Raw genomic sequence first — 57671 nt, 5'->3', positions numbered from 1 at the left:
CTTTCGGCCTGGACGCGAACAGCCGCACCACGCTCCTCTACTCACCCGCCTTCGACCCCTCCGCCGCGGAGCTCTGGCCAGCGCTGACGGTCGGCGCGACGCTGCACGTCCCCGGACAGGACGTGCGCCTGTCCCCGGAGCGACTCCAGGCGTGGCTCCTGTCCGAGCACATCACCTTCACGGACCTGCCCACCGCGCTCGCGGAGCGGCTGTTGGCCCTTCCCTGGCCACACGCGTGCGAGCTGCGCACGGTGCTCGCGGGCGGAGACCGGCTCCTCTCGCGCCCGGCGCCCGGGCTGCCCTGGCGGTTGTTCAACCAATACGGCCCCACGGAGACGACCGTGACGGCCACCTCCGGCGAGGTTCTTCCCTCCGGCCCGGATGAGGCCCTGCCCGCCATCGGCCAGCCCATCGACGGGGCCACAGCGTATGTGTTGGATGCGGAGCTGCAACCCGTTCCCCTCGGGGCACCAGGAGCGCTGTACGTCGGCGGCGTCGGGGTGGCTCGGGGCTACCTGAACCGCCCGGACCTCACGGCCTGGAGCTTCATCCCCGACTCCTTCTCATCGCGCCCGGGTGCGCGCCTGTACCGCACGGGGGACACCGTCCGCATCCGGCCCGACGGCGCGCTCGAGTTCCTGGGCCGCATGGACGCGCAGCTCAAGCTTCGCGGTTTCCGCGTGGAACCGGCGGAGATCTCCGCGCGACTGCGCACGGGGCCTGGAATCGCCGAGGCCCACATCCGAGCCTGGAGCGCTCCGGGCGGAGAGACGCGGCTGGTCGGCTATCTCGTCCCGAAGGCAGGGCACGCCATGCCTTCCCCGGCGCGGCTGCGCGAGCACCTTGCCCGCGAGCTGCCGGCCTACATGATCCCCTCCGCCTACGTGGAGCTGGGGGCGCTGCCGCTCACCCACGGCGGCAAGGTGGATGAGCGTGCCCTGCCGCCGCCCACCGTGACGCAAGCACCCCAGGCGCCACCCGCGAACGCGCTGGAGCGCCAGCTGGCCGGGTTCTGGTGCGAGACGCTGCGCCTGGAGCGGGTGGGCGTGGAGGACAACTTCTTCGACCTGGGCGGACACTCGCTGCTGCTGGGACAGGTGCAATATCTATTGAAGAGCCGCCTGGGACACGACGTGCCCATGGTGCGGCTGTTCGAATTCCCCACCATCCGGACACTCGCTGGGCACCTCCAGGGCCAGGGGGATGGTGGAGAGGCCGCCGCCGCACAAGAGCAGCGCCAGGAACAACGCCAGAGCGGACGCGCGCGGCTGCTGGGCCGACGGGGACGGCTCGCGTCGGACAGCACGCGGGAGGACGGGGAATGAGTGCGCCCGTGAATCAGGAACTGGAAGAGGAGGACCGCGCCGCGCACATCGCGGTGGTGGGGCTGGCATGCCGGTTCCCCGGTGCCGCCAACGCCGAGGCGTTCTGGTCCAACCTGGCCAGCGGCGTCGAGTCCATCACCTTCTTCGGCCCGGACGGGAGCCCCCGCGAACAGCCGCCCGGGGAGGCCTCCGTGGGCGACGAGGTGCCTGCGTTCGGACTGGTGGCGGACGCGGACAGGTTCGATGCGGCGGCGTTTGGCTGCTCGCCCCTGGAAGCCCTCATGCTGGATCCACAGCAGCGGGTGTTCCTGGAATGCGCGCGCGAGGCCTTGGAGGACGCCGGGTATGATCCAGCGCGCTACCGCGGCGCCATCGGCATCTATGCGGGAGGCAGTGAGACGTCCTATCTGTCCGCGCTCCGCGCCCGGAGGGAGCTGCTCGCGGGTGCCAGTGATTGGCAGCTCCGGCTGGCGACGGGCATGGATTTCCTCACCAGCCGGGTGGCCTACAAGCTCGGACTGCGAGGCCCCGCCGTCACCGTGCAGACGGCCTGCTCCACGTCCCTGGTCGCCATCCATCTGGCCGCGCAGGCGCTGCTCGCGGGGGATTGCGACATCGCCCTGGCCGGAGGCGCGTCGGTGCATGCGCCGCCGCGGTTCGGCCACTACAGCGAGGGCGGGCCGCTGTCTCCGGATGGCCGCTGCCGTGCCTTCGACGTGCGTGCACAAGGCACGGTGGGCAGCAACGGCGCAGGGCTGGTGGTGCTCAAGCGGCTGGCGGATGCGCTGGCGGATGGGGACACGGTTCGCGCCGTCCTCCGGGGCTCCGCCATCAACAACGACGCGGCCGGGAAGATTGGCTTCACCGCGCCGAGCGTGGACGGACAGGCCAGCGTCATCGAGACCGCGCTGCGCGCCGCCGGGGTGGAGTCCGACAGCATCACCTCCATCGAGGCCCACGGCACCGGCACGCGGCTGGGAGATCCCATCGAGGTCGCCGCGCTGACGAAGGCCTTCGACACCCGCCAACGACAGTTCTGCTGGATTGGCTCGGTGAAGACAAACATCGGCCACACGGACGCGGCGGCGGGCGTGGCGGGTTTCATCAAGACGGTGCTCGCGCTGGAACATCGGAAGCTGCCCCCCAGCCTGAACTTCGAACAGCCCAACCCGGAGATCGACTTCGAACACAGCCCCTTCCGGGTGAACACGCAGCTGCGCGACTGGGACACCGGCGGCCTTCCACGGCGGGCCGGCGTCAGCTCGCTGGGCATCGGCGGGACCAATGCCCACGTCGTGCTGGAGGAGGCGCCCGCGTCGCCCGCGCCGGAACGCACCCGCATCCCACAGCTGCTCGTGCTGTCGGCCCACGGGCCCGCCGCGCTGGCCCGGGCCGTGGACCGGCTGGGTGGCCACCTGCGCGCGCACCCGGAAGTCCCACTGGGCGACGTGGCCTGGACGCTCCAGGTGGGGCGCACCGCGCACGCGCACCGTGCCTTCGTCGTGGGCCAGGACACCGCCGACGTCCTCCGTGCGCTGGCGGAGCAGCAGGGCCCTGTGAGCGACGCGCGGCCGGAGCCCGGACAACGCCCGGTGGTGTTCATGTTCCCCGGCCACGGCGGCCAGCACGTGGGCATGGGCCGGGAGCTGTACGCCACGCAGCCCGCGTTTCGCGAGGCCGTGGACGCGTGCCGCGCGCACCTCACCCCGGTCCTGGGATTCGACCTGGGGACGGTGCTCCATCCGGAGCCCGCGGACGCCGCCGCGCTCGAACAGGCCACCGCCCGGATGGGCGAGTTCGTCACCGGCCAGCTCTGTGTCTTCGTCATCGAATACGCGGTGGCGCGGCTGTGGAAGCGCTGGGGCGTGAAGCCCGCGGCGGTGGTGGGTCACAGCCTGGGGGCCTATGCCGCGGCCACGGTGGCCGGGGTGTTCTCCCTGGCGGATGCCCTGCGACTGGTCCTGGAGCGCTCGCGCATCCTCGCGAGCCTGCCCGCGGGCGCCATGCTCGCTGTGCCCCTGCCCGAGTCCGAGCTGCGCCCCCTGCTCCAGGCCGGGCTGTCGCTGGCGGCGGTGAACGGGCCTGCGCAGTGCGCGGTGTCCGGCCCGGTGGCGGACATCGAAACCCTCCAGGCACGGCTGACCGCGAGCGGCGTGGAGTCGCGCCTGCTGCGCATTCCAGGCGCCGGGCACTCGCACCTCGTCGAGCCGTCACTGGCCGCGTTCACCGACTGCGTCCAGCGCGTCGAGCGGCATCCGCCCGAGCTGCCGTGGATCTCCGACCTCACCGGCGCCGTGGTCACCGAGGAGCAGGCGGTGGATCCGGCGTACTGGGCCGCGCACCTGCGTCACACCGTCCGCTTTGGTGACGCGTTGGGCACGCTGCTCGCGGGCCCGGCCAGCATCTTCCTGGAGGTGGGCCCTGGACGGACGCTGGCGACGCTGGCGCGCCAGCACCCCGAAGCAGGCACGCACCTGGCGGTGGCCACCCTGCCCCACCCTTCGGACAACACCTCCGACCTGGTGAGCGCGCTCACCGCGGCCGGGCGCCTGTGGGCCTCGGGAGTGCCGCTCTCCTGGCAGGGATTGCACGCGGGCGCGCGACGCCAGCGGGTGCCCCTGCCCACGTATCCGTTCGAGCGACAGCGCTACCTGGTCGAGGCGCCCGACACGACCGCGCCCATGACGAGACAGGCTGAAGCCGAGGAGAGTCCGCCCGGGCACATCCCATCCACCTCTTCTGTCATTGGGAATGAGCCGTCCGAAGCTGGAGACGATGTAACGGTGCGACGCATCGCCACCGCGTTCGCGGAGGTCTTGGGGTTGCCCCGGGTCGGCCTCCACGACAACTTCTTCGAGCTGGGAGGCGACTCGCTGATGGCGGCGCAGCTCATCGCTCGGCTGCGCCCGCATGTCTCCACGCCCCTGCGGGTGAAGGCCATCTTCCGCACCCCCACCGTGGCCCGGCTGGCCCGCTTCCTGGAACAGGCCGCCGCCGAGTCCGCCGAAGCGGCGTCCGCAATCAGCCCGCCCGCAGGTCCCTCCTCGGAATGACGATGCCCCCGCCTTCTCCCTGGCTTGCCTGCCGGCTGCGACGACCCGAGGCCGCCGTGCGTCTCTTCTGCTTCCCCCACAGCGGAGGATCCGCGGGCGAGTACGTGCGCTGGGCGGACCTGCTCCCGGACATCGAGGTATGGGGCGTGCAGCTTCCCGGCCGTGGCGCGCGGGCGGAAGAAGCGCCGTTCACCCGGATCCACGAGTTGGTGGACGCCCTGGTGGCCACGGTGGATTTCGGGACGTCCTTCGCCTTCTTCGGACACAGCCTGGGAGCGCTCGTCGCCTTCGAGACGGCCCGCCGCCTGCGCGACCTGGGACGGGCACCGCCAGACCGGCTCTTCCTCTCCGCGGCCCCCGCCCCGCAGCTTCCTCCGCGAGGCATCCCCGCGAGCCACCTGGACGAGGCCGGCCTGCTCACCGCGCTGGAGCCCACCTACGGCGAGCTGATCCTGGAGCTGCGGGAAGACGCCGAGCTGCGCGAGCTCCTCCTGCCGGGCCTGCGCGCGGACCTGTCACTCGTGGAGTCCTACCGGCACGAAGCCCGCGCCCCCCTGCACTGCGCGATGACCGTCACGGGCGGCGAGCAGGACGACCTGTCGCGCGAGGAATTGGAGCCGTGGCGCGAGCACACCACCGGGCCGTGCGACCTCCACCTGCTCCCCGGCGGCCACTTCTATCTGCGGGAGCAGAAGGCCACGCTCCTGCGCCTCGTGGGTGAGGCTTTGCGGCAGGGCCGTCCCCCCACTGTCTCCAGCAAGGACCTGAAGCCATGAGCCAGCCTCTGCATCCCGCCACCCGCGCCCGCGAGGGCTTCCTGGGCCAGCTCTTCGCGGGGACGCTCCGCTGGGACCTCATCCGCCAGTTCCCCGAACAGGATCCGGAGGAGCGCCAGCAGGGGGACGCGGTCATCGCGGAGGTCGAGCAGTTCCTGACGGAACACGTGGACCCGGATGAGGTGGAGCGCACGGGGAGGATCGCCCCGGAGCTGCGCGAGGCCCTGCGCGCGCGGGGCTACTACAAGCTGCCAGTGGAGCGGGAGCTGGGTGGCCGGGGGCTCTCCATGCTGAACACCTTCCGCGTCATCGAAGCGGTAATGAGCCGGTGTCTCCCGGTGGGCTACACGCTGGCCATCCACAGCGGACTGGGCGCGGGCGCCATCGTCGAGGCGGTCCAGGCCGGTCCGCTGAAGGACTACGTCCGCGCCCGCATGGCCGAGGGCGCCATCTCCGGCTGGGCCGACACCGAGCCCACCGGAGCCTCCGCGCGGCGTGCCTCCACCACCGCCACGCCCACGGAAGATGGGACGGCCTATGTCCTGAACGGAGAGAAGGTCTTCATCGGGAACGGCTCCATCGCGGACGTGCTGAACGTCACCGCCACGCTCTGCGAAGGCGGCAGGGAGCAGATCAGCCTCTTCGTCGTGGAGACGACCAGCCCCGGCTTCCACGTCCGGGCCGAGCACGGGCTGATGGGCCTGCGAGGGCTGCCCATCTCCGCGCTGGGCTTCGACAACGTGCGGGTGCCGAAGGAGCGGATGCTGGCGATGTCCCAGGAGCACTGGCGCAACACACCGTTGCTGGAGCCCCTCAGCGCCCTGGGCCGCATGTACATCATCGTGGCGGCGTCGCTCGCGCTCTCGAAGAACTGCCTCCAGTGGTCGCGCGAGTTCCTCCACCGGCGCCTCGCCCAGGGACGCGCCCTGGGCGAGTTCGATGAAATCCAGCGACAGGTCTCCACCACCGCGGCGGAGGTCTTCGCCCTGGAGAGCGTGGCCCGCTGGAGCCTCACGGGCGTGACGGCGGAGAACCTGCCCGTCCGCTGGTTCGAGCAGGTGGCGGCCAAGAACATCGCCTCCCTGGCCTGCGCGCGCATCGTGGACCGGACCGTGTCGCTCCTCGCCGCCGAGGGCTATGAGACAGCGGAGAGCAAGGCCGCACGGGGCGCGGTGCCGTCGCCAGTGGAGCGAGCCCTGCGTGACGCCCGGGCCTTCCGCGTCGCGGGCGGCGTGGACTTCCTCGTGGACCACAAGGCCGCGCGCGAAGGGCTCCTGTCCCTCTACTACCCGACCCCCGCGCATGCCGAGGCGCTCGAAGCACCTCCCGCACCGCTCCCGGTGGAGGAGCACCTGTCCGCCCGCAACCGCGAGCACCTCCAGTTCACGGCCCGGGAGGTCCACCGGCTTGCCCGAAGGTGTCTGGAATTGACGCGTCGCCATCCGGACGCGGGGGTGCTCCACGCGCGGCAGCGGACGCTCGTCCTGCTGAACCAGCTCTGCAACGAGCTGTTCACGATGTCCGTCACGCTGGCCCACGCCTCGGCGCTGGCCTCACGGGGACAGCCGCACGCCGACGCGCTGGCGGACATCTTCTGCACCGCCGCGCGCTACCGCCTGGAGGACCTCTGGCGGCAGAGCGACGCCGAAGCTGAACCGGACTTCGCGACGGTGAGCGCCCGCTGGCTGTCCGGAAGCGAGCTCGACTTCCTGCTGTGTGACGTGCTGCTCCGTCCGTGAGCCAGACGTTCAGCGCGGAGCGGGGGTGGAGGGCACCGCGTCGTTGCGGTGGATGACGCCCTCCTTCATCACGAAGAAGACCTTCTCGGTGGCGCGGATGTCCTGGAGGGGGTTGCCGGGAACGGCGACGACATCCGCCAGCTTCCCCGGCTCCAGCGTCCCCAGCCGATCCGACACCCCGAGCAGCTCCGCCGCGTGCACCGTGGCGGTGCGCAGCGCTTCCGCGGGCGTCATGCCGAACGACACCAGCGCCGCGAACTCCTCCGCGTTGCGCCCGTGGGCGAACACGCCCGCGTCCGTGCCGAAGGCGATGCGCACCCCGATGGCAATCGCCTTGCGCAACACCTGTTCGCGCCGCACGGCCACCGTCTGGAGCTTGACGACGGTCGCCGGCGGCAGCTTGCCCTGGGCCGCCAGCTCCTGGATGCCATTGAAGGCGAACGCCGTGGGCACGTACCAGGTGCCCTTGCGCTTCATCAGGTCCAGGGCCTCGTCGTCCATCAGGGTGCCGTGCTCGATGGAGTCCACGCCCGCGCGGATGGCGCGCTTCGCCCCTTCCGCGCCATGGGCATGCGCGGCCACCTTGCGTCGGCGCGAGTGGGCCTCGTCCACCACCGCGTCCAGCTCCGCCTGGGTGAACTGAGGGGCGTCGGCATCCGCGTTGAGGCTCATCACGCCCCCCGTGGCGCACACCTTGATGAGGTCCGCGCCGTACTTGAAGTTCTCGCGCACGCGGGCGCGCAGCGCGTCCGGACCATCCGCCACGCCGGGGCTGGAGTCCGCGGCCAGCAGTCCCTTGCGCCACGAGTTGCCGTAGTCACAGTGCCCGCCGGTGGAGCTCACGCTGGACGTCGCCGCGAGGATGCGCGGCCCCACCACGGTGCCGCGAGCGATGGAGTTGCGCAGGCCCACGTCGATGAAGTGCTCCGCGCCCAGGTTGCGCACCGTGGTGAAACCCGCCATCAGCGTCGTGCGGGCCCAGGGCAACGCGTCCAGCGTGAGCTCGGGGATGGTGCGCTGGAAGCTGTCGATGACGTCCTTGCGCCAGTCGGGCCCGGGCGACACGGTCAGGTGGGTGTGCGCGTCCATGAAGCCCGGCAACAGCGTGGCGTCTCCCAGCTCCACCACCGTCGCGCCTTCTGGCACAGGAGCCTTGGGCCCCACGCCCACCACCTTTCCTTCCGCCACCACCACCACGCCCGGGGTGATGACCTTCCCCGTCTTCGCGTCGAAGAGGCGCGCGGCCTTGAGGACCTGGGCGCGAGGGGGCTCGGCGGCGAGGGCGGACAGCGACAGCAGGAGGGAACCGAGGAGAAGGACGGGTCGCATGTTGATTCATTGCCGACAGGTCTCCCCCTTGAGTCAAGCCCCCATGCGGCCCCTGCGCACTGGGCGGACAGGTTCACCACCCACACCCAGAGTGTTAGGGTCCGGGCCGTGCCCTGCCAGGAGGCTTCATGGGAGACGACGGACATCTCGCGGACGTTGAGCTTGAGGACCTGCACAAGCAGCATCGGCAGAAGAGCACGACCGAAGGCGGCGCGTGCCTGACGGGGCACGAAGCCACGTTCCGGAAGAAGAAGAACAAGGTCACCTGCAACTACCGCTATCAGGCGTACGAGCAGGCAGGGTCGGAGTCGAAGATCAAGGGCAGACTCCATGACTACGCCAGCCGCACGACCCCGGTGGAGACCTCCATCTACAGGACGAATGCTGACGGGTGGGCGCCCGCGTACTACGCCCTTGAACTGCCGACGCCCGCACCGGGCGATTGGGACGTGGGCGGGCCTTTGAAGCCTGTCATGCGGAAGAGCATCCATGGGAAGACGATCACGATTCCTGCTGGGATGAACTTCTCGCAGGATACCTGGCCCTATTGGAACAACGCCCACCACCTCATCCCGAAGGGCCTCTTCAACACGCTCATCTCCGAGCAACCCGACAATGTCCCGAACGTGATGCGCAAGTCGTTGATGATGGTGAAGTACAACATCAACCACAAGATCAACATGTTCATGCTTCCGCAGGACAAGGAGGTCGCGCGAATCCTCGGCCTGGCGCGACATATCCAGCTAAAAGAGGGAGATGGCGCCCCGGAAATCTGCACCGACCATCCCATCTACAACCGCCTTGTCGAGGACACCCTGACCGGCATCGTCAAGGACTACAAGGCGATCTGTGATGGCGCGAAGCCTGAAGGACACAAGATTCCGGACGCGGATCTGGACAAGACGAAACTCGAAGATCTCTCCGAACACCTGATGAACCAGATCATCGAATGGGGCCAGATTGAACCCGGCGCGTCGCTCGACAAGCACGCGAACAGGCTGCAATCCCAGGTCAAGACAGCGTCTGACGCATTCTAGAAAATCCCCAAGGAGTGGATGTGAAACACTATTTGTTCAAGACGCTCGCACAGACCCGGCCGGAGTTCTGCGTCCTCCGCAAGTTCCCCGAGGGAATGGGCGTCAAGAGCTGGAAGCTGGGCGATGGCGTCGAACTCCAGGCGGGCGAGTATCCCCAGGACGCGAAGATCTTCATGTCGGACGAAGAGCCTGGCATCGAGATCCCGGACCTCGTCCCCAACACCGTACGCCTGCTCATCGTCAGCAAGCGTTTGAAGGACGGGATGGAAGAGGTCAACCGGGGGCCCGTGCAATACCTGCCGCTCTCCATCTACAATCACAAGAAGCGACTGGCCTCCGACGACTACTTCATCGTCAACCCCCTTGGGACGGTGGACGTCCTCGACACCTCCGCCTCCGAAATCAAATACCATGAAGGAAAGGTCGTGCGGGTCATCAAGCACGTCCTGGATGCGAAGAAGATCGTCCAGGCACCGGACCTCTTCCGCCTCAAGGAGGAGCCGGACTCCTATGTCGTGAGCGAGCGCGTCCTGGATGCGTGGCGGAAGATCGCCCCGAAGCCCACGAACATCACGTTCTTCGTCCTGGACGTCCCCCCCGCCACCTGACCTCCCGAGGCGGATCCATGACACGCACGTTCGTGCCGCTTGCTGGGAAGAATGCCGCGGTGACCCTCGAGGAACTGCTCCCGCAGGTCCTCTCCGAGCCACCGCGGCAGCAGCACTACTTGAGGGTTTCGACGCTGTACCGGCGAATCGCCATCGCGGGACTGCTGGGCACGGCGGATCCGAGCACCTTCTTCCCGAACCTCTTCAAGAGCGGACGCGCGTTCCTGCACTTCCTCCAGAGCGCACCCGACTCGGAGAAGCTGACCTCCAGGTCCGAGCCCTTCTTCGATGCGATCGCCTGTCGCGATGACGTCGGCGCGGCGGAGCTGGCGAAGCACTCGCGAAGGACGCTCGCGACGGGCAAGGAGTACGAGGAGGACTTCTTCTACGTCCGCTTCCTCATGGACCGGTTCTTCATGGAAGCCTCCGAGGGTTCGGCCCGGCAGTGGTTGGACGCGTGGGCCGCGCTGTCTCCGGATGACTTCCGTCTCGCGGTCTGCACCGCGCTGGACCGTCGCGACCCACGCGCATTCGAGAGCGCCCTCGCGACCGCCATCGCGGAACTCCAGACGCGCACCGAAGCCCTCCGTGCCCGGGACGCATTGAGCGCCGACGACGCCGCGACGTTCGCGCACGTGTCCACGGAGGTCCTTGCCTGGCTGGAGCTCGCGGAGCGCGTGGGGCTCCCCGTGGAGCGCGACCCTCCGCTGGCGCCCGGCCTCGCCAGGCAGTTCCGGGGGGCGCGACTCCCCTCCCCCGACGCCTGGAAGACCGTCGAGTCAGCGCGGGCCTTCGAGAAGCCACCGGTGCGTCCATGAGGGAGGTCATCTCCTCCCTCGGGCTGGTGACCGCCGTCGGGCATGACGTCATCTCCGCCGCGGCGGCGCTGCGCGCGGGCATCGTCCGGGTCCGGCCCATCGCGGGGCCCACCGTCTACGACGACGGAGGTGAGGCTCCGCTCATGGGCTCACCGGTGTGGCCCCTGACCGAGGGGTTCATCCAGACCGCCGCATGGCTCCGGCTCGCCCAGGTCGCCGTGGAGGACGTCATCCGGTCTGGCCAGCTCCCACCGGCCGAAGACGCGTTCTGGGGCGAGACAGGCCTTGTGTGGGCCCTTCCGGAACTGGGGGAGCGGCGCTTCGGGTGGCCCCGGCCTGAGACGGCCACGGCGCTCCAGCGCTCGTGCGGGGACCTGCTTCGCAAGCTCACGGGGCTGCCGCGAGGCGCGGTGGCCGACGAGTTCATCCTGGGGGGACACGCGGCCACGGCGCTGGGACTCCAGCGCGCGTCACAGCTCCTGTCAGAGCGACGGTGCGCCCGCGTGCTGCTCATCGCGGTGGACTCCTGGCTCGACGCCATCAGCCTCCAATGGCTCGCGGATGACCGCCGGCTGCACTCGGAGGAACTTCCAACGGGGCTCCGGCCGGGTGAGGCCGCCGCGTGTCTCCTGGTGGAGGAGGAGACGGCTGCCCAGCGCAGGAGTGCGACCGTGGTGGCACGGCTCGCGGGAGTGGACGTGGCACGCCCCTCCACGGAAATCGATCCGGAAGATGCGACGCGTTGGCGGACGGGAGCGGTGCCGGAGATGGCGGGCCACCTCGACGCCACGGTCCGCTCCGCCGTGGGGCGCCTGAAGGCAGGTGCGACGTTCTCTGGCGACCTGGTGGTCGACCTGAACGGCGAGACGTGGCGGGCCAGCGCTTGGGGACACGCGCGAGTGCGACTTGCCCCGGTCCTGGAATCGATTCGCGAGGTGATTCCAGCGACGTCGCTCGGGGATGTGGGGGCCGCGAGCGGAGCGCTGGGTGTCTGCATCGCGGCGAGGTCGTGGGCGCGGGGCTACGCACTGACGGAGCGCGCCCTGGTCTGCAGCACCTCCGACAGTGGAGTCGTGGGCACGATTGCATTGAGCGCGCCGTAGCCCGGGCCAATGCAGCAGAAACCCTCCGCCGCTCACCCCGTGCGCTGCTTCCCGCTCCGAGCGCGGTGCGCGGCCACCCAGGCGCGCCCCGCCTCCACGCTGTCCAGGAACACGGTGTCGAAGCCCGCCTCCTTCCCGGCGAAGAGCATGCCCACCGACAGCGCCTTGGTGATGATGCGCTGGCCCATGTCCGCGCCCACGTAGACGATGGCGCGCGTCCACTCGGCGCGGACCGTGCTGGACAGGTACTTCCGGGGCTCCGCCGGCAGACTCGAGTGGCTGACGTCCGCGATGACGTAGAACGGCCCTCCCGCGAACACCTCCTGGTAGACGCCCACCATCCAGCGGGCCTCCTCCAAGGTCACCTGCCCGCTGAACGTCGCCACCAGCAGGTCCGGTGGCTCGAAGCGCATGCGCTGCGTCCCTGACATCCACTCGCGTGCCTGGCTCATGTGGTGCTCCCCCGCCGTGGGTGCGACTCCACGGCCTGGCCCTCACGATAGACCGCTTCCCGCCCGGCCCTGGCTCTTCCCGCCCCTCCTTTTCGCAACACGACACTGTGCCGCGCGGCGGTTGGCCGCACACCTCCTCACGTCCATCCCTGGAGGGATGACGCAGGCCGCGAGCCCCGGGCTCGCGACGCGATCTCCATGGGCGCCCACGACCCGGAGGCGCTAGGGTTGCGCCCCCTCTTTCACAAGCGAGCGAACGCATGGCCCAGGCCCTCTACGACATCCCCCTCACCGCCATCGACGGCACCGCACGCAACCTCGGCCAGTTCAAGGGCAAGGTCCTGCTGGTGGTGAATGTCGCCTCCAAGTGCGGGCTCACCCCGCAGTACGAAGGCCTGGAGAAGCTCTACGAGCAGAAGCACGCCCAGGGCCTGGAGGTGCTCGGCTTCCCCGCCAACGACTTCGCCGGACAGGAGCCGGGCACCGAGAAGGAGATCCAGGAGTTCTGCACCCTGAAGTACGACGTGAAGTTCCCGCTGTTCTCGAAGATCGCCGTGGTCGGCGAGAAGAAGCACCCGCTCTACCACGAGCTTACCCGCGCCCTCCCCGACGCCACCGGAGAAGGCCCCATGCGCGAGAAGCTCAAGGGCTACGGCATCCAAGCCAACCCGAAGCCGGAAGTGCAGTGGAACTTCGAGAAGTTCCTCATCGGCCGGGATGGTCGCGTCGCGGCCCGCTTCGCCCCGGACGTGACGGCGGAGGATCCGCGCCTCGTCCAGGCCATCGACGCGGCGCTGGCGCAGCAGGCCTGACGCGAAGGGGGCTCAGGGCGCGGGGATGAACCGCAGCTCCCCGGGACGCAGGGCGCCCCCCAGGTGCTTCAACCAACCCTCATACTCGGGGTCATAGGAAGCGCGTCGGAGGTAGACGTCTCCGAACGCACCGGAGGTGGGCGACGCGCGCAGCCACAGATCCAACGCGCCGTCGTCCGCCATCCGCGCCACGCCGACAGCGCCCGGTGGCGGCGTCCCCGGCAGCGGAGGCAGGGGTTCGACCCCGTCCTCGGGTGAGGCCTGGAGGTTCTGGATCTTCTCCCGCACCGAACCCAGCAGCCACGCGTCCATGTCCGGCAGCGCGCGCAGCCGCGGCTCCTGTGCATCCAGCCGTCCGCTCAGCACGGGAAGCACCTGGGTGCGGAGGGTCTCCACGGCTCGCGCGTCCCAGCCGAGGTAGCGGGTGCTGCTCTGGAGCGCCAGTCGCAGCCGGCCCAGGTCCTCCATGGACGCAAGGGCCTGGGGCCGGGCCAGCCAGGTTTCATAGAACGCGCGGAGGAACCACTCCTGGTCGTGCCGGATCACCGGCACCGCCTTGCTCCACTCGAATGCGGGAGCGAGTCCAACCTCTCCCAGCTTCCAGGTCTGGAAGCCCATCTGCTCATCGAAGAACTTCGAGAACTCCGCCCAGCGGGCTTCGACCCCGGGCTGGGATTCAATGAAGTCGCGGCAGCGGCGCATGTCCTCCGCCGAGGCGCGCGGATCCCGCGCCACCAGGTCGCACACCTTGTGCCTCGCCCCACCGTCGACCTCGGCGCGGAGCGCGGCCAGCGCCGCCCGTGCCTCCTGCTCGCGGTGGCGTGACGTCGACCCCTCGCCGCCCATGACCGCCAGGAAGGCCGCGCCCGCGCACACCACGAGCGCCACCAGGGGCAGCCCCAGGCCCAGCGGCACCGCCTCCCAGGGACGGTCCGACAGGAAGCGCCGCCAGCCGACCCAGAGCGTGACGAAGGTGGGGAGGACCGCCAGGGCGAAGGCCAGCAGGTTCAACGCCTGATGGAGCGGCGTGGCGTTGTGGCGGTACGCCTCGCTGCTGAAGGCCAGGGTGAAGAAGGCGCCAATCACCAGTGCCACGCCCAGGGCCAGCTCCCCCAGCAGACACACTCCCGCGAAGACAGCGCCCATCGGATGTTCCCCTCAACCCACGGACCAGGGCCCCATGCTCCCGGTCGCGTCGCCCCCGAACCTAACCGAAGCGGGGGACACGCTCCTCCGTCCGGACCGGCACCTTGTCAGCGGCGGCGGCGCGGCGCGGGCTTGGGGGGACGGAGGTCCTCCTTGCTCTTCGGCAGCTTCGGCCCCGAGGCGAGGTCGAACTCGTAGGTGGCACCGAGCAGGAGGCGGAACTGGTAGATTTCACTCAGGCCCTCGGTGACGGCGATGCCCGCGACGGCCTCCAGCACCAGACCGGGGAACGCCTCGTGGCGGACCACGGGAAGGATCTCCACCTGGGTGGCATTGTCCCGCCAGACCGGGGTGATGACGTCCTCGAAGTAGAGGCGGCCCACCACCTCCAGCCCGAGCATCGTGAACTTGTCGAGGTTGTAGGTGGCCGCCAGCGCGAGCTGGACCGCGTCCGGGACATCGAATTCGGGCAGGCTGCCCCGGTCTCGCGTGCCCTGGTGCAGGTAGCTGCCGTTGAGCATGAAGCGCAGGTCCTTGCTCGCGCGCAGCTCTCCGATGAGGGTGCCCTCCCAGTCCCAGGTGCCGTCGGAGAGACTCGGGAGGATGCCGTCCTCGTCGCTCGGACCCGTGGGCAGCGTGACGCGCCCGTAGGCCGCCAGCGCTGCCGTGCTGGACTCCAGGAACGTCCACTGGAGCCCGAGGGGAATGTCACCGAAGGCGAGCTTGAAGTCGTCGTCCCCGGGAAGTCCCAGCGCCAGCAGCTCCACGTAGAGGTTGGCCTCCAGGTTGTCGACGATGCCGAAGCGCAGGCTGGGCGATATCTGCTGGTAGGGCTGTGACTCGTCGAGATCCAGGGCGAAGAAGCCCTGATAGCGCAGGCCCAGCTCCAGGTTGCCGCTCTTCGTGGTGGACGCGGTGCGCGTCACCATGGCGCGGTAGGGCCGCGCCCACGCACTGGACACGAAGAGGAGGCTGGCGAGGACGACAAGCGGCAGGCGGGCGTTCATGGGGCAGGAAGCTAGTCGACGCACCCGTGACGGCGCACGCACGTCCGCTCAGGGTGTGGAAGTGCGCTGCCACCGCGAAGACGATCTTCTAGGGGTCGGCACGATTGCCGCGACATCGTGGCGAATCAGAGCGACACCTGGGGCTCCAGGAAGGGAGCGAACACCATGGCTGGAATCAAGCACCGCACCGTCGAGACAAACGGCATCCACCTGCACCTGGCCGAGGCGGGCGAAGGCCCCCTCGTCCTGCTCCTCCACGGCTGGCCGGAGTCCTGGTACTCGTGGCGCCACCAGTTGCTGGCGCTCGCCGCCGCTGGCTACCACGCCGTCGCGCCCGACGTTCGCGGCTACGGACAGAGCGACAAGCCTCGGGAGATCGAGGCGTACAGCATGAAGCACCTGATGGCGGACTTCGTCGGCCTGCTCGACGCGCTGGGGGAGAAGACGGCGGTCGTGGTCGGCCACGACTGGGGTTCGGCGATGGCGTGGAACCTCGCCGCGCTCCACCCCGACCGCTTCCACGCGGTGGTCGGCATGAGCGTCCCGCACATGGGCCGCACGCCGCTGCCGCCCACGCAGCTCTTCAAGAAGGTGTTCGGAGAGAAGTGGTTCTACATCCTGTACTTCCAGCAGCCCGGGGTCGCCGAGGCGGAGTTCGAGGCGGACATTCCGCGAGCGGTGCGCATGATCCTCGCCGGTGTTCCCGGCTTTGATCCGCAGTCCCCCATCGTCCAGGCCCGGAAGAAGGACGACGGGTTCCTCACGGGGGTGGCCGCGCCCGAAACCCTGCCGGACTGGCTCACGGAGGAGGACATCGCGTACTTCGCGAAGGAGCTGGCCGGCAGCGGCTTCCGAGGAGGGCTCAATCGCTACCGCAACATGGATCGCGACTGGGAGGAGCTGCCCCAGCTTGCCACGGCGAAGATTGAACAGCCCGCCCTGTTCATCATCGGGGAAAAGGATCCGGGACGCGCCTTCGCCCCCGTCGAGGCCATGAAGGCGCTGGTTCCGAACCTCCGGGAGCCGCTCGTCCTCCCCGACGCCGGCCATTGGATCCAGCAGGAACGTGCCCCGGACGTGAGCGCCGCGCTGATTGGCTTCCTGAAGTCCCTGCCCGCCTGAGGCCCCTACGGTGACTCCCGCGGGTGGGACTCCAGCCCGCGAAGGGGAGCGTCCTGGCCCGATACGATGAAGGGTGCCCAGTGGTGGGGATGTGGCTTCGCGGCACGCAGCCAGTGCATGGCCTCGCGCAGCGCGGCGGCTCGTCCCCTTCCCGCGAGCAGGTGGCGGTAGTAGGCCTCCATCAGCTCCTGCGTGGTGTCGTCCTTCACCTTCCACAGGCTCATCACCACGGTCTCCGCCCCGGCCACCACGAGCGCCCGGCGCAGCCCGTAGACGCCCTGGCCCAACTGGATGTCCCCGCGTCCCGTATCGCAGGCCGACAGCACCACGAGCTGGGTGCCCCAGAGATCGAGCCCGGCCAACTCCAGCGCTGTCACCAGCGCGTTCTCGGGTGGAGCCGCATGGGGGCTGGAGGCGTCAGGGGCCAGCGCGCGCGCACCCGCGAAGAGGAGGCCGGAGCGCAGCAGGGGATCCTTCGGAGGCGAGGCGGCGGTGTCATCCCCCAAAGCACCGAAGTGGACCACGGAGCGGGAGTTCGGGGACACGGCAGCGTCCTGCAGGAAGAAGCCGTGGGTGGCCAGATGCAGGATGCCAGGGGACGACAATCGCAGCAGGCGTTCCTTGGTGGCCTCGGGGCCCAGGAAGAGCTGGGCCTGGGGAAACAGCCGTTGGATGCTCTCTGCTTCCCTGCGGGTGCCCGGAAGCGGAATGACGTCCCAGTCCCTGTGCACCGGGCGCTCGTGCAGCGAGGAGAAGAAGCGCTCCATGGAGGCGGAGCGCTCGGCCACCGCCGAGGTCTCCGCCTGAGAGGATGCGGGGGCTTGCACCGGAGCACCGAAGGCCGGGTCGGCGAGGACGACGACGGAGTCCGCCGGGGCGATCTGCTGGGGGCGCGGCAGCAGGTCCTTGCCGGAGGTGAGGTAGGTGAAGTCAAAGGCATCCACCAGGAACTGCTTTCCGTCGTGCAGGGCGGCGAAGGGCACCAGGGCCAACTGTCCATCCGGCGCGAGGAAGAGGCGTCGGGTCTTCCCCAACAGCGGGAGCAGGGGTTGGAACGCGAGCCGATAGGCCGACCGGGCCTTGGCCTGGAAGCCGGCGTCCTGGTTGGCCAGGGCATCTCGCAGGCTCGAGGCGGCCAGGTCCAGGGAAGCGGCCGGTCCCAGGTCCACGGTGCGGATGGTCGCATCCGGGAAGAGGACCAGTGCCAGGTAGCGCAGGGGACCAGGACTCGAGGACTCGGGCACGCCGGGTCTGGGCACGAGGGGGTGCTCCGCGTAGGTGATGAACTCGACGAGCGCGCCGTCCCTGGGCAGGGCCTGGGCGACACGGTCGACGATGTCCGCGGGAGATGGCAGCGCGGTCAGTGCGCGCAGCGGTGCGGAGCGATGGGCAAGAGCGGCCTCGAGCGCGTCACCCTCCCGGGCCAGCTCCTTGAGCTGTTGTTGATAGGCCGCGGGGGGCAGCGAGCCCGGACCCTGGAACGTGAGGCTGGCAAGTCGGGTGCGCAGGCTCCGCAAGCGCTCGAAGGTTTCGAGCTCCCCCGCGCCCAGGCTCCGGTAGACAGCGCGGGAGATGTTGGCGGTCTCCTCGATGGAGCGGCCCTTGAGGAGCAGGGCCGCGCTCAAGGCCAGGCGCCTCACGTGGGCGTTGTCGGGATGGGCGCGCAGCAGCGCATAGAGACGTTCCTCATCGGCGCGCAGGAACCGGAGGAAATGGCTCAGGCGCGCTTCCGAGAAGTCGAGGGCCTCCTGACGCAGACGCAGCTCCGACATGGCGAAGGCGCGCGTGAAGAGCGGTAGGGCCTCGGGGAGGCGATGCCGGCCCAGGCGAAGCAGTGCAAGGTCATTGAGCGTTTCGGCGACGTCGGGGTGGTTGTCGCCGAAGGCCGCCTCCCGGATGGCGAGCGCACGCTGGGAGAGAGGCTCCGCCCGGTCATACAAACCCTGCCGCGCGTAGAAGTTGGCGAGGTTGTTGAGCGAGGTGGAGACGGCGGGGTGGTCCTTGCCCAAGGCCACCTCCCGGAGGGCGAGCGCACGTTGGAAGAGGGGCTCGGCCCGGCCGTACGCGCCCTGGATCGCATAGATGCTGGCGAGGGAGTCGAGCGGGGCGGCGACATCAGGGTGGCTCTTGCCGAGGGCTGCCTCATCGATGGCGAGGGCGCGCTGGTAGAGCAGCTCCGCCCGGCCATACAACCCCTGGTCCGCGTAGAGGTTGGCGATGCGGTTGAGCGAGGTGGCGACGTCAGGGTGGTTCTTGCCGAGGACCTCCTCCTGGATCGCGAGGGCACGCAGGTAGAGCGGCTCCGCCCGGTCGTACAACCCCTGCGTTGTGAAGAGCAGTGCGAGGTTGTCGAGCAGGGCGGCGACGGTGGGGTGGCTCTTGCCCAGGGTTGCCTCCTTGATGGCGAGGGCGCGCTGGTAGAGCGGCTCCGCCCGGCCGTACAACCCCCGGGTCATGAAGAGCAGGGCAAGGTTGTGGAGCGAGGAGGAGACAAGGGGGTGATTCTTGCCGAGAGTCGCCTCGCGGATGGCGAGCGCGCGCTGGTGCAGCGGCTCCGCCCGGCCGTACAGCCCCTGGGTCAAATAGAGGTTGCCGAGGTTGTTGAGCGTTTCAGCGACGCTGGGGTGGCTCTCGCCGAGGGTCGCCTCGCGGATGGCGAGCGCGCGCTGGTAGAGCGGCTCCGCCCGGTCGAGCAAACCCTGTTTCGCGCAGAGATTGCCGAGGTTGCTGAGCGACTGGGCGACGTCGGGGTGACGGGCGCCGAAGGCCGCCTCCCGGATGGCGAGCGCGCGTTGGTAGAGCGGCTCCGCCCGCTCGTACAACCCCCGGTCCGAGTTGAGGTTGGCCAGACTGTTGAGCGAGATGGCGACACGGGGGTGGCTCTTGCCAAGAGCCGCCTCGCGGATGGTGAGCGCGCGCAGGTAGAGCGGCTCCGCCCGGTCATACAGCCCCTGCTCCGCATAGAGGATGGCGAGGAAGTGGAGCGCGTCAGCAACGAGCGGGTGATGCTCACCGAGGGCTGCCTCCCGCAGTGCAATGGCTCTCAGCAAGAGGGGCTCACCCCGTTCGTACAACCCCTGGGCGTCGTAGAGAGAAGCGAGGTTGTAGAGCGTCTGGGCGACGTCGAGATGGCTCTTCCCAAGGGCCGCCTCGCGAATGGCGAGTGCGCGTTGAAGCAGGGGCTCCGCCTGCTCCAGGTGCGTCCCATCCATCCGCCAGGAGAGCTCGCCCATCAGGTCCAGGGCGCTGGCGACGTCAAGATGCGTGCTTCCGAGCACGGCCTCCCGAAGAGTGAGTGCCTGCTCCGCCCGTGCCAGGGCGTCAGAATACCCGCCTGCGTCCTTGAGCTTCATCGCGTCGTCAAACGCCGCCTGCGCCTCCAGCAGCCGCGCATCCGGCTTCACTTCGATGACTCCCCCTCCCGTCGCGCAACAGCAGAGAACCCCCAACATCCACAACCATCCGAGTGCCTGACGCATCCTTGTCTCCTGTTTCAGATGGGCGATGCGCGCTGCCCGCTACCTGGGAGGGAACGAAGCACAGACGCGCACGCCGACCCTGGCGTCGCGCGCCGTGGGATCGCCGGGTGAGAGGTCCGCGCTCGACGCAGCGAAGGCGTCGTAATACCAGGAGCCCCCCCGGAGCACGACGCTTCCGAACTCCGGCGTCGCGGACCGCGTGAGTTCATAGGCATTGCCAGCCATGTCCTCCAGGCCGAAGGGGCTCACCGATGCAGGGTGGGAGCCGACCCCATCGGGGCCGAAGGCCATGGGCGACCGGTCGTAGGTTTCGTCGATGTTGGCGTCATCTGGCTGCAATTGGTCGCCATGCGGGTATTGCCGGCCATCCGCGCCTCGGGCCGCGTACTCCCACTCGTGCTGGCTGCACAGGCGCGCTCCCGGCAGTCGCTTCGTGCGGTGGAGCCAGTCGAAGTAGCCCTCCAGGTCCTGGGCGGAGACGCCGGACAGGGGAAACTTCCTCCAATCGCCCGCGGTTCTCCGGGTCCGCCCCGGATAGACAAAATCCTCGCCCACCCTCGCCGTGCGGAATGTCTCGCTTGAGCGATAGAAGGTGAAGCGCCAGCCAGCGCCAGGATGCCGCCGCAGGGTGACCGCCCCACCGTCGCCGAAGTGGGGTTGTTCGAGGATGCGCCTCGCGGGCGCCTCCGGAGGCAGGTCGTCGAGGTAGGTCATCCAATCCCCGAACGTCACCTCCCTCCTGCCAATCAGATATCCCTCGTTGAAACAGCGCCGATGCATCGGCGGACTGAATGAGAACTTCCGCACCTCCTCCGCCCCGGCGCGGCCCAGGAGGAAACAGCCCGGCGGGACGTAGGCATGACCTTCAGGCAACGCGGAGGGCAGCGCGAGGCGGACCGTCTCGGAGGCCCCGTGCGTGAGGAGCAGTGGCAACTCCACCGGCACGGAGTCCGGCCGCGTGAAGCGAAGCACATAGGAGCCCTCGGGAAGCTGGAGCCGGGCAATGGGGGTCGGGCCCAGGGGAGCGAAACCTGGAACGGACTCGCGGCGGAGCCTCCCGTCCTCCTCCTGGGTGTAGCGCTCGAGTTCGACCCGAGCGCCAGGAGGGGTGGTCACCAACTCAAGTTCAGCCGGCGCCCGGAGCCGTCGCAGCCACTGCGCCCCCTCCTTCGAGGTGTCCGCCTCCTGCTCCAGGCGCCGCACCCACGCGTCACGTTCGCGACGCTGGTGGAAGTCCTCGGCGAGGAGGATGCGTTCGTAGGTGACCTCCGCGATGAGCTGGCGCGCGTCCCCATGGCGGGGGTCCCGCTCAAGGGTCCTGTCCAATGCCTGGGTGGCGCGGGCGTAGGCCGCATCGGACGCGTCGCGCAGGACGAGCACTTCGGTCCATTGCCGCTCGGCGGCCTTCCTGAGTCCTCCGGAGTCCGGCGGGCTCTTGAGGTCCACGGAGGGTGGCGCCCGGTTGTCGAACAGCGCCAGGGCCTCCTCACGCCGCATGCGGGCCTCCTGGGCGAGGGCACGGCCCCCGGCAAGCGACTCGCGCGCCGTGCCAAGCTCCTCGGCGCTCAACCGCGCCTCCACCAGGTACGCCAGCAGCCGATGACCGCCGGAGGCGAGGACGGCGAGCGCGACGACGAGCCCCGCGAGCCGGCGCCTCCAGCGCTCGCGCGTCACGGCGCGGCGGGAGGTCAGGAGGAAGGAACGCTCGCGCGCGCCCAGGGTGGAGAGCTCCAGCAGCCGCACCTCCTCCAACTGCCGCTGTCCCCAGAGGGCGTCACTGGCGTGAAGGAGGCGCTCCCACTCCGCGCTGGCCGTCTCCACCCGCTTGCGCAGCGCGCGCTGGCCGATGTCGTCATCGAGCCAGTCGCGCAGCGTGCCCCAGCTCGCGATGAGCGACTCGTGCGCGATCTCCCAGCGCGGCTGGCCGCCCAGGGTGCGCGTATGCAGCAGGCGGCCCTCGACGAGCGCGCGAAGGGCGGCGCGCGAGGACCCATCCGAGGACTCGACGAGCTCCTCCTCGCCACGCTCGCTGCGCGTCCCCTCCGCCGTCACCAACCGGAGCAGGAGTCGCCGCGCCGACGCGTACTCGGCGGGCCCCAGTCGCCCGAGCACCCCGTCGGCATGGCGGGACAGGGCCCCGGCCACCCCGCCCATCGCATCGAGCGCCTCCCGGGTGATGCGGCCCTGCTCCGGATTGCGCCGCTCCCACAGCTCGGCGAGCGCGAACTGGAGGAGCGGCAGGCTCCCCACGCCGGGCGCCGTGGAGGTGACGAGCGCCTGGAGGACTTCACCGGATTCGAAGGCCACGCCCCGGCTGCGCGCGGGACCGACGATCGCCTCGCGAACCCCCTCTTGCGACAGGGGGCGAAGGATGTAGAGGGCCCGCTCGGCCTCTTCGCCCAGGCCGGGCAGCGCGCACAGGCGGGTCAGGAAGTCGCCGCGCACCGCCAGCAGCACGCGCACCCCCGACGACGGCAGGGCGAGTTCCCCGAGGAGGCGGGCCACATGCGCCGCCTGGACCGGCTCGGAGAGCGTGAGGAGCTCCTCCAGTTGATCCATGAAGAGCAGCAGTCCGCGCCCGCGAGAGTGCGCCTCGCGCAGCGCCGGTCCCAGCCAGCCCGGCGTCCGCGCGAGCGCGGTCACCAGCTCCGCCTCCTTCCGGCCGAGCAGCGGCGCGAGCGCGGCGGCCAGTGCCTCGAGCGGGCGGTGACCGGGCCACAGCGTGACCGTGGTCTGCTCACGCCCCGCGTCCAGGGCGCCCGCGGCCACCCGAGGCAGCACGCCGGCGCGACACAGCGAGGACTTGCCGGTCCCGGAGTCTCCGGCGACGAGGACCAGGGGCTGGGTGCGCAGGCGCTCGAGCACGGCGCGGATGTCCGCCTCGCGCCCGAAGAACAGCGAGCGGTGCTCGGCCTCGAAGGGCGCGAGGCCGCGATAGGGATTGCCGGAGGACAGTGGCGCGGGCGCGCTGATGCGCTCGAGCCGCTCCAGGGCCTCGCAGAGGGCGTCCGCGGAAGCGAACCGGTCCAGGGGATTGGCCGCGAGGCACCGCGTGATGAGCGTGGCGAAGTCCGGGTCGATGTCGGGCCCGAGCACGGCGCGAGGAGGAGCCTCCTGCTGTCCCCGGGAGGTGCGCTGGGGCACCTCGCCCGTACACAGTTCGTGGAGGACAAGGCCCAGGGCATAGAGGTCGCTGCGAGGCGTCGCCGGGGCTCCGGCGAGCAGCTCGGGCGCCAGATAGGGCAGTGTCCCGACGAGGGGCTGCGCGCTGGACGTCAGGGCCGTTCCCACCTCGAAGCGCTCGGCCAGGCCGAAGTCGAGCAGCTTCACCTCGCCGTCCCGGGTGACCAGGGCATTGGACGGCTTCAGGTCGCGATGGAGCACGCCCTGTCGGTGCGCCGCCGCGAGCCCCCGGGCCAGTCCGACGCCCAGGGAGAGCACCCGCCGCCACGGCACCGGCAGGGGCAGCTCCGCGAGGCTCTGGCCCACGACGTACTCGGAGACGATGTACGGGTGGCCGTCCACCTCGCCCACGCTGAACACGTTGACGATGTTGGCGTGCTGCAGGCGCGCGAGCGCCCGGGCCTCGGTCGCGAAGTGCTCGCGGACCCGGGCGTCGGGCTGGCTTGAGGCAATGAACTTCACCGCGACGCGCCGATCCAGCGACGTGTCATGCGCCAGGAAGACCACGCCCATCCCGCCCCGGCCAATGAGCGCTTCGAGTCGGAACGCGTCAAAGGCGTCGGGTGGCGTCCAGGAGGGCGCTGGCTCCCGCGAGGCGTCCGCCGGCTCGCGGATCTCCGAGGGCGCTTCCCCCGAGGGCTGGATGCCGGGGGTGAAGGTGGCCAGGAGGGTCCGGCAGTCGTCGCAATGGGTGGCGTGCTGATGGACCCGGGTCAGTTCCTCGTCTGGCAACCGAGCTTCGAGGAGCTCCACCAGGACCTCATCCGTCAGACAGCCGGAGGGGAGCGGATACCTGGGTTGGGAAGTGTTCAAGGGGGCCACGGAGCGGGTGCCCATCAATGGCTGGCGTTGAAGGCAAAGACGAAGTGCGTAGGATGGACCTTCGAATGGAACAGGTGTCCGAGCACGTCGCGACGTTTCTCAAGCATACCCAGGTGCGCTTCGTCCCCCCTACAGAGGTGGAAGCCGCGTCGCTTGACGCGCTGCTGCTCGGCGCGTGGGAGGAGGCTCGCGCGCAGTGGCCCACCGTAAAACTCTCCCTCAATCAATTCGTCATCCATGTCGCTGAACGATTGCCCAAGGTGAGTCCCGACAGCCCCATCGCGCCGCTTCTCAAAATGCTGTCCCTGGCGGAACTCTACCTCACGTGTGGATGTCTTCAGGGTCTGGCCTCCGCGCAGGAGGCCTTCGAAAAAAGCTACCTCGCGAAGCTGCCAGGCAAGCTGCGGGGTCTGAGACAACCCGACGCGATGATCGACGACGTGTGTCAAATCACGCGCGTGAAGTTGTTGGTCACCACCCCGGAGAGCGCTCCCAGGATTGGTGAGTACTCGGGGCGCGGCGCGCTGCTGAGCTGGGTGCTCGTCACCGCCGGGCGCATCGCCAACAAGCTGCGGGCCTCGGAGAAGCCCTCGTCCGAGGACAGCGCGGAGGAGATCCTCAAGATGCTGCCGGGGCAGGGAGTGGACCCGGAGCTGGACGTCATGAAGCGGCGCCACCACGCCGAGTTCCGTCAGGCCGTGCATGAAGCCGCCTCCACGCTCTCCGCCGACGAGCGCCACCTGCTGCGCCTCCACTTCGCGGATCAACTCTCGACGTACGAGCTGGCCTCGCTCTTTCGCGTCAATCAATCCACCGTCTCCCGCTGGTTGAAGAGTGCACGGCAGCGCGTCTACGAGGAGACCCGGAGCCGCCTGCAGGAGCGGCTGGGCCTCTCCACCCTGGGCTTCAAGAGCTTCCTGGCGTTCATCGACAGCCAGCTGGACCTGAGCATCAGCCAGATATTGGAGGAGAAGGGCTGACACGGGGGACGTGCTACGGGGCCTTGGCCGCGGAGGCAGCGCCCTTCGGGGCCGCGAACGTCAGGTTGCGCAGCAGCGCGGCCTCGGGGCTCACGTTCATGCGTCGCACCGTGCAGTGCTCCCCTGCCCCTTCGCCTGGAGCACCCACCCCGTCTGTCTGGAAGCGGTTGGGGCACTCCTGGAGGATGGTCGCCAGCGCGCGGCCGTCACGGGTGCGCGCCAGGCAGGTGGCCCCGTCGGGTGCCCACGCCGCCTCGAAGGAGGCCTTCGCGGGATCCCATTCCCCCCGCTCCACCATGCCGAACCGGTCATAGACGTCGATGGTGGTGCCCTGGTGCGTGTGGCTCTGGCCATTGCCACAGTAGTCCGCGCGCGCCATACGGGTGCAGGCCTGGTGGAGGTCCGCCAGCGGCTTCCCGTCGCGGCGGTCCCAGGGCTTGTAGCCCCACTGGATGCACTTGGTGATGGCGCCGTTCTCACAGGCGAAGGTGAGCTTGCCCGGGGCGTCCTGGTGGGCCCCACTGGCATCCCAGACGCCGCCCACCGCGAGGGCCCGGGGGTTCGCCACGCGGCCCACGGCGACGCAGGGGTTCTCCCACTCCTGGGCCACCGCGTTCCAGGCCTCGATGCGGTAGAAGATCATCCCAGGGTCCTCGGGGGAGGGTTCGGCGGCGCAGAGGGCCACCTCCACGGGCTTGCCGTCGCTGTCCGTCCCCTGCAGCACGCTGCCGACGACGCCGCGCAGGGCATCCCCAGCCTCCGGCGCGGGAGAGGCGACCAGGTGCCCGCCGTCGAGCCGCAGGGCCGTCACCCCCGCCTCCGCCCGGCGCAGGGGCGCGAGGTCCGCCGAGACGAGCACGCTGCTGCGCTCCTCGGCCACCTTCTCCGTGTTCCAGTCCCGCCGGGTGCCCCACAGCATCGTCCCCTGGGGCCTGGCGATGCGGCTGCCGGATTGGGCCTGACAGCGGCGCGCGTAGCGCTCGGCGTCCGAAACCCGGCCCGCGGACCGCATGGGGGAGGGCTTCGCGGAGGCCGGAGGACCCGCGTGCGCCAGGGAGGGAAGCTGAAGGAACAGACAGACCAGCAGGAACTTCTCCATCGCGTTTTCTCCGTCGCGTCCATGGGCAGGACAGCTGGACCACGATGAAGGAGAGCCAGGGACTTGAAGAGTCATGCACGGAATCCGCAGGCTGTCCCGTGGCCCCCCCAGCCTGGCGACCGCCGCGTGACACCGCCAGGGAACTGGGGCTCACTGCCCGTGTCTGCATTCAAGGGGGAACCATGAGGTGCATGCTCGGGTGGATGGTGGTCGTCGTGCTCTGCTGTTCGGCGGGGGCGGCGACAGCGGAGGCGCCGGGGGATGCGAGGCTTCGCGAGGCGCAGGCGGCCTTTGACGCGGCGACGAAGCTCATGGACGCAGGCCGCTATCCCGAGGCGCATGGACTGGCCGCGCAGGCGCTCGCGCTGAGGGAGTCCGCTCTTGGAAGCACGCATCCAGACATCGCCGGCGCTCTGGACCTCGTGGGGGAACTCCATCAGCGGCAAGGCGACGTCGCCCATGCGGAGCCCCTGCTTCAACGCGCGCTGGCCCTGAGGCAAGCCACGCTCGGCAAGGACCACCCGGACGTTGCCCTGACGCTCACCCTCCTGGGCATCCTCTACAAGGAACAGGGGCGGTACGCTCAGGCAGAGCCCCTCTTCCTGCGCGCACTCACCCTCCGGGAGACGGGCCTTGGCGCCGCACATCCCCTCGTCGCCAGGACGCTGGTCAACCTCGCGAACCTCTACCTGGACCAGGGGCTGTTCGAGCGCGCCGAGCCCCTCTTCCTGCGCGCGCTCGCCATCCGGGAAAAGGCCTTCGGCAACAACCACCCCCATGTCGCCACATCGCTCCACAACCTCGCCATCCTCTACAAGGATCAGGGGCTGTACGAACGGGCCGAGCCCCTCTACCTGCGCGCGCTCGCCATTCGGGAAGAGGTCCTCGGCAAGAACCATCCCGACGTCGCCGCATCGCTCCACGGCCTCGCCAACCTCTACGTGGGTCAGGGTTTGTACGAACGGGCCGAGCCCCTCTTCCTGCGCTCGCGCGCCATCTTCGAGGCGGCCCTCGGCGCCAAACACTCTCACGTGGCCTCCTCGCTCGACGACCTCGCCAACGCCTACTCGGAACAGGGGTTGTACAGCCGGGCCGAGCCCCTCCACCTGCGCGCGCTCGCCATTCGGGAGGAGGCCCTCGGCAAGAACCATCCCGAAGTTGGCTTCTCGCTCAACAACCTTGCCCTGCTCTACATGGAGCAGGGGTTGTATGAGCGGGCCGAACCCCTCTTCCAGCGCTCACTCGCCATCCTGCGAGCAGCGCTCGGCGACAAACACCCTCTCATCGCCACCTCGTTCGACAACCTCGCGCTCCTCGCCAAGGAACAGGGGTTGTACGACCGGGCCGTGACCTTCCATCAGCGCGCGCTCGCCCTCCGGGAGGTGGCGCTCGGCAAGAACCATCCCGACCTCGCCTCAACGCTCCACAACATCGCCAACGTCTATCTGGACCAGGGAGGGAATGAGGACCGGGCCGAGCCCCTCTTGAAACGCGCGCTCGCCATCCAGGAAGCGGCGCTCGGCGACACCCATCCCTTCGTGGCCTCCTCGCTCGCAAGCCTCGCCAGGATCCACCTGTCCCGAGGAAGGTATGACCGGGCCGAGCCCCTCTGGAAGCGTGCACTCGCCATCCAGGAAGCAACGCTTGGCGACACCCATCCCAGCATCGCGCAATCGCTGCACGGCCTCGCCCTGCTCCACCTGGCCCGACATCGCCGCGCCGCCGCCCTGCCGCTCCTGACGCGCGCCTTCGACGTCTCCGAACAGCGGCTGCGCCAGGAGGCGCTCGACTTCTCCGAGTCACGACTGGCCCATTTCCTCCAGCTCCTGCGCGCGGACGAGCAGGGGCTCTATGCCGTGCTGCGCGCCTGGCCCCAGGACGTCAGCGTGCGGCGTCTGGCCCTCAGCGCCGTACTCCTGCGCAAGGGCCGCTCCGTCGAGGAGACCGCGGAGATCTCCCGCAGCCTCTCCCGAAGCCTGGGAGCCAGGGACCGCGACACCTTCGAGCGGCTGCGAGGCCTGCGCACCCAACGGGCCGCCCTTTCGCTCGGGGGCCCCGGCGAGCTCACTCCGGTGGACTATCAGCAGCGCCTCAAGTCGCTCGCCGACCAGGGTGATGCCCTGGAGGCCGACCTCGCCAAACGCTCCGCGCCCCTGCGCGCGCTCACCGCGCTCCCACCCACCGCCGAAATCGTCGACCGGGTCGCCGCCTCCCTGCCGCGCGATGGCGCCCTCATCGAGTTCATCGCCTACGAGGACAGTCCCGTCCTCCCCACTCCCGGCAAGCCCCGCGCGAAGAAACCGGGTCCGCTCCGATACTTGGCGCTGGTGCTCTTCCCCGACGCATCCACGCGGGCCCTGGACCTGGGCCCGGCGGCGCCCATCGACCGCGCCGCCACGCGCCTGCGCGATGCACTGGCACGCCGCGACGTCCAATCACAGGCATCCGCCCGGGCGCTCCACGACATCGCGTTCCGGCCCCTGCTGCCGCTGCTGGGCAACACCCGCCGGCTCTTCCTCTCGCCCGACGGACATCTGGGCCTCGTCCCCTTCGCCGCGCTCCACGACGGACGCGACTTCCTGGTCGAAACCTGGGACTTCACCTACCTCACCTCCGGCAAGGATCTGCTGCGGCGTCCCCAGGACACCTCCGCCGTGTCGTCTGTCGTCGTCTTCGCCGACCCGGACTTCCAGGCGGCACCAGGAGCCGCGCCCCGGGCCCCTTCGCCCGCGGAGCGTTCCGCCCCCCTCGAGCGCTTCTTCTCCACCTCGCGCGCGGAGGACATCGCCGCCACCCCCTGGGCAGCGCTCCCGGGCAGTCGCGCGGAGGCCGAGGACATCCGACGCCTCCTCCCCCAGGCCCAGCTCCTGCTCGGACCCGAGGCCACCAAGGAGCGGCTGCTCCACCTGCCCACGCCCGGCGTGCTGCACCTGGCCACCCACGGCTTCTTCCTCGACGACGCCCCCGCGCCCAGCGACTCCAGGGCCGTGGTCCATTTTGGTGTGTTGGGAGAGGGAGCCCTCACGCGCCCCGTTCCGGATCCGTTGCTGCGCTCGGGGCTGATCCTGGCGGGCGCCTCCGCACCAGCTCCTGACGCGGCCAGGCCTCCGGCGGCCAGCGCGATGGTGACGGCCCTGGAGCTGGCGGGCCTGGACCTGTGGGGCACCCAGCTCGTGGTGCTGTCCGCGTGCGACACCGGACGGGGCGACGTGAAGCCAGGCCAGGGCGTGTACGGCCTGCGCCGCGCCTTCTTCGTGGCCGGAGCGGAGACAGTGGTGATGAGTCTCTGGAAGGTGAACGACGGGGCGACCCATGCCCTCATGGAGGCCTACTACCGCCACCTGCTGTCGGGGCAGGGCCGGGCCACGGCGCTGCGCGAGGCGATGCGCTCCTTCCGACGGACGTGGCCCCATCCCCACTACTGGGCCCCCTTCATCACCGTGGGCAGCGACGCACCCCTGCGCGCGCTGGCGACTGGCGCTCCATCCCTTCCGGACGCGAAGCCCACGGAGGCTCGCTGATGGTTGGCCGTCCGCGGGCCTGGAACCCGTGGAGCCAGGCGTCAGGGGCACCCGACTCGAGGCCGCGCAACGCGGATGAAGCACTGTCCGGCAACACCCCATCCGACTCCAGGCTGGCCGCATCCGGGCCCAGGGTGGACCGGGCCCCCGAAGTGATCCGCGAGGCACCGCCCCCGAGGCACTGCTTGAACAGGGTGAATGAGACGTTCGTGGTGCCCCCGGGCTGAAGGCTGGGTCTGGGCCCTGGCGGAAGCCGCTGCGAGCAGGAACACGAGTGAGAAGAAGATCGCCGCGGCGTTCAGACTCATGCTCTCGACACTCATCGTGTGACCTCTTGCAATGAAAGCCTCCCGCCTGCCAGATCGACGGCCATAGGCTGAGTGCCCCCGCGAAGGGACAGAGCTGATTCGGGGAAGAATGATGCAGGGAATCCGCGGGCTGCTCGCTGAATCAGCCGCCTGTGCATCATTTGCCGCGTCGCCGGCTCCCCTGTGGTGAAGGAGCCCCAGGCACCTTCACTCCAAATGACGAACTCCTTTGAGGTCAGGATCCTTCGAGCTCCAGAAGAGCTTGGCCATTACCGAAGGCTGCTCTTCGACGCCTACATCCACGAGGCAGGCTGGAATTTCCATCCAGCCAATCCATCCGGAATCCGGATATCGGGTCATGAACTGCGGGATGACCGGGATGACATCGCCATCTGTTTCGGCGTCTTCCAAGAGGACAGGCTGATTGGGGGCGCCAGGCTCTGCGGGAGGCACCAGGGCCAATTCGAGATCCACGGCTACCAACCCCATCGGGACCTGACCTTCCTGAACGCCCCCAATCTGATCGAGGCGAGCCGAGCCGTCCTGCGCTCCGAGTTCAGGGGCAGCGGCGTCTTCCCGCTGCTGGTTCGCCATCTGTTTGAGTTCTGCGAGAACAACCAGTTGTCGGTCTTCACGGTCACCAGCGACCCGTCCGTGATCCGGCTCTACAAGCGGATCGGGATGCCAGCGGTCGAGGGTTGCAGGTTCAAGTTCGAACCCGAGGATCCGGCGGAGGCGCAGCTGTTCCTCGTGGACTCACGGGGCGTGTTGGACACCGTCCTCAAGAACCTGACCCGTTGAACGGGGGAGGCGGGAGTCGGTGCGGGTGCCGCGGCGGCCCCCCGAAAATCCCTGCATCATTTTCAGATGTGTTGGCTCATCCACATGGGTGGGGGAATTTTCTCGGTCCCATGAAAGCGAACCCGGGGTTCGTCTGACCGAGGCGCGGAGCCGCTACGGCTCCGCGTGACCGAGCTTCATCCGCGCAGCCCCATGTCACTCGCGACGTGACGCCAGAAGAGCTGCGTGGCGCGGCTTGGAAGACGTGCGTCCTGAAGGAGCACTTGCATGTCAGTTTCATCTGTTGGTTTCCCGCGCACGTGGCGGACGCTGCGGAAGGCGGCCGTCGTCCTGTCGGCCCTCACCTTCGGCATCACCGGCTGCAGCACCCAGCCCTCCACCCCTCAGCAGCAGGAGCAGGAGGACTCCGCCACCGCCTCCTTCTCCATCAAGGCCTCGGATTTCTACGACGCCTCCGGCGCCTCCAGGGGTGGCTCGCGCTCCGCCTTCTCCCCGCGCGCCTCCCAGGTCTTCTCCTTCACGGATGTGAGCACCCTGCGCATCGACGTGAAGGACAAGGCCACCAACAGCCCGCTCTACGTCAACTTCGACCTTCGCAACGAGGCTGGCGAGTGGAACGGCACGCTGCCCTTCCTCCCCAGGGACAAGACGCTCGTCTTCTCCGCCAGGGCCCTCAACGCCTCCGGCACCCTGCTCTTCCACGGCACCACCGAGCAGACCCTCGCCATCGGCGGACAGTCCATCATCATCGTCCTGACCGCCGCCAATGACGGTCGCGCCATCTCCATCCCACGCATCCGGAAGATCTCCGTCCCCTCCGCCTTCGGCTCCGACCAGAGCGGCAATGTGTCCTTCACCGTGGAGGCCAACACCGGAGAGAACCTCGACTACGAAATCATCTCGGCGGGGGGAAGCGGGACCTTCTATCCACCGACGGGCTCCATCTCCCTGGCGGCCACGGTGGGCACCTTCGTCAGTCAGTACGCTCCGCCCACCGTCTCCTCCAACACGGAGTTCGAGCACACGGTGAAGGTCACCAACGAGGCGGGCCACTCCGTCTCCACCACCTTCAAGACCCGGGTCAAGCCGCCCGGCACCACCGATGGTGTGATCGACACGGGCATCCAGGTGCTCTTCAACCCGGTCATCAACACGCTGAATTCGAGCCGTGTGCTCGGCACCGGAAACGTCATCTTCCAGGCCTCCGTGGCCGACAATGAAGCCGCGTCTTCGCTCCAGTACGCCTGGAGCTTCGCGCCCGCCTCCGGCACCAGCTTCGACCCGCTGCCGAGCTTCTCCGGCGCCACCAACCCCGCCACCCTGCGCGACTACACCACCGCCGTGCAGGGCATCATCACGCTCGAAGTCACCGATGGCGATGGCGGCAAGACCACGCTGCGCTACCCGCTCACCCCCAACCAGTTCCCCGACAACCCCACCGTCGAGGGCGGGCTGACCGGCATCAACTCCATCCGCGCCGGCGAGTCCCACACCTGCGTTCTCTTCAACAGCGGCGCCCTGCGCTGCTGGGGGCGCAACACCCTCGGCCAGCTGGGCTACGGCAACACCTTCACCGTCGGCGACAACGAGCAGCCCTACACCGCGGGGGATGTGGCGCTGGTGGGCGTGGGAGCCAGGCTCGCCCTCGGCGGAAACCATACCTGCGCCCTGCTGGACACCGGACTGGTGCGCTGCTGGGGCCAGAACACCCATGGCCAGCTCGGCTACAACACCACCGAGCACGTGGGGGATGGCGAGGCCATCGCCAGCTATGGCTACGTCAACCTGGGCGGCATCGCGGTGAAGCTCGCCGCCGGTTACGAGCACACCTGTGCCCTGATGAATACCGGCAAGGTGCGCTGCTGGGGCCGCAACAACTACGGCCAGCTCGGCCGGGGCGACACCCAGGACGTCGGCGACGACGAGCAGGTTTCCGAGCAGGGCAGCGACGTGGAGGTGGGCGGCGCGGTGAAGAACATCGTCGCCGGTGGCCATCACACCTGCGCCCTGCTGGACACCGGCGACGTGCGCTGCTGGGGCTACAACGGCCATGGCCAGCTGGGCTACGGCGACACCGAGACGGTGGGCAACAACGAGCACCCCTCGGTGGCCGGGAGCGTGGCGGTGGGCGGCCCCGTCATGCAGCTGACGGCCGGCGAGAACCACACCTGCGCCCTGCTCAACACCGGCAACGTGCGTTGCTGGGGCTACAACGGCTTTGGCCAGCTGGGCTACGGCAACACCAACACCCTCCGCGCGCCGACCGGCGATGTGGTGATGGGCGGCCAGGTGCTCCAGGTCTCCGCGGGCAAGCAGCACACCTGCGCCCTGCTGAGCACCGGCGACCTCAAGTGCTGGGGCAGCGGCGCCAGCGGCCGGCTCGGCTACGGCAGCGCCGCGACGCTGCTCGCGCCTCCCGCCTCCGGCGTGGACCTGGACGGCTCCACCGCCTTCCAGGTGACGACGGGCGCCAGTCACACCTGCGCCCTTCTGAGCACGGGGGCCGCCCGCTGCTGGGGTGACAACGCCTTCGGCCAGCTCGGCTACGGCAACGTCCTGGACATCGGCGACAACGAGTTGCCCTCCTCCGCGGGCGACATCCAGGTCCTCGCGCCGTAGCTCCCGCTCCCCATGGCTTCAGGGCGAGGGCTCTCGTGGGCCCTCGCCCCTTTTTCGTGCCCAGGCAGGTGACCTCCATGAAGAACGCCTCTCCTCGACTTCTGTTGGCGCTCGCTCTGGCGCTGCTCACGGGCTGCTCCGCCGCTTCCGACACCGGCGCGGCCCGGCTCGCCGTCTTCCTTCCCCACGCTGGCACTTCCGCCATCGCCCGCGTCTCCGTCACCGCCAGCGGCGCGGACATGCCCTCGGCGTCCGTGGACCTCGCTCCCGCCTCCAGCGTCCAGAGCGGCCGGCTCGGCGATATCCCCGTGGGCTCGCATCGCTCCTTCCTCGCCCAGGCCTTCGACGCTTCGGGCGCCCTGCTCTTCCAGGGCTCCGCCTCCGGCGTCTCCATCTCCGCCGGGCAGTCCTCCTTCATCGGCATCACCCTCCAGGAGCCCAACGCACCCCCGGCCTCCCTGAATGAGCCTCCGGTCATTGACGCCCTGGTCGCCTCCTCCACCTCCGTGCGCGTGGGCAATGCCCTCTCCCTGGCGGTCTCAGCCCATGGGCTCCACCCGGACGAGCCCCTCTCCTATGCGTGGTCCTCCTCCTCGGGCGCCTTCTCCTCGGCCTCCGCCAGCTCCACCGCGTGGGCCGCCTCCAACGACCCCGGCACGCAGACCCTGACGCTCACCGTGACGGACTCCGGCGGCCTCTCCGCCAGCGCCTCCCTGGACGTCACCGTCCTCGCTGGCGATGAGGAGGGCTCGGCACAGGTCACCCTCTCCTTCAACAGCGCGCCCCGGGTGGACTCCCTCGGTGCCACACCCGCGCGGCTGGCCGTGGGGCAGAGCACCGCTGTCTCCGTTTCGGCCTCGGACCTGGAGGGCGACAGCCTTTCCTACGCCTGGAGCGCCTCCTGCGAGGGCTCCTGGGCCAATGCCTCCTCAAGAGCCGCCCGGTTCATTCCCTCCGCGCTCCCCGCCGGCAATTGCAACAACTGCGAGCTCACCGTCGCGGTGTCCGATGGGCGCGGCGGGCAGAGCACCGGCACCCTGTCCCTGTGTGTCGGCACGACTCCCGAGCCCCACCACTTCAATCCCTTCATCCTCCGCTCCTACAGCTCCACCCTCCCGTGGGAGCACATCTCCGCGGCGCAGGTGCTCACCTACGAGGTGGCGGCCAGCGACCCCGAGGGCTCCGCGCTCTCCTTCTCCTGGGCCGCGAACACGGGCTCGCTGGGCACTCCGGCCAACACCGCCTCCCAGAGCCGCACGACCTGGACGGCCCCCTCCTGCGTCGGTGGAGACACGACCCCCATCATCACCGCCACCGTCACCAATGCCTTCAACCTGACGGCCACGAGCAGCTTCACGGTGATGGGGCTGCCCACCTGCATCCTCTCGGAGTGGGTGCCGACGGACGCCATGGCCGCGGCTCGCAGGGACTCCACGGCGACGCTGCTGCTCAATGATCAGGTGCTCGCCGCGGGGGGACAGAACACCACCGCCCTCGCGACGGCCGAGCTGTACACCGCGACCGCGGGCACCTGGAGCTCCGCCGGCGTCATGCGCTCCGCTCGCTACCTCCACACGGCCACGCGACTGCAGAACGGCACCGTGCTCGTCGCGGGGGGCTACAACAGTGGGAGCGGCTACCTCGCGGCGGCGGAGCTGTACACCCCGGGCTCGGGCACCTGGAGCGCGACGGGCGCCATGCGCGCCCCCCGCTATCTCCACACGGCGACGCGGCTGCTCAACGGCAAGGTGCTCGTCGCGGGCGGCTTCAACAGTGCGAGCGCCTACCTGGGGACGGCGGAGCTGTACGATCCGGCCTCGGGCACCTGGAGCACCACGGGCGCCATGGCTTCGCCCCGTGGCTACCACACGGCGACACTGCTGCCCGACGGCAGGGTGCTCGTCGCGGGGGGCCGAGGCACCAGCTTCCTGGCGACCGCGGAGCTGTACGACCCGGCCTCGGGCACCTGGAGCACGACGACCGGCGCCATGGCCTCCATTCGCGCCAGCCACACGGCGGCACTGCTGACCAACGGCAAGGTGCTCGTCGCAGGGGGAAGCAACACGAGCACCTCGCTGGCGACCGCGGAGCTGTACGACCCGGCCTCGGGCACCTGGAGTGCGACGGGTCCCATGGCCTCGCCTCGCTCCAGCCTCGCGGCGCTGGTGCTGAACAACGGCAGGGTCCTCGTCTCGGGGGGACGCAGCGGTAGCTCCTCCCTGGCAACGACGGAGGTCTACCTCCCGGCCTCGGGCACCTGGAGCGCGTCGGGTTCGATGACCTCACCTCGCGCGAACCACACGGCGACCCTGCTCCCCAACGGCAAGCTTCTCGTCTCAGGGGGCGTCCGCGGGAGCACGCCTCTCTCGACGGCGGACCTCTATGCACCCTGAGCCCCGCTGCTTCCTTCCCTCCTCCACGAGGCCTGCCTCATGACAAAGACTTCCACTCGCCTGGGGCTGGCACTCGTGCTGGCACTGCTCGCAGGCTGCTCCGCCTCTTCCTCCGGCAACGGCTCCACCCAGCTCGCCGTCTCCGTGCCCCAGGCGCTCGCCGCCTCCGTGACCCGCATCTCCGTCACCGCCAGCGCCGCCGATTTTTCCTCCGTCTCCGTCGACCTCGCCTCCACCGACGGCGCGTGGGGCGGCGTGCTCGGCAACCTCCCCGCGGGCGCCAACCGGTCCTTCCTCGCCCAGGCCTTCGACACCTCGGGCACCCTGCTCTTCCAGGGCTCCGCCTCCGGCGTCTCCATCGTCGCCAACCAGACGGCCCTCGTCGTCATCACCCTCCAGCAGGTCAACGCGCCGCCTCCCTTCCTCAACGAGGCTCCGCTCATTGACTCCCTGGTGGCCTCTTCCACCTCCGTCACCGCGGGCGGCTCGCTTTCCCTCGTCGCCGCCGCGCACGACCCCAACCCAGGCGACACCTTCTCTTTCGCCTGGTCCTCCACCGCGGGCGCCTTCTCCTCGGCCACCTCGGCCTCCACCTCCTGGACGGCGCCTGCCTCCACCGGCCTCCAGACGCTCACCTTCACCGTGACGGATTCCCAGGGCCTCGCCTCCTCCCTCTCCCTTTCCGTCTACGTCACCGACAGCGGGGCGCAGGGCTCCGCGCTCATCTCCATCTCCCTCAACACCTCACCCCAGGTCACCGCCCTCAACGCGTCCCCCACCCAACTGGCCGTGGGGCAGACCACCTTCGTCTCCGCCGTGGCCTCGGACCTGGATGGCGACAGCCTTTCCTACGCATGGAGCGCCTCCTGCGAGGGCTCCTGGGCCAACGCCTCCTCCAGCTCCGCCCAGTTCACGCCCTCCGCGCTTCCCGCCAGCGCCTGCAACAACTGCGGCCTGACGGTCTCTGTCTCCGACGGACGTGGCAGGCAGAACACCGGCACCGTGGCCCTGTGCGTCCGCGAGACCTCCACCCACCACTTCAATCCCGTCATCGTCTCCTCCTCCAGTTCCTCGAACACCGCCTCTCCCGGGCAGGTGCTCACCTTCCAGGTGACGGCTGGCGATCCCGAGGGCTCCGCGCTCTCCTTCTCCTGGGCGGCCAACACCGGCTCGCCAGGCATCCCGACCCACGGCGCCTCCACGAGCAGCACCTCCTGGACGGCCCCCTCCTGCGTCGATGACGGGGTGACGCCCGTCATCACCGTCACCGTCACCAACGCCTTCGACCTCACGGCCACCCGGAGCTTCCCGGTGACGGGGCTGCCGGTCTGTGGCTCCTCGGAGGAGCACTCCCCTCCCATCATCCTCGCCGCCTCCGGCTCCTCGGACACCGCTTCTCCCGACGAGGAACTCACCTTCATGGTGTTGGCCAGTGACCCCGAGGGCTCCGCGCTCTCCTTCTCCTGGGAGGCCAACACCGGCTCGCTGGGCACACCTGACGATGGCGCCTCCACCAGCGGCATCTCCTGGACGGCCCCCTCCTGTGTCGATGACGGAATGACGCCTGTCATCACCATCACCGTCACCAACGCCTTCAACCTCACGACCACCTGGATCTTCTCGGTGGTGGGGCTGCCGGACTGTGGCTCCTCTGAGGAGCACGCCCCTCCTGTCATCGTTTCCTCCTCCAGTTCCTCGGGCACCGCGTCTCCCACCCAGGTGCTCACCTTCGAGGTGGTGGCCAGCGACCCCGAGGGCTCCTCGCTCTCCTTCGCCTGGACCGCCACCACCGGAGCGCTGGGCACCCCGACCCATGGCGCGTCCACGAGCAGCACCTCCTGGACGGCCCCCTCCTGTGCCGATGACGGGGTGACGCCTGCCATCACCGTCACCGTCACCAATGCCTTCGGCCTCACCGTCACCCGGAGCTTCCCGGTGACGGGGCTGCGCAGCTGTGCCGCCGAGGGCTGGGCCTTGACGGGCGCCCTGGCCTCACCTCGCTACGAGCACACGGCGACGCTGCTGCCCAACGGCAGGGTGCTCGTCGCGGGAGGAAGCCAGGGCGGCTTCCTGGCCACGGCGGAGCTGTACGACCCGGCCTCGGGCACCTGGAGCGAGACGGGCACCATGGCCTCGCCTCGCCTCCTCCACGCCGCCACGCTGCTGCCCAACGGCAAGGTGCTCGTCTCGGGCGGACAGAGCGTTGGCCGCAACCTCTCGGAGGCGGAGTTGTACGACCCGGCCTCGGGCACCTGGAGCACCACGGGCGCCATGGCCTCGACCCGCTATGGCCACACCGCGACGCTGCTGCCCAATGGCAAACTCCTCGTCACCGGTGGCGTCAGCGACGGCGTACGTCTGGAGACGGCGGAGCTGTACGACCCGGCCTCGGGCACCTGGAGCACCACGGGCGCCATGGCCTCGATCCGCTATGGCCACACCGCGACGCTGCTGCCCAATGGCAAACTCCTCGTCACCGGTGGCATCGGCGCGAGCGACTACGAGGCGACGGCGGAGCTGTACGACCCGGCCTCGGGCACCTGGAGCACCACGAGCGCCATGACCGCGCCCCGTGGGTACCACACGGCGACGCGTCTGCCCGATGGCAAGGTCCTCATCGCGGGGGGACAAAGTGGCGGTACCAGCTACCTGGCGACGGCGGAGCTGTACGATCCGGCCTCGGGCACCTGGAGCGCCACGGGCGCCCTGGCCTCGCCTCGCGCCGCCCATACGGCGACGCTGCTGCCCGACGGCAAGCTCCTCGTCTCGGGAGGCATCCGTAGCGGCGGCCTCCTCGCGGAGGCGGAGGTGTACGACCCGGCCACCGCCACCTGGAGGGCTGCCACTTCCATGGTCCTCCCCCGCATCTGGCACACGGCGACGCTGCTGCCCAACGGCAGGGTCCTCGTCGCGGGGGGCTACGATGAGAGCGGCAAGCTCGCGGCGGCGGAGGTGTACCTGCTGCCCGTGGTTGCTTCGCGTGCCACCGCGGGCTGGTCCTCGGGCGCCCTGTCCTCGCCTCGGCTCCGCCACACCGCGACGCGGCTGCCCAACGGCAAGGTCCTCGTCGCGGGGGGTGACGGGAACACCATCCTCGCGACGGCGGAGCTGTACGACCCGGCCTCGGGAACCTGGAGCAAGACCGGCTCCATGACCTCGCCTCGCTCCTTGCACACGGCGACGCTGCTGCCCGACGGCAGGGTCCTCGTCGTGGGGGGGTACGGCGAGAGCACCCCTCTCGAGACGGCGGAGATCTACGACCCGGCCGCAGGCACCTGGAGCACGACGGGCTCCATGGCCGTATTTCGCGACAGACACACGGCGACGCTGCTGCCCAGCGGCAGGGTCCTCGTCGCAGGGGGAACCTATGAGGGCGGCCCCATGGCGGAGGAATACGACCCGACCTCGGGCACCTGGAGCGTGACCGGCGCCATGGCCTCGCGTCGCACCGACCACACGGCGACGCTGCTGCCCGATGGCACGGTCCTCGTCGCGGGGGGAGACAACAACAGGTGGGGCAATAGCCTTGAGACGGCAGAGGTGTACGACCCGGCCTCGGGCATCTGGAGCACCACCGGCGCCATGGCCTCGCCTCGCATGTGGCACACGGCGACGCTGCTGCCCGACGGCAAGGTCCTCGTCTCAGGGGGAAGTGGCTGGGAAAGTGGCCTCTCGGAAGTGTACGACCCGGCCTCGGGCATCTGGAGCGAGACCGGCGCCATGGCCTGGCCTCGCAACTTGCACACGGCGACGCTGCTGCCCGACGGCAAGGTCCTCGTCTCAGGGGGGACCTATGGCGATGGCGGCGTCCTCGCGGAGGCGGAGCTATACGACCCGACTTCGGGCACCTGGAGCGAGACCGGCTCCATGGCCTTGCATCGCTACAGTCACACGGCGACGTTGCTGCCCAACGGCAGGGTCCTCGTCGTGGGACTCGGCGCGGCGGAGCTGTACGACCCGGCTTCGGGCACCTGGAACACACCCGGCTCCATGGTCTCGCCTCGCCAGGCCCACACGGCGACACTGCTGCCCAACGGCAAGGTCCTTGTCGCGGGGGGACACAACGACGATAGCGGCCTCCTCGAGACGGCGGAGGTGTACGACCCGGCTTCGAAAAGCTGGAGAGCCACGGGCGCCATGGCCTCGTCTCGCTCTGGCCACACCGCGACGCTGCTGCCTAGCGGCAAGGTCCTCGTCGCGGGGGGAGCTGGCTGGGAAGGTGGCCTCGCGGAAGTGTACGAGCCGACCTCTGGCACCTGGAGCGCGACCGGCTCCATGACCTGGTCTCGCCTCCGCCACACGGCGACGCTGCTGAACGACGGCAGGGTCCTCGTCTCAGGGGGAACTGGCTCGGAAGGTGGCCCCTCGGAAGTGTACGACCCGGCCTCGGGCACCTGGAGCACGACCGACTCCATGTCCTCGCCCCGTGAGAGCCACACGGCGACGCTGCTGCCCGACGGCAGGGTCCTCGTCGCGGGGGGATGGAGCAACGACGGCGCCCTCGCGACAGCGGAGGTGTACGACCCGAGTTCGGACACCTGGAGCGCGACCGTCTCCATGGCCTCGCCTCGCTCCTGGCATACGGCGACGCTGCTGCCCGACGGCAAGGTCCTCGTCGCAGGGGGAAATGGCTGGGAAGGTGGCCTCGCGGAAGTGTACGACCCGGCCTCGGGCACCTGGAGCGCGACCGGCGCCCTGGCCTCGCCTCACGATGGCCACACGGCGACGCTGCTGAACGACGGCACGGTCCTCATCGCGGGAGGGTATGGCGAGAACGCCCCCCTCGCGGAGGCGGAGGTCTACGACCCGGCCTCGGGCACCTGGAGCAAGACCGACTCCATGTCCTCGCCTCGCGAGGGGCACACAGCGACGCGGCTGCCCAATGGCACGGTCCTCGCCGCGGGCGGATACGACAACTCACGCACCCTTGCGACGGCGGAGGTGTATACGCCCGGAACCGCCAGTAACACCGTGGGTTGGGCCTCGACGGGCGCCATGGCCTCGTCTCGCGTCCTCCACTCAGCGACGCTGCTGAACAACGGCAAGCTCCTCGTCGCGGGGGGAGTCAACGAGAGCGAATTCCTAGCGACAGCGGAGGTGTACGAACCGGCCTCGGGCATCTGGAGCGCGGCAGCCTCCATGGCCTCACCCCGCGCCGGTCACACGGCGACGCTGCTGAACAACGGCAAGCTCCTCGTGTCGGGCGGTTACGACGAGAGCGGCCTCCTCGCGGAAGTGGAGCTGTACGCTCCTGACGCGGGTACCTGGAGCGCGGCGGGCGCCATGGTCTCGCCTCGCCAGGACCACACGGCGACGCTGCTGCCCGACGGCAAGGTCCTCGTCGTGGGAGGGTACGGCGAGAGCACCCTCCTCGCGGAGGCGGAGGTGTACGACCCGAACTCGGGCACCTGGAGCGCCGCCGCTTCCATGGCGTCCCCTCGTCTTCGCCACACGGCGACGCGACTGCCCGACGGCAGGGTACTCGTCTCTGGGGGAGCCAACGACAGCGGCTCGCTTGCGACGGTGGAGGTGTACGAACCGGACGCGGGCACCTGGAGCGTGACGGGCACCATGGCTTCGCCTCGCTCCTCGCATACGGCGACGCGGCTTCCCGACGGAAGGATCCTCGTCGCGGGGGGAGAGGGCGACAGCGGCCTCCTCGAGACGGCGGAGGTGTATGACCCGGCCTCGGGCACCTGGAGTTCTACGGGCCCCATGGCCTCACCCCGCGCCAGCCACACGGCGACGCTGCTGCCCAACGGCAAGGTCCTCGTTTCGGGGGGCTACAGCGAGAGCGGCTACCTGGCGGAATCCGAGATGTACGACCCGGCCTCGGGCACCTGGAACGCAACTGGCGTCATGGCCTCGCCCCGCCTCCTCCACACGGCGACGCTGCTGCCCAGCGGTCAGATCCTCGTCTCGGGGGGATACGATGGCCGCTACCTAGCGACAGCGGAGCTGTGTACGCCCGGAGATTCGAGTGGCTTCGCGGGAGGGGTCTCGACGGGCTCCCTGGCCCCGCGCCGCTCCATCGACCCAGCGACGCTGCTGCCCGACAACAAGCTCCTGCGACGCTATCAGCCCCCTGGCAACGGCGGCGGCGCGGCGACCCGATGGCCGGGCCCTCGTCTCGAGCGGCGCAGGTAGAGACGGCATCCCTGGTGGCGGGGCTCAGTCCACGTACCGAGCCCCGCCAGTCATTGGCTTCAATCCCAGACACATCGCCGGACCCAGCACACGGGGACCGCGGCTTCATTCCCTCAACATCGAGGCTTGCCTCATGACAAAGACTTCCACTCGATTGGGACTGGCGCTCGTGCTGGCGCTGCTCGCGGGCTGCTCCGCCTCTTCCTCCGGTACCGGCGCCACCCAGCTCGCCGTCTCCGTGCCCCAGGCGCTCGCCGCCACCGTCACCCGCATCTCCGTCACCGCCAGCGCCGCCGATTTCCCCTCCGTCTCCGTGGACCTCATCTCCACCGACGGTGCCTGGGGCGGCGTCCTCGGCAACATCCCTGCAGGCTCCAACCGCTCCTTCCTCGCCCAGGCCTTCGACACCTCGGGCACCCTGCTCTTCCAGGGCTCCGCCTCCGGCGTCTCCATCGTCGTCAACCAGATGGCACTCGTCGTCATCACCCTCCAGCAGGTCAGCGCTCCGCCTCCCTTCCTCAATGCGGCCCCGCTTATCGACTCCCTGGTGACCTCTTCCACCTCCGTCGCCGCGGGCGGCTCGCTCTCTCTCGTCGCCGCCGCGCATGATCCCAACCCGGGCGACACCCTCTCCTACGCCTGGTCCTCCTCCTCGGGCGCCTTCTCCTCGGCCTCCTCGACCTCCACCTCCTGGACGGCGCCTGTCTCCTCCGGCCTCCAGACCCTCACCTTCACCGTGACGGACGCCCAGGGCCTCTCATCCGAGAAGTCCCTTTCCGTCTACGTCACCGCCGACGGGGAGGAGCACTCGAATCCCATCATCGTTTCCTCCTCCAGTTCCTCGGACACCGCTTCTCCCGGCCAGGAGCTCACCTACGAGGTGGAGGCCAGCGATCCCCAGGGCTCCGCGCTCTCCTTCTCCTGGCACGTCAATGCCGGCTTGCTGGGCATCCCGACCCACGGTGCCTCCACGAGCAGCACCTCCTGGACGGCGCCCTCCTGTGTCGAGGCGGGCGCCCCCCCTGTCATCGCCGTCACCGTCACCAACGCCTTCAACCTCACGGCAACCCGGAGGTTCTCGGTGGCGGGGCTGCCAGGCTGTGCCAGCACGGGTTGGGCCCTGACCGGCGCCATGGCCTCACCTCGCAGTGGCCACACGGCGACGCTGCTTCTCAACGGCAAGGTCCTCGTCGTGGGAGGGTACGGCGAGAGCACCCTCCTCGCGGAGGCGGAGGTGTTCGACCCCGCCTCGGGCACCTGGAGCGACACCGGCCCCTTGGCCTCGGCTCGCTATGGCCACACGGCGACGTTGCTGCCCAACGGCAAGGTCCTCGTCGCGGGGGGAGATTCCGAGAGCGATACCCTCGCGACGGCGGAGGTGTACGACCCGGCCTCGGGCACCTGGAGCGACACCGGCTCCATGGCCTCACCTCGCAGCAGCCACACGGCGACGCTGCTTTCCAACGGCAAGGTCCTCGTCGCGGGGAGAGATTCCGAGAGCGGCGGCATGGCGGAGGTCTACGACCCGGCCTCGGGCACCTGGAGCGCGACCGGCTCCATGGCCTCATATCGCAGTGCATCCACGGCGACGCTGCTGCCCAGCGGCAAGGTCCTCGTCACGGGCGGTTTGGGCGCGAGCGGATTCCTCGCGACGGCGGAGGTGTACGACCCGGCCTCGGGCACCTGGAGCAGCACTGGCTCCATGGCCTTCACGCGCTATGGCCACACGGCGACGCTGCTTCCCAACGGCAAGGTCCTCGTTTCAGGGGGAGGCGGTAGCGGAGACCTCCGCGCGAAGGCGGAGGTGTACGACCCGGCCTCGGGCACCTGGAGCACGACGGGCTCCATGGCTTGGCCTTGCTACGACCACACGGCGACGCTGCTGAACGACGGTAGGGTCCTCGTCTCGGGGGGCTACGGCGAGAGCGACCTCCTCGCGACGTCGGAGGTGTACGACCCGGCCTCGGGCACCTGGAGCGACACCGGAGCCCTGGCCTCGCCTCGCGGTGGCCACACGGCAACGCTGCTGCCCAACGGTCAGGTCCTCGTCGCGGGGGGAGAAGGCACCTTTGGCGACATCCACGCGACGGCGGAGGTGTCTACGTTCGAAACTGCCAGGCCCCCCGTGCGTTGGGCCTCTACGGACGCCCTGGTCCCACCACGTGATGGCGGCGGTGCTGCTCCCCACGGGACTCGTCCTCGTCTCAACGGGCGCAGGTAGGGACGACATCCCTGGCGGCGGAGCAGCACACGCATCAGGCCTCGCCAGTCATTGGCTTCAATCGCAGACACATCGCCCCCCGACGCACGGGGGCCGCCCTCATTTCATCAACCGCAAGGAATTGCCTCATGAAAAAACCCTCCATGCACCTGCTGCTCGCGCTCACGCTGGCGCTGCTCGCGGGCTGCTCCGCCTCTTCCTCCGACACCGGCTCCACCCAGCTCGCCGTCTCCGTGCCCCAGGCGCTCGCCGCCTCCATCACCCGCGTCTCCGTCACGTCCAGCGCAGCCGATTTCCCCTCCGTCTCCGTGGACCTCGCGTCCTCCAACGGCGCCTGGGGCGGCGTCCTCGGCAACATCCCTGCGGGCGCCAACCGCTCCTTCCTCGCCCAGGCCTTCGACACCTCGGGCACCCTGCTCTTCCAGGGCTCCGCCTCCGGCGTCTCCATCGTCGCGAACCAGACGGCCCTCGTCGCCATCACCCTCCAGCAGGTCGACGCGCCGCCTCCCTTCCTCAATGCGGCCCCGCTCATCGACTCCCTGGTGACCTCTTCCACCTCCGTCGCCGCGGGCGGCTCGCTCTCCCTCATCGCCGCCGCGCACGACCCCAACCCGGGCGACACCCTTACCTACGCCTGGTCCTCCACCGCAGGCGCCTTCTCGTCGGCCTCTTCGGCCTCCACCTCCTGGACGGCACCTGCCTCCACCGGCCTTCAGACACTCACCTTCACCGTCACGGACCCCGGCGGCCTCTCCACCCTCTTCTCACTGACCATCAATGTCCTGTCTGGTGGCGGGCAGGGGGATGCGCAGCTCTCCATCGCCTTCAACTCCTCGCCCCGCGTCGCCGCCCTTACCGCGACCGCCTCTCAATTGGCCGTGGGGCAGACCACCTCCGTCTCTGTCTCAGCCTCGGACCTGGATGGCGACGGCCTCTCCTACGCATGGAGCGCTTCCTGCGAGGGCGCCTGGACCCATGCCTCCTCCAGCTCCGCCCAGTTCACGCCCTCCGCGCTCCCCGCCGGCTCCTGCAACAACTGTGAGCTCACCGTCGCTGTCTCCGACGGACGTGGCGGGCAGACCACCGGAACCGTGGCACTGTGTGTTGCCAATACCTCTCCGGCCCCCAACCACCTCCCTCCCCTCATCATCCACACCTACCGCTCCTCGGACTCCGCCTCCGCGGCACAGGTGCTCACGTACGAGGTGGTGGCCAACGATCCCGAAGGCTCCGCGCTCACCTTCTCCTGGGCCGCCAACACCGGTTCGCTGGGCGCACCCGCCAGTGGCCCCTCCAACAGCCGCATCACCTGGACGGCTCCCTCCTGTGTCACCGGGGGCACTCCCACGCTCATCACCACCACTGTCACCAACGCCTTCAACCAGACGGCCACCCAGAGCTTCGCGGTGACGGGGCTGTCGAGCTGTACCCCCTAGTCCTATGACCGGGTGAAGTCCGTGGGTTGGTAATGGAACTTCGCTCGGGCCTTCGGCACGGTAAATCGCCAGCGAATCCGGAGCTTCTGGCGATTGGCCCACTTCTGCCATGCCTGCGTTTCGCATTGGAGCTTGGTAACCGTCCGACCAACGACGTGCCGGATCGACGGAAGGCGGACGGCTGGCGTGCACGGCACGAGCCGTGACGGATGGAGACGCGAGGCTTCAGGCCGCGTCGGCAGCGCGCAGTCGCTTCCACTCGTGCGGCAGCAGCTCCGCGATGCGGGCATTCGGGTGCGTCTGGACGCGCAGCAGCACGTCGGCGAGGTAGTCCTCGGGATTGACGCCATTGGCCTCGCAGGTGGCGACGAGGGCGTAGAGGCCGGCGAGGTTCTCGCCCGCGGCTTCGTGGCCGACGAAGAGAAAGTTCTTCCTGCCCAGGGCCGCTTTTCTCAGCGCCGCCTCGCTGCGGTTGTTGTCCAAGGGCAGGCGCTCGTCGGAGACGAAACGGGTGAGCGCGTCCCACTGTTTTCGAGCGTAGGAGAGGGCCTGCCCCAGCGGCCCCTTGGGCAGGTGGCGCGGGGCCTGCTCCTCCAGCCCGGCACGCAGCGCGGCGAGGACAGGCGCGCTGTGCTGCAGTCGCAGCTCTCGGTGGGCTTCTGCGCGCACGAGGCCCGCGTCGCGGGCCTGCGCCTCCACGCGGTAGAGGGCGAGGATGAAGTCCAAGGCCTCACGGGCTTCCGGCGCGGTGGGAAGCGCGTCGAAGAAGCGGCGGCGCACGTGCGCCCAGCAGCCGACGCGCACGCGCCCTTCGGGCAGCGTCACCGCGTTGTAGCCCGTGTACGCGTCCGCCACGAGGGCGCCCCGGGTGCCGCCCAGCACGTCCTTGGGCGTCGTGCTGGCGCGCCCCAAGCTGAAACGGTAGCCCACCAGCCACTCGCCCTTCGGCGTCTGGGTAAGGAGGTCCAAAGTTAGCCTTGGCGCGTCTTCTTCACGTCCAGCACGCGAAGCGGCGTCTCGTCGGCCCACACCACCTCGGCGGCCGCAATGCCTTGCAAGAGGTGCGACGAGAGAGGCCGCGCCACCGAGGCGGCCTGGTGGAAGAGGTCCGTCAGTGTGCTGCGATGCATGGGCACACGGGCCCTTTCAATCCGCTGCGCCAACCGGTGGAGGGGCATGGCGTCGGCGCATTTGGACGTCACCACGTGCGCCAGGAAGCCTGGGCCGTACTCGCCCCGGTCCACCACCTTCTGGGGGGCGGGCGCTGTCACCACGCCCTGGCCGCAAGCGCACGCAAGGGCCTCCTGGATGTGCACCTGGCGCTCGAAGAAGGCGGGCACGTACTCGTACACCACCGAGGTGCGGCCCTGTCCCAGCGGCTTCAAGTCCTCGCTGCCGCACGCTGGGCAGTGCCGCGATTCGGGCGGCACCGCGTGCCGCACCTCGCGCGTCGGGGCCTCCACGGCCTTCCGGGCCGCGCGCTCCCGGCGCTTCGCCAGGGAGGCCTCGGCTTGTGCCGCTTGCTGCCCGGGGTTTCGTGCCTCGCCTCTCAGCTGCTGGGCGACAGGCGGTAGCTCCTTCCGTCTTCTTGCCAAAGACGCGCCGCTCCAGCGCGGCCATCTTCGACTCCAGCGACGTCATCCGCTCGCGAAGCTCCTCGGCCTCCTCACGCCAGGGGCAGAAATGGTCGAGGGGGAGGACTCTGGGCACCCGCTCTCAACGACGCGCCGGGTAGGGCATTCACGACGTGACGTGCTCAGCTACCTGTACGCCCCGGGGGCGCCCAGGCAGGCTGGCGCTTCACCTCGGCCACGTCGATGCCGTCCAGCAGCATCGCCAGCTGCGTGGCGTCCAGCGTCACCGCCTTCGCCTCCGCCTCCACCCGGGGCAGCCGGAAGCGGCCCGTCTCCAGCCGCTTGTAGAGCAGCACGAAGCCGCCCCGGCTCCACGTCAGCACCTTGATGCGGTCGCCCACGCGCGACGTACGCCACGTCGGTGCCCACCGCGAAGCGCACCCGCGCTCCGCTCGCCGCCATCACCTCCACCACCGGCTCGGCCGCTGCTGTCGCCGTCGCCACCTGCACCGGTAACAGACGCACCGGCTCACCTCGCGCCGGCTCGGCCCGTCGCCTCCGGTACACCCACGACTGCAACGTGCTCAGCCTCACGCTCCGCGCCAACGCGAACTCCTGCTGCGTCTGCCCGCTGGACTCAAAGGCTTCCGCGATGCGCGCCCACTCCGGCTTCTCCACCTGCTTCGCCATGCCCGGAAGCGTCCGCCGTGCACCACTACCCCGGCAATCCCTCACGGCACGTCCTTGGCCGGACGGTTACGCAGCACCCGCACCGACTCACGTCCCCGGTGCGTCAGCGACTCCAGCGCTACCCTGTCCGCCTGCTTCAACTTCACCCCTCCGGCTTCGCGCGTATTCCCTCATGCACGAGCAACACCCAGATAGCCCGCACATGAACCTCCTCCCGGTCAAAGGACTGGGCCGTGGCATCCAGGAAACCAACGTCTCCCGTTCGCCGCTTTCAGCCGGATTCGAACTCCCGCTGCAACTTCTGGACTACCTTCTTGAATGAGTTGACGGTTTCCAAGCGCCCCTCGCTGAGATCGTCATGGAAGAAGTCCACGAAGAACTCCTCCGGCCACAAAAGAAGTGAGCCATCTTCATCTTGACGGACGCGCCAATATTCCGAGGCCCGGTTGTCAATAACATTGAACAAACAGGCCGGAACACTGCGGCACACATCAAAGCCATTAAGGATCTGATATTCGGCCCCTCCGCCATAGGGCTCAGTCGGCAGACTAAAGGTGAGTGCAAGGACGAGGTAATCACTGCCTATTTGCAGCTGATATGACGTTGAATGGCCTTGAGCTATTCGCAGCAGGATTTTCTGCTCGTCACTCAACTTGTCAGCAATGCACCTGACCATCATGGCATACCTTCATCCCTGAGCTTGGTCTTCAGTTCTACGACTTGTCCCGTGACTTGATTCTGAGCGGCATGCGTTTCAATTTTTGTTCCATCCTTAGCGACATGATTTCCACCTGAAACTTTCTGCCAGTCGGTTGCGTTGCCTCCGTGCTGGCTTCCCAGTCGAGGCGCATCACGATATGGCGTCTTCGTTCCCGCCCCTGCGATGACCTCTCCCTTACCTGCAAGTATCTTTGATGTCTGCGCTGAGCTTGCGAGTGACTTCTCAAGGTTTACGCCTTGAGCCAAGGATCGAGCTTCCGTACTTACTATCGCGCTTCTGCTGCCGCCCGTTATACCGCCCATGAAGCCGAAGGCTGCAGATTCAGCCGCAGCGCCAAGAACACCGTTTGCTCCCCCCCATTGGACATTCCCAGTGGAGAGATATTGATCCAACGCGTTCAGGCCGCCCCCAACAGCCCCGGCGATGGCCATGGGGGGAAGGAGTGCGAGCAGAACAGGATTGCGCCCATCGGGATCAATGAACCGATATGGGCTGTTGTTGGCGTAGGAGTAACGATTGAAAGCACTCCCCGTATTACTGTCCGTGATCACTGGATCAATGCTCAAGAACCGCGCCGCCACCGGGTCGTAATACCGCTGCTGCATATAGACCAGGCCGGTGTCGCTGTCGTTCACATGCCCCGTGAAGCCGAGGGTCGGCTCCGCACCGCTGTGCGTCAGGCCATACGGTTCATAGAAGGTCCGGCTCTGAATCGTGCGCGCCGAATCCGTGCGCGCCACCACACTGCCCAGGCCATCGGTATGCACGTAGGACACGCCGATATCGGCCAGGAGCGTGCCGCCCAGGTACACATACCTGCTTTCCACGGGCGCCGAGGCTCCCACCGCGGTCATTCCGTAGAGCAGTTGTCCATCCTGCGTGTAGAGCTGGAGCTGCGTCTGGTTGCTGCCATCGGTCTTGACGATCTTGATTCGCCGACCGCGCCCATCGTACGCGTAGGCCGCCTTCCCGGTGGCTGACGTCATGCGGTTGGCCAGATCGAACGCATAGGCCTGCCCGCCGCGCTTCACGATGTTTCCACCGCTGTCATAGGTGTAGCCGAAGCTGTACGACGCGGCATTGCTGCTGATGCTGGTCAAGCGGTTGCGTGCATAGTCGATGGCGTGCGTGCTCGTGCGCGCCGTCGCGCCCGAGGTGACCGTGGTCGAAACGATGTTGTCGAGCGCATCGTTGCCGTAGGTGACATCACCCCACCGCCCAGGTGCACCGACCCGACTCAGGCGGTCGAGCGCGTCGTAGGCCATGTAGCGCGAGTTGGGGCCCTCGAGATCTTCAATGGCAATGACGTTGCCGTTCTCGTCATAGCTGTAGACATCATCCAGCACGCCCGTGTCGCTGACCCGCTCCGGCAAGCCGCGTACCGTCTGCGTCATCGTATGGACGATGCCGTTGGCGTAGGTGAAGCCGGCAATGGCCCCGCTGGGGTGATAGGTGATGGAGCTGGCGTAGCCGCTCACCCCGCTCGGTTCGCCCAGCGCATTGGGGCTGTAGGTGATGGCCGTGCGCGCCGTATCAGGGTAGGTCAGCTTGAGCAGTGACGCGTTGGCGTCGTAGGCGCGATGGATGAGGTACGTCCGGCCGCCGTAGTCGAGCTTCTCCTCTTCCAGCAGACGGCGGCGATTGTAGGTGTTGGTCCAGGCCGCGCCGTTGGACGTGTTCGTCAGCGGCAAACCGTCAGCCGTATAGGTTTGCGTGATGGACGGGCTGCCGTCGCCGAAGAGCGTGCTCGTCATGCGATTCAACCCATCGTAGTCGTACGTGATCTTCCTGGAGGGCATGACACTGGCGCTGTCGCAGTTGCCTGGCGACGGCAAGGCCAGGCCACCGGCGCGCCAGGCGATGTTGCCGGCCGCATCGTAGGCTTGCACGGTGGCGCCGGTCTCGGGCTCGATCGTCTTGCACAGGCGCTGATGGGCGTCGTAGACGTAGTTGCGCTTGGAGAAAACGCCGCCCACGCCACGGATGATGGCTGTCGTCCGCCCGAACACGTTGCGCGCAATCGTCGCCGTCAGTCCATACGGCTGCACGATGGTGGCCGGAGCCGCTTCCGATGGCTGGTCGAGTGCCCAGAATCGGGTGTCGGACACCTCGCCGCGCGCATTGGTCACGCGCCGCACGAAGCCGTTCAGGTAGTCGGTGGAGGTCGTCAGGTCTCCCAGTTCGCTCGCCGTGGTGATGCTGATGACACGGCCCAGCGCATCGTAGACCGTGTTGGCGCCGTCAGGGCTCTCGCTGATGTCACTGATGCTTCGCTGCGGATACGACTCGAAGGTGGGCTTGCCGTTGAAGTCGAAGCGGCGCAGGACCATGCGGCGCGTGCCCTCCTCGTCGCCTGTGTCGAAAGTGCGCGTCAGCAGCGGGCGGAACAAGGCATCCAGGTAGGTGACCTTGCGCGCGTTGCCTGTCGACACCGTCTGGCGCCAGTGCCCTGCGGGCAGGCCGTACTCATCGGTATCAACGGGTTCCAGCACCATCGAGGTGGCATTCCACGCCACCGTATCGCCGACCGGATACGTGATGAGATTGAGCCTGCCCATCGCATCGTAGCCGTAGCTGGTCGAAAAGCCCGCCGCGTCGGTGGTGGACATGATTTGACCGATGCTGTTGATGACCGAGCTCTCGGTCGCGCCGGTCGGATAGTGGGTGTTCTGCGGCAGGCCTGCCTTGTAGTTCGAAAACGTGGTCGTCTGGTTCCTGCCATCCTTGCGACTGGCCAGCGTGCCGTCCGGGTGGTACGTCAGCGTCTCATCCAGCACGCCAAAGCTGCTGGCCGTCGTCAGCGCCGCGGAAGTCGGGTGATAGGTGTTCAACGCCATCACCTTGCCAGTGCTGCTCTCCGTCACAGTGGCAACCTGTCCCAGCACCCACGCCCCAAGGTTGTCGCTGTAGGTCGTCGTCTCGCCACGGCCATAGCCCAGGCTGTTGGAGCGGGTGACGGACGTAGGGCGGGCGAAGGTGTCGAAGCCGTTCGCGGTCCACTGGAACGTCACGCCCTGCTGCGTGATGACCTGCTGGTCGACCGGCATGATGCGGGCGAGCAGGTCGCCGTCGCCGAGGCTGTAGCTGCCAGCGCCGGCACGCAGGGGGTAGGGCCCTGCGCCCGGCGCCCGGTAGCGCATCGTCCTGGTGCTCAGCGCGGTGTTGCCATTCCAGCCGGTGTCGACCCTCTGCAACTGGCCTTCCGTGACGTTGTAGCTGTTGCCGAAGGTGTACCGCGTCACGTCGTTGCGGGAGTCGACCACCGTCACCGTCTTGGTCGACGGGCAGCCGGCGCCGCAGGGCTCCCAACTGGCATTGGGCGGGCCATAACCGTAGGTCCAGGCCATGCTGGCCACGCCCGGACCCTCAATGGCCTTGCGGGTCAGCGCATAGCTGTAGAAATAGCGCGGAATCAACGCGTACATGGCGCCGCCCGTGATGATGCGACACTGCTTCTCCACATTGGAGCGACCGTGCACGGTGGGCGTCAGCGTGAAGCTGCCGCGCGCGCCCGACGGATGACGCATGGTGCCCGTGACCTCGTACGGATTGAGGTACGCCGGATCCTCACACGAGGCGGCGCTCAGGAACATGAGCTCCTCTGACAGCGGGTCCGTGCCGCTGAAGTCCCAGCTCGTCTGGTCTGGCAGCGTCACCCGATGCAGGTCGGCAATGCCATGATTGGAATCACGATAGCTGTAGTTCCAGGTGCGGACTCCGTCCGAGACCGAGGTGATCAGGTTGGGACTTCTGGCCTCGTTGTAGAACAGTTGAAGGACGCGCCCGTCGCTTCCGCTGATCGTCGTGACGTTTTCGGGATGGGTGGCATCGTAGGTGTATTGCACCGTGTTGCCGAAGCGGTCGGTGATGAGCGTCGGCAGCAGCCACACTTCCTGGCGGGTCAGGATGTAGTGATCGGCGGCCAGCGGCGTGGGGCTTGGCGTGGGTGAGCCGGTCCGTGTCGGGGTGTCGTCGCCGCGCAGCCTGAGGGAATCAAGCGACTTGGTCAGGCCCTTGGCCGAGTAGGTCACGAGCTGATCGAAGCGGTACTTCGTCCCATCGGGCGAAATCACCAGGAAGCCTTCGCCCAGGGTGGTGCTGTTGGCCAGCGTCGGCAGGCAACGGGCCGACCAGAACTTGCTGGTGACCACCGGGTAGTCCTCCACCGGGCCCGGCGCGGCGGTGTTGTCCGGACTGCGCAGCAGCAATTGCTGATCGCCCTGGCCAGGAACGTAGAGGAAGTTGCCCTGCCAGAACTCCTCGGGGTCCCAATGGCCGACGTTGGCGCCGCCCGCGACCGCCCACGGCGCGCCGAAGCTGCTGCAGCGAGCCTGGGTGCCGTCGGCGGCCCTCCATCCATCCCTGCGGGAGAACATGCCGTGGAGGTGCGGGATGTCGAGCTGCCATCTGCCGAAGGGCCGGACACTCGGAGAGTAGGTGTTGGTGATCAACCTGCGCCCGACTGCGACCGGCAGCTTGCTGTTGCCGGGCAGGCTGACGTCGGTCTGCGTGAATTCCAGCTGTCCGTTGTAGAGGTTGATCTGGTCGCCGAACAGGTCGGTGCCGATTGCAGCGACCGCATTCGGCGCCTTGACGGCCTTCGACAGCTCCGCATACGTCGTGGTTTCCTGCGCCTGTGCCACGGCCGCGCAGAGGACGAGCAAGGCGATGGCGGCGTGGCGCATGGGCAGGGAACGCGCCAGCAGTGAATGGACGTAGTAACGGGCAGGCCAGGGGCGGTGCATAAGGCAATGAGCCGCCCAGGTGGAAAACAATGCAGGAAATCCGCTGGCCGCTGGAGGGACTTCGAAGTGCCCGGGCGCACTCGGCCTGCCGTCAAGGGTGTGGGCCCAACGCACGCAGCGGTGTGTCCCGGCCCACGACGATGAAGGGGGCCCAGAAGTGGGGATGGGGCCGGAGCTTCCGGAATGCGCGCATGGCCTCCCGCAGCGCCGTGGCCCGCCCCTGCCCCGCCCACAGGCTCATCACCACCGTCTCCGCTCACGCCATGACGAGGAGATGGTCCTTGCCGAAGGCCACCTCCCGAATGGCCAGCGAGCGTGTGTAGAGCAGCTCGGCCTGGACGTTCATCCCCTGGTCCGAATAGAGGTTGGCGAGGCTGTTGAGTGATGGGGCAACGAGGGGATGATTCCCTCCGAAGTCCGCCTCCCGGTTGGAGAGCCCCCGTTGAAGCAGTAGCTCGGCTCGGGCGAAGTCCCCCTGATGCAAGTGCATCTTGCCAAGAAGCTCCAGGCGGTCGGCGACGTCTGGATGCAAGCCCCCGAGCACTGCCTCCCGCAGCGCGAGCGCATGTTCGAACCGCGCTGCGGCCTCCGCGCAGCTGCCAGCATGACCGAGGGCCTTCCCCTCGTCATAGGCGTTCTGCGCCTCTGGCAGCCGTGCGTCGCGCAGTACAGGACGGCCACAAACATCCACCAAACACCTGCCGCATGGTTCCCCCTTCCATCACCCAACGCCTGCCATCGTATGCGCAATGACCGCCTGCGGCGTGGAACTGCGCGCGCCACCGCGGCCCGAAGATCTTGTGCATCGATTAATTCCTCGTCGGCTCTTTCAATTTGAGGGGGATTTGCTCGGACCCACGAAGTGAAGCCGGGACGAGCCGAACACCTGCTCATGCGGCACCCGTACGACAACGCCTTTGGCACTCAACGACTTGCGTGCCGAATGGCTTCCATCCAATGAAAACCCAGGAGAACGCAATGATGAAGCGACTGTCGATGGTCTCTGGACTCATGCTTGCCATCACGGGGTGCGGAGGGCTCGCTGAGAGCGAGGAGATGAACCCGACCACTGACGCGAAGGGGCTCGCACGCACCGCGGCGCACTGTGTCGCCCAGACGGCCGCGCAGCCGAAGGGGCAGCCCCTGGCGCAGAGTGCCGCGCCGACCCGGGTCGACTGTTTCGACACCTTCGCGGATTCGATCGCCTTCGCGAGCAAGGGGAGCGTTCAGCTCTCCGCCCAGGCCAAGCCCGCGGACCTCAAGCAGGAGGACGTGGACCAGATGGCCAGCCTGGCGACGTATGTCATCGGCGTCGTGTACGAGCACGACTACTACGGTGGCGCCTCGTTCACCTTCACGAGCGACGTTTCCTGCGTGGGCTGGAACCACGGCGCGCCGAACCTCGCCGCGTATGGTTGGGACAACTTCATCTCGTCCTCGCTGTCCTACTCGGGGTGCAACAACACGTACTTCTACGAGAACCCCAACTACACGGGTGCGATCGTGAACTGCGGTACGGGCTGCGGACAGGTCGGAGCGGCGATGAACGACCGCGCCTCGTCCATCATCTGGACCCAGTAACGCGTCAAGCATTGGGGGAGAAATGAAGCGGCCGGCCTCTCCTCGGAGAGGCCGGCCGTGGGCGCCCCGGCAAAGACACACACCGGCTGTCAGGCCACGGCCTGGAGCGCCGCTTCGCGCGGCACCTTCGCGGCGGCGGCGAGCACCACCTCCGGGCCCGCGCCGTCCTGGTGGGCGTTCTCGCTCAGGTGCCGGCGCCACGCGCGCGCGCCCGGCAGGCCCTGGAAGAGCCCCAGCATGTGCCGGGTGATGGCGCCCAGCGGCGCGCCCTGGCTTCGCTGCGCTTCGATGTACGGCAGCATCGCGTCCACCACCTCATGCCGCGTGGGGGGCGCCTGCGTGCCGCCGAAGAAGCGCCGGTCCGCGTCTGCCAGCACATAGGGCGACTCGTAGGGCGCCCGGCCCATCATCACGCCGTCCACGCGGGGCAGGTGTTCGGCCGCCGCGTCCAGCGTCTTCACCCCGCCGTTGAGGCTGATGTCCAGGTGGGGGAACTCCTGCTTCAGCCGGTACACCAGGTCGTACCGCAGCGGCGGCACGTCCCGGTTCTCCTTGGGACTCAGGCCCTTCAGCCACGCCTTGCGCGCATGCACGATGAAGCGCGTGCAGCCCGCCTGCGACACGCGCCGCACGAAGTCCTCCAGCGTCGCCCACTCCTCCATGTCGTCAATCGCGATGCGCGACTTCACCGTCACCGGGATGCGCACCGCCTCCCGCATCGCCGCAACGCCCCGGGCCACCAGGTCCGGCTCCGCCATCAGGCACGCGCCGAACCGGCCGGACTGCACCCGGTCGCTGGGGCAGCCCACGTTGAGGTTGATCTCGTCGTAGCCCCACTCCTCGCCGATGCGCGCGGAGGCCGCCAGGTCCTCCGGCTCCGAGCCGCCCAGTTGGAGGGCGACGGGGTGCTCGGCCGGCGTGAAGCCCAGCAGGCGGTCGCGCTTGCCGTGCAGCACCGCGCCCGTGGTCACCATCTCCGTGTAGAGCAGGGTGTGGCGCGTAATCTGACGGAAGAAGTACCGGCAGTGCCGGTCCGTCCAGTCCATCATCGGCGCGACACACAGCGGCATGGGATAGGCCAGGGCAGTCATCTCCCCTTCCCTATCCGGAATCCCGCCTTCCGCCCAGAGGCCTCCCGGAGGGCCCCCCCAACCCCTCCGGAAGCAGGCGGCCACGCGGGCCGCCCGGGTCACTCAAGCGGCGGGACTCAGCACCACGCCCTGCTCCGCCAGCCACGCGTCCACCAGCCGCTGGCCCGCGTCCGTCAACGTGAAGCCCAGCCCGGCCCACTGCTGGCCGTTGAGCATCACCACCTGCCCCAGCGCCCGCCCGAACGCGGACTCCGGCGCCACCCGCTTGAGCAACGCCCCCGCGTAGTGGTGCAGGAACAGGTCGAAGTTCTTCGCGAAGTCCGGGTGCCCCGGAATCGAATCACTGCGCGTGTCCGCCGCCACGTCATAGCCCCGGATGAAGCCGCCAAACCCCAGCACCTCCACCAGGAACGCGTGCATCCGCGCCTGCCCCCGCACCCGGCCCGGCAACCACCGCTCCGGCCCCGTCGCCGTCTGGAACGTCCACAGCCCGCGCTGACGCGTGGCGGCGAAGGGCAGCCCCCCCGACTCCAGGCCCTCCCGCGCCACCCGCAGCGCGCGGTGCTGCACCCGGGCGGGCGCCGCGTCCGAACGCGCGGGGAAGTACACGATGACCGCCGGGGACGAGCGGGCGCAGTTCATGGGGGCGGCACTCCAGAGGGGGAAACACCAACATTGGAATTATCCGATGCAGGCGCCTTGGAGTTGCGGCCTTCCCAACGCTTTTCAGGGACCTCCGGGCACGGGGCCAGCGAGGGCCTCCACGGCCTCCGGGAGCTGGCCCCGCTCCAGCGCGGCCTGGAGCGCGTCCATCTGCGCGTGCACCACGGCGCGGGACACCTTGGCGCCGGCGCCGTCGCGGATCAGCAGCTCCAGCGTGGCCTGCGCCAGCAGCAGGGGCAGCGTGGTGAAGGCGAGCACGTCCCGGGGGGCGCCCGCGCCGTAGAGGGCTCGCACGTAGCGGGCCGCCGCGACCAGGTCCTCCCCCGCCAGCCGCTCCACGTCCTGGATCTGCACGTCCGCGGGCAGCAGCGCGCGCCCTTCCTGCCGGTCCTGCCGCACGTCCTTGAGGATGTTGACCAGCTGCAGACCCTCGCCGAACAGCGGCGCCAGCGCGCGCAGGTTCGGCGAGTAGGGCGCGAGGCGCGGATCCAGGACGAACAGGTCCGTGAGCAGCTCCCCCACCAGCCCCGCCACGATGTAGCAATAGTCACGCAGCGCCTGGAGCGAGTGCAGGGTCAGCAGGCCCTCCGTGGTGGCGCCCGCGAGCACCTCGCGCATGCCCTGCACCGTCTTCAACACGAAGTGGCGCAGGATGGCGCCGGCCTCCGTGCGCAGCGCGTCCAGGCTCGCCAGCAGCGCGGGGGTGCGCTTCAGCAACTCCAGGTAGCCCGCGTTCTCCGTGGGGCGGCGCGACAACCAGCCTTGCACCATGGCCTCGGCATCCGCCTGGGGGTCCTCCTGGAGCAGCGCTTCGAAGCCGGCCAGGGCCTCGCGCCGCTCCTCGCGCGACCAGGGGGCGGCGTCCTCCAGCGTGTCCGCGACGCGCAGGAGCAGGTAGCCCAGGCCCACCTCGCTGCGCAGGGGCTCGTCGAGGAGCGGGATGGCGAGCGCGAACGTGCGGCTGGTGCGCTCGAGGAAGTCCGCCAGCTCGTCGTCCCGGAGCGGCAGGGCTGTCACCAGGGAAGCGTCACTCAAGGAACCGTCCTTCGCGAAGGGGCGCGCTCCGCCCGGGCCCGTGACTGCCACAAGCCGCGCGTCGACACACGCGCGAACGTGAAGGACCCGCGCGGCCTCGCACCGCGCGGGCCCGGGGGCGGACGCCGCGTCACAGCCGGGACCGCCGCCCGGAGCGGGACACCGGAAGGGAGCCTCCCGGTGTGCCGCGCCCCCCAGGCGTACTTCAGGGGGCCGGGGCGACGGTGGGCTTCGG

The 57671-nt window shown here is 69.0% G+C and carries 33 protein-coding genes and 2 pseudogenes (1 of these 35 running past the window's edge); 19 read left to right on the top strand and 16 right to left on the bottom strand.

Going from position 1 to position 57671, the window contains the following annotated elements:
• The 4 genes in view from D7X74_RS01115 to D7X74_RS01100 are tightly spaced (at most 8 nt apart) and all read left to right on the top strand, a layout consistent with a single transcriptional unit that may run on beyond the window.
• On the top strand, positions 1-1325 hold the final stretch of the coding sequence (locus tag D7X74_RS01115) for a non-ribosomal peptide synthetase (RefSeq protein WP_158622152.1). 3754 nt of this gene lie to the left of the window's left edge; the window shows 1325 of its 5079 coding nt (coding positions 3755-5079); the start codon falls outside the window, past its left edge; its stop codon occupies positions 1323-1325.
• Between the two features lie 8 nt (positions 1326-1333).
• Positions 1334-4378, top strand: coding sequence for a type I polyketide synthase (locus D7X74_RS01110; RefSeq protein ID WP_233601919.1), 3045 nt, complete (start codon positions 1334-1336; stop codon positions 4376-4378).
• Between the two features lie 2 nt (positions 4379-4380).
• Positions 4381-5154 (top strand): thioesterase II family protein, encoded by a 774-nt coding sequence (locus D7X74_RS01105; RefSeq protein WP_158622151.1) that lies wholly within the window; start codon positions 4381-4383, stop codon positions 5152-5154.
• Positions 5151-6893: an acyl-CoA dehydrogenase family protein gene (locus tag D7X74_RS01100; RefSeq protein ID WP_120531020.1), complete on the top strand. Its 1743-nt coding sequence runs from the start codon at positions 5151-5153 to the stop codon at positions 6891-6893. The genes D7X74_RS01105 and D7X74_RS01100 overlap by 4 nt, the downstream gene beginning before the upstream one ends.
• Before the next feature lie 9 nt (positions 6894-6902).
• On the opposite strand, the gene D7X74_RS01095 is transcribed toward D7X74_RS01100, so the two are convergent.
• Positions 6903-8222: an amidohydrolase family protein gene (locus tag D7X74_RS01095; RefSeq protein WP_120531019.1), complete on the bottom strand. Its 1320-nt coding sequence runs from the start codon at positions 8220-8222 to the stop codon at positions 6903-6905.
• A 128-nt stretch (positions 8223-8350) separates the two neighbouring features.
• Here D7X74_RS01095 and D7X74_RS01090 point away from each other — a divergent pair, with 128 nt between their 5' ends.
• From D7X74_RS01090 to D7X74_RS01075, 4 genes are read left to right on the top strand one after another with little or no spacing between them, the layout of a single operon-like run.
• A complete protein-coding gene (locus D7X74_RS01090; protein ID WP_120531018.1) occupies positions 8351-9259 on the top strand; it encodes an AHH domain-containing protein in 909 nt (302 codons plus the stop codon).
• A gap of 20 nt (positions 9260-9279) precedes the next feature.
• Positions 9280-9867, top strand: a complete 588-nt coding sequence (locus D7X74_RS01085) for an imm11 family protein (protein WP_199741738.1) — start codon at positions 9280-9282, stop codon at positions 9865-9867.
• 17 nt (positions 9868-9884) lie between these two features.
• Positions 9885-10685 carry an Imm49 family immunity protein gene (locus D7X74_RS01080; protein ID WP_120531017.1) on the top strand — a complete coding sequence of 267 codons (801 nt, stop codon included), beginning with the start codon at positions 9885-9887 and terminating at the stop codon, positions 10683-10685.
• The gene (locus D7X74_RS01075; protein ID WP_120531016.1) at positions 10682-11788 is read left to right on the top strand and encodes a hypothetical protein; all 1107 of its coding nucleotides are present in this window, start codon (positions 10682-10684) and stop codon (positions 11786-11788) included. The genes D7X74_RS01080 and D7X74_RS01075 overlap by 4 nt, the downstream gene beginning before the upstream one ends.
• Before the next feature lie 32 nt (positions 11789-11820).
• Here the strand turns inward: D7X74_RS01075 and D7X74_RS01070 are convergent, their stop codons facing one another.
• Positions 11821-12240, bottom strand: coding sequence for an STAS/SEC14 domain-containing protein (locus D7X74_RS01070; RefSeq protein ID WP_120531015.1), 420 nt, complete (start codon positions 12238-12240; stop codon positions 11821-11823).
• Positions 12241-12500: 260 nt separating this feature from the next.
• Here D7X74_RS01070 and D7X74_RS01065 point away from each other — a divergent pair, with 260 nt between their 5' ends.
• A complete protein-coding gene (locus tag D7X74_RS01065) occupies positions 12501-13052 on the top strand; it encodes a glutathione peroxidase (RefSeq protein ID WP_120531014.1) in 552 nt (183 codons plus the stop codon).
• Between the two features lie 12 nt (positions 13053-13064).
• On the opposite strand, the gene D7X74_RS01060 is transcribed toward D7X74_RS01065, so the two are convergent.
• The gene (locus tag D7X74_RS01060; RefSeq protein ID WP_120531013.1) at positions 13065-14198 is read right to left on the bottom strand and encodes a hypothetical protein; all 1134 of its coding nucleotides are present in this window, start codon (positions 14196-14198) and stop codon (positions 13065-13067) included.
• Positions 14199-14305: 107 nt separating this feature from the next.
• A complete protein-coding gene (locus tag D7X74_RS01055) occupies positions 14306-15205 on the bottom strand; it encodes a hypothetical protein (protein WP_120531012.1) in 900 nt (299 codons plus the stop codon).
• Positions 15206-15370: 165 nt separating this feature from the next.
• Between D7X74_RS01055 and D7X74_RS01050 the strand changes: the two genes are divergently transcribed.
• Entirely contained in the window at positions 15371-16327 is a 957-nt protein-coding gene (locus tag D7X74_RS01050; RefSeq protein ID WP_120531011.1) for an alpha/beta fold hydrolase, read from the top strand.
• Positions 16328-16332: 5 nt separating this feature from the next.
• Here D7X74_RS01050 and D7X74_RS01045 read toward each other — a convergent pair whose 3' ends face one another.
• Both D7X74_RS01045 and D7X74_RS01040 read right to left on the bottom strand, forming a co-directional pair.
• On the bottom strand, positions 16333-19806 hold the full coding sequence (locus tag D7X74_RS01045) for a CHAT domain-containing tetratricopeptide repeat protein (protein ID WP_199741737.1): 3474 nt from the start codon (positions 19804-19806) through the stop codon (positions 16333-16335).
• 39 nt (positions 19807-19845) lie between these two features.
• On the bottom strand, positions 19846-23742 hold the full coding sequence (locus tag D7X74_RS01040; RefSeq protein WP_304984903.1) for a bifunctional serine/threonine-protein kinase/formylglycine-generating enzyme family protein: 3897 nt from the start codon (positions 23740-23742) through the stop codon (positions 19846-19848).
• 122 nt (positions 23743-23864) lie between these two features.
• Between D7X74_RS01040 and D7X74_RS01035 the strand changes: the two genes are divergently transcribed.
• A complete protein-coding gene (locus D7X74_RS01035) occupies positions 23865-24791 on the top strand; it encodes a sigma-70 family RNA polymerase sigma factor (protein WP_233601918.1) in 927 nt (308 codons plus the stop codon).
• Positions 24792-24804: 13 nt separating this feature from the next.
• Here D7X74_RS01035 and D7X74_RS01030 read toward each other — a convergent pair whose 3' ends face one another.
• Positions 24805-25890 (bottom strand): ADYC domain-containing protein, encoded by a 1086-nt coding sequence (locus tag D7X74_RS01030; protein WP_120531009.1) that lies wholly within the window; start codon positions 25888-25890, stop codon positions 24805-24807.
• A 182-nt stretch (positions 25891-26072) separates the two neighbouring features.
• On the opposite strand from D7X74_RS01030, the gene D7X74_RS01025 reads away from it, so the two are divergent.
• From D7X74_RS01025 to D7X74_RS00980, 7 genes are all read left to right on the top strand, one after another.
• Positions 26073-29411, top strand: a complete 3339-nt coding sequence (locus D7X74_RS01025; RefSeq protein WP_233601917.1) for a CHAT domain-containing tetratricopeptide repeat protein — start codon at positions 26073-26075, stop codon at positions 29409-29411.
• Between the two features lie 524 nt (positions 29412-29935).
• Positions 29936-30520: a GNAT family N-acetyltransferase gene (locus D7X74_RS01020; RefSeq protein WP_120531007.1), complete on the top strand. Its 585-nt coding sequence runs from the start codon at positions 29936-29938 to the stop codon at positions 30518-30520.
• 267 nt (positions 30521-30787) lie between these two features.
• On the top strand, positions 30788-33139 hold the full coding sequence (locus tag D7X74_RS01015) for an RTX toxin (RefSeq protein WP_120531006.1): 2352 nt from the start codon (positions 30788-30790) through the stop codon (positions 33137-33139).
• Positions 33140-33216: 77 nt separating this feature from the next.
• Positions 33217-35532, top strand: coding sequence for a kelch motif-containing protein (locus D7X74_RS01010; protein WP_120531005.1), 2316 nt, complete (start codon positions 33217-33219; stop codon positions 35530-35532).
• Positions 35533-35571: 39 nt separating this feature from the next.
• Positions 35572-41679 (top strand): kelch repeat-containing protein, encoded by a 6108-nt coding sequence (locus D7X74_RS43865; RefSeq protein ID WP_255424348.1) that lies wholly within the window; start codon positions 35572-35574, stop codon positions 41677-41679.
• Positions 41680-41812: 133 nt separating this feature from the next.
• Positions 41813-43900, top strand: coding sequence for a kelch repeat-containing protein (locus tag D7X74_RS00985; protein WP_120531004.1), 2088 nt, complete (start codon positions 41813-41815; stop codon positions 43898-43900).
• A gap of 128 nt (positions 43901-44028) precedes the next feature.
• Positions 44029-45336: an Ig-like domain-containing protein gene (locus tag D7X74_RS00980; RefSeq protein WP_147446422.1), complete on the top strand. Its 1308-nt coding sequence runs from the start codon at positions 44029-44031 to the stop codon at positions 45334-45336.
• A 225-nt stretch (positions 45337-45561) separates the two neighbouring features.
• Here D7X74_RS00980 and D7X74_RS45170 read toward each other — a convergent pair.
• From D7X74_RS45170 to D7X74_RS00950, 6 genes and pseudogenes are all read right to left on the bottom strand, one after another.
• Positions 45562-46977: pseudogene (locus tag D7X74_RS45170) on the bottom strand (IS66 family transposase).
• Between the two features lie 115 nt (positions 46978-47092).
• Positions 47093-47311 carry an IS66 family insertion sequence element accessory protein TnpB gene (gene tnpB, locus D7X74_RS00970; RefSeq protein WP_120531002.1) on the bottom strand — a complete coding sequence of 73 codons (219 nt, stop codon included), beginning with the start codon at positions 47309-47311 and terminating at the stop codon, positions 47093-47095.
• Between the two features lie 560 nt (positions 47312-47871).
• Positions 47872-48279: a hypothetical protein gene (locus D7X74_RS42550; RefSeq protein WP_147446421.1), complete on the bottom strand. Its 408-nt coding sequence runs from the start codon at positions 48277-48279 to the stop codon at positions 47872-47874.
• Entirely contained in the window at positions 48276-53006 is a 4731-nt protein-coding gene (locus D7X74_RS00960; protein WP_158622150.1) for an RHS repeat domain-containing protein, read from the bottom strand. The genes D7X74_RS42550 and D7X74_RS00960 overlap by 4 nt, the downstream gene beginning before the upstream one ends.
• A gap of 151 nt (positions 53007-53157) precedes the next feature.
• Positions 53158-53322, bottom strand: a pseudogene (locus D7X74_RS00955) (CHAT domain-containing protein); the annotation flags it as partial.
• Positions 53323-53757, bottom strand: a complete 435-nt coding sequence (locus D7X74_RS00950; protein WP_158622149.1) for a tetratricopeptide repeat protein — start codon at positions 53755-53757, stop codon at positions 53323-53325.
• A 287-nt stretch (positions 53758-54044) separates the two neighbouring features.
• On the opposite strand from D7X74_RS00950, the gene D7X74_RS00945 reads away from it, so the two are divergent.
• Positions 54045-54647, top strand: coding sequence for a hypothetical protein (locus tag D7X74_RS00945; protein ID WP_120530998.1), 603 nt, complete (start codon positions 54045-54047; stop codon positions 54645-54647).
• 89 nt (positions 54648-54736) lie between these two features.
• Here D7X74_RS00945 and dusA read toward each other — a convergent pair whose 3' ends face one another.
• From dusA to D7X74_RS00930, 3 genes are all read right to left on the bottom strand, one after another.
• Entirely contained in the window at positions 54737-55738 is a 1002-nt protein-coding gene (gene dusA / locus D7X74_RS00940) for a tRNA dihydrouridine(20/20a) synthase DusA (protein ID WP_120530997.1), read from the bottom strand.
• 102 nt (positions 55739-55840) lie between these two features.
• Entirely contained in the window at positions 55841-56380 is a 540-nt protein-coding gene (locus D7X74_RS00935; RefSeq protein WP_120530996.1) for a hypothetical protein, read from the bottom strand.
• A gap of 84 nt (positions 56381-56464) precedes the next feature.
• Positions 56465-57436 carry a squalene/phytoene synthase family protein gene (locus D7X74_RS00930; protein ID WP_158622148.1) on the bottom strand — a complete coding sequence of 324 codons (972 nt, stop codon included), beginning with the start codon at positions 57434-57436 and terminating at the stop codon, positions 56465-56467.
• Positions 57437-57671: the final 235 nt, after the last annotated feature.

Source organism: Corallococcus sp. CA047B (assembly GCF_003612065.1).
Lineage (GTDB): Bacteria > Myxococcota > Myxococcia > Myxococcales > Myxococcaceae > Corallococcus > Corallococcus praedator.
The sequence above is the reverse complement of the archived record's forward strand: the minus strand, read 5'-3'. Positions and strand labels throughout refer to the sequence as shown.

Coding starts and splice junctions, on each gene's coding strand:
- D7X74_RS01095 (WP_120531019.1), bottom strand. CDS start 8,222: ATGCGACCCGTCCTTCTCCTCGGTTCCCTCCTGCTGTCGCTGTCCGCC.
- D7X74_RS00935 (WP_120530996.1), bottom strand. CDS start 56,380: ATGAACTGCGCCCGCTCGTCCCCGGCGGTCATCGTGTACTTCCCCGCG.
- D7X74_RS01055 (WP_120531012.1), bottom strand. CDS start 15,205: ATGAACGCCCGCCTGCCGCTTGTCGTCCTCGCCAGCCTCCTCTTCGTG.
- D7X74_RS01070 (WP_120531015.1), bottom strand. CDS start 12,240: ATGAGCCAGGCACGCGAGTGGATGTCAGGGACGCAGCGCATGCGCTTC.
- D7X74_RS01100 (WP_120531020.1), top strand. CDS start 5,151: ATGAGCCAGCCTCTGCATCCCGCCACCCGCGCCCGCGAGGGCTTCCTG.
- D7X74_RS00945 (WP_120530998.1), top strand. CDS start 54,045: ATGATGAAGCGACTGTCGATGGTCTCTGGACTCATGCTTGCCATCACG.
- D7X74_RS43865 (WP_255424348.1), top strand. CDS start 35,572: ATGACAAAGACTTCCACTCGCCTGGGGCTGGCACTCGTGCTGGCACTG.
- D7X74_RS01015 (WP_120531006.1), top strand. CDS start 30,788: ATGTCAGTTTCATCTGTTGGTTTCCCGCGCACGTGGCGGACGCTGCGG.
- D7X74_RS01030 (WP_120531009.1), bottom strand. CDS start 25,890: ATGGAGAAGTTCCTGCTGGTCTGTCTGTTCCTTCAGCTTCCCTCCCTG.
- D7X74_RS00985 (WP_120531004.1), top strand. CDS start 41,813: ATGACAAAGACTTCCACTCGATTGGGACTGGCGCTCGTGCTGGCGCTG.
- D7X74_RS01080 (WP_120531017.1), top strand. CDS start 9,885: ATGACACGCACGTTCGTGCCGCTTGCTGGGAAGAATGCCGCGGTGACC.
- D7X74_RS01045 (WP_199741737.1), bottom strand. CDS start 19,806: ATGCGTCAGGCACTCGGATGGTTGTGGATGTTGGGGGTTCTCTGCTGT.
- D7X74_RS42550 (WP_147446421.1), bottom strand. CDS start 48,279: ATGATGGTCAGGTGCATTGCTGACAAGTTGAGTGACGAGCAGAAAATC.
- D7X74_RS01065 (WP_120531014.1), top strand. CDS start 12,501: ATGGCCCAGGCCCTCTACGACATCCCCCTCACCGCCATCGACGGCACC.
- D7X74_RS01105 (WP_158622151.1), top strand. CDS start 4,381: ATGCCCCCGCCTTCTCCCTGGCTTGCCTGCCGGCTGCGACGACCCGAG.
- D7X74_RS01075 (WP_120531016.1), top strand. CDS start 10,682: ATGAGGGAGGTCATCTCCTCCCTCGGGCTGGTGACCGCCGTCGGGCAT.
- D7X74_RS00980 (WP_147446422.1), top strand. CDS start 44,029: ATGAAAAAACCCTCCATGCACCTGCTGCTCGCGCTCACGCTGGCGCTG.
- D7X74_RS01035 (WP_233601918.1), top strand. CDS start 23,865: ATGGACCTTCGAATGGAACAGGTGTCCGAGCACGTCGCGACGTTTCTC.
- D7X74_RS01020 (WP_120531007.1), top strand. CDS start 29,936: ATGACGAACTCCTTTGAGGTCAGGATCCTTCGAGCTCCAGAAGAGCTT.
- D7X74_RS00960 (WP_158622150.1), bottom strand. CDS start 53,006: ATGCGCCACGCCGCCATCGCCTTGCTCGTCCTCTGCGCGGCCGTGGCA.
- D7X74_RS01060 (WP_120531013.1), bottom strand. CDS start 14,198: ATGGGCGCTGTCTTCGCGGGAGTGTGTCTGCTGGGGGAGCTGGCCCTG.
- D7X74_RS01090 (WP_120531018.1), top strand. CDS start 8,351: ATGGGAGACGACGGACATCTCGCGGACGTTGAGCTTGAGGACCTGCAC.
- dusA (WP_120530997.1), bottom strand. CDS start 55,738: ATGACTGCCCTGGCCTATCCCATGCCGCTGTGTGTCGCGCCGATGATG.
- D7X74_RS01010 (WP_120531005.1), top strand. CDS start 33,217: ATGAAGAACGCCTCTCCTCGACTTCTGTTGGCGCTCGCTCTGGCGCTG.
- D7X74_RS01025 (WP_233601917.1), top strand. CDS start 26,073: ATGAGGTGCATGCTCGGGTGGATGGTGGTCGTCGTGCTCTGCTGTTCG.
- D7X74_RS01050 (WP_120531011.1), top strand. CDS start 15,371: ATGGCTGGAATCAAGCACCGCACCGTCGAGACAAACGGCATCCACCTG.